Source organism: Curtobacterium sp. GD1 (genome assembly GCF_020882855.1).
Lineage (GTDB): Bacteria > Actinomycetota > Actinomycetes > Actinomycetales > Microbacteriaceae > Curtobacterium.
On the sequence record NZ_JAFEVQ010000006.1, the window covers coordinates 1 to 57,671 of the forward strand.

General features: G+C 71.0%; 52 protein-coding genes and 1 pseudogene (1 of these 53 running past the window's edge). 44 read left to right on the forward strand and 9 right to left on the reverse strand.

Going from position 1 to position 57,671, the window contains the following annotated elements; all coding sequences use genetic code 11:
* A partial coding sequence (locus JSX79_RS04540) for a DUF3043 domain-containing protein (RefSeq protein ID WP_229085287.1) occupies positions 1-285 on the reverse strand: 285 nt, incomplete at its 3' end.
* Positions 286-338: 53 nt separating this feature from the next.
* Between JSX79_RS04540 and JSX79_RS04545 the strand changes: the two genes are divergently transcribed.
* From JSX79_RS04545 to JSX79_RS04570, 6 genes are all read left to right on the forward strand, one after another.
* Positions 339-1,766 (forward strand): dipeptidase, encoded by a 1,428-nt coding sequence (locus tag JSX79_RS04545; protein ID WP_229085288.1) that lies wholly within the window; start codon positions 339-341, stop codon positions 1,764-1,766.
* Between the two features lie 58 nt (positions 1,767-1,824).
* Positions 1,825-2,199 carry an iron-sulfur cluster assembly accessory protein gene (locus tag JSX79_RS04550; protein WP_092387612.1) on the forward strand — a complete coding sequence of 125 codons (375 nt, stop codon included), beginning with the start codon at positions 1,825-1,827 and terminating at the stop codon, positions 2,197-2,199.
* Positions 2,200-2,456: 257 nt separating this feature from the next.
* On the forward strand, positions 2,457-3,359 hold the full coding sequence (gene coxB, locus JSX79_RS04555; protein WP_071294807.1) for a cytochrome c oxidase subunit II: 903 nt from the start codon (positions 2,457-2,459) through the stop codon (positions 3,357-3,359).
* Positions 3,360-3,371: 12 nt separating this feature from the next.
* On the forward strand, positions 3,372-5,111 hold the full coding sequence (gene ctaD / locus JSX79_RS04560) for a cytochrome c oxidase subunit I (protein ID WP_229085289.1): 1,740 nt from the start codon (positions 3,372-3,374) through the stop codon (positions 5,109-5,111).
* A gap of 4 nt (positions 5,112-5,115) precedes the next feature.
* The gene (locus JSX79_RS04565) at positions 5,116-5,532 is read left to right on the forward strand and encodes a cytochrome c oxidase subunit 4 (RefSeq protein WP_092387608.1); all 417 of its coding nucleotides are present in this window, start codon (positions 5,116-5,118) and stop codon (positions 5,530-5,532) included.
* 199 nt (positions 5,533-5,731) lie between these two features.
* Positions 5,732-7,111, forward strand: coding sequence for a glucose-6-phosphate dehydrogenase (locus JSX79_RS04570; RefSeq protein WP_070418667.1), 1,380 nt, complete (start codon positions 5,732-5,734; stop codon positions 7,109-7,111).
* A gap of 102 nt (positions 7,112-7,213) precedes the next feature.
* Here JSX79_RS04570 and JSX79_RS04575 read toward each other — a convergent pair whose 3' ends face one another.
* On the reverse strand, positions 7,214-9,103 hold the full coding sequence (locus JSX79_RS04575; protein WP_229085290.1) for a glycoside hydrolase family 15 protein: 1,890 nt from the start codon (positions 9,101-9,103) through the stop codon (positions 7,214-7,216).
* 55 nt (positions 9,104-9,158) lie between these two features.
* Entirely contained in the window at positions 9,159-10,223 is a 1,065-nt protein-coding gene (locus tag JSX79_RS04580; protein WP_071294809.1) for an App1 family protein, read from the reverse strand.
* A 145-nt stretch (positions 10,224-10,368) separates the two neighbouring features.
* Between JSX79_RS04580 and JSX79_RS04585 the strand changes: the two genes are divergently transcribed.
* From JSX79_RS04585 to holA, 13 genes and pseudogenes are all read left to right on the forward strand, one after another.
* Positions 10,369-11,016, forward strand: coding sequence for a TetR/AcrR family transcriptional regulator (locus JSX79_RS04585; RefSeq protein WP_175496097.1), 648 nt, complete (start codon positions 10,369-10,371; stop codon positions 11,014-11,016).
* A gap of 179 nt (positions 11,017-11,195) precedes the next feature.
* The gene (locus JSX79_RS04590) at positions 11,196-12,065 is read left to right on the forward strand and encodes an ABC transporter ATP-binding protein (protein WP_070418671.1); all 870 of its coding nucleotides are present in this window, start codon (positions 11,196-11,198) and stop codon (positions 12,063-12,065) included.
* Entirely contained in the window at positions 12,062-12,784 is a 723-nt protein-coding gene (locus tag JSX79_RS04595) for an ABC transporter permease (RefSeq protein WP_071301874.1), read from the forward strand. The genes JSX79_RS04590 and JSX79_RS04595 overlap by 4 nt, the downstream gene beginning before the upstream one ends.
* Positions 12,781-13,521: an ABC transporter permease gene (locus JSX79_RS04600; protein WP_070418673.1), complete on the forward strand. Its 741-nt coding sequence runs from the start codon at positions 12,781-12,783 to the stop codon at positions 13,519-13,521. Before JSX79_RS04595 ends, JSX79_RS04600 begins: the two co-directional genes overlap by 4 nt.
* A complete protein-coding gene (locus JSX79_RS04605) occupies positions 13,518-14,453 on the forward strand; it encodes an ABC transporter substrate-binding protein (protein ID WP_070418674.1) in 936 nt (311 codons plus the stop codon). The genes JSX79_RS04600 and JSX79_RS04605 overlap by 4 nt, the downstream gene beginning before the upstream one ends.
* Before the next feature lie 268 nt (positions 14,454-14,721).
* The gene (locus JSX79_RS04610) at positions 14,722-16,134 is read left to right on the forward strand and encodes a cytochrome ubiquinol oxidase subunit I (protein WP_070418675.1); all 1,413 of its coding nucleotides are present in this window, start codon (positions 14,722-14,724) and stop codon (positions 16,132-16,134) included.
* Positions 16,134-17,138, forward strand: coding sequence for a cytochrome d ubiquinol oxidase subunit II (gene cydB, locus JSX79_RS04615; RefSeq protein WP_070418676.1), 1,005 nt, complete (start codon positions 16,134-16,136; stop codon positions 17,136-17,138). Before JSX79_RS04610 ends, cydB begins: the two co-directional genes overlap by 1 nt.
* A gap of 9 nt (positions 17,139-17,147) precedes the next feature.
* Entirely contained in the window at positions 17,148-18,836 is a 1,689-nt protein-coding gene (gene cydD / locus JSX79_RS04620; protein ID WP_229085291.1) for a thiol reductant ABC exporter subunit CydD, read from the forward strand.
* Positions 18,833-20,581, forward strand: a complete 1,749-nt coding sequence (gene cydC, locus JSX79_RS04625; RefSeq protein ID WP_229085292.1) for a thiol reductant ABC exporter subunit CydC — start codon at positions 18,833-18,835, stop codon at positions 20,579-20,581. The genes cydD and cydC overlap by 4 nt, the downstream gene beginning before the upstream one ends.
* A gap of 67 nt (positions 20,582-20,648) precedes the next feature.
* On the forward strand, positions 20,649-23,261 hold the full coding sequence (gene leuS / locus JSX79_RS04630) for a leucine--tRNA ligase (protein WP_267484097.1): 2,613 nt from the start codon (positions 20,649-20,651) through the stop codon (positions 23,259-23,261).
* 98 nt (positions 23,262-23,359) lie between these two features.
* Positions 23,360-24,133, forward strand: coding sequence for a ComEA family DNA-binding protein (locus JSX79_RS04635; RefSeq protein ID WP_229085294.1), 774 nt, complete (start codon positions 23,360-23,362; stop codon positions 24,131-24,133).
* Between the two features lie 603 nt (positions 24,134-24,736).
* A pseudogene (locus tag JSX79_RS18835) lies at positions 24,737-26,134 on the forward strand (ComEC/Rec2 family competence protein); the annotation flags it as partial.
* Positions 26,135-26,502: 368 nt separating this feature from the next.
* Positions 26,503-27,522, forward strand: a complete 1,020-nt coding sequence (holA, locus tag JSX79_RS04640; protein ID WP_229085295.1) for a DNA polymerase III subunit delta — start codon at positions 26,503-26,505, stop codon at positions 27,520-27,522.
* A gap of 197 nt (positions 27,523-27,719) precedes the next feature.
* Here the strand turns inward: holA and rpsT are convergent, their stop codons facing one another.
* Positions 27,720-27,980, reverse strand: a complete 261-nt coding sequence (rpsT, locus tag JSX79_RS04645) for a 30S ribosomal protein S20 (RefSeq protein WP_070418682.1) — start codon at positions 27,978-27,980, stop codon at positions 27,720-27,722.
* A 191-nt stretch (positions 27,981-28,171) separates the two neighbouring features.
* Between rpsT and JSX79_RS04650 the strand changes: the two genes are divergently transcribed.
* On the forward strand, positions 28,172-29,356 hold the full coding sequence (locus JSX79_RS04650; RefSeq protein ID WP_229085296.1) for a pyridoxal phosphate-dependent aminotransferase: 1,185 nt from the start codon (positions 28,172-28,174) through the stop codon (positions 29,354-29,356).
* Positions 29,357-29,426: 70 nt separating this feature from the next.
* Positions 29,427-31,274, forward strand: coding sequence for a translation elongation factor 4 (gene lepA, locus JSX79_RS04655; protein ID WP_071294816.1), 1,848 nt, complete (start codon positions 29,427-29,429; stop codon positions 31,272-31,274).
* A 9-nt stretch (positions 31,275-31,283) separates the two neighbouring features.
* Here the strand turns inward: lepA and JSX79_RS04660 are convergent, their stop codons facing one another.
* The gene (locus tag JSX79_RS04660; RefSeq protein WP_071294817.1) at positions 31,284-31,772 is read right to left on the reverse strand and encodes a hypothetical protein; all 489 of its coding nucleotides are present in this window, start codon (positions 31,770-31,772) and stop codon (positions 31,284-31,286) included.
* 133 nt (positions 31,773-31,905) lie between these two features.
* Between JSX79_RS04660 and JSX79_RS04665 the strand changes: the two genes are divergently transcribed.
* On the forward strand, positions 31,906-32,553 hold the full coding sequence (locus JSX79_RS04665) for a DUF1990 family protein (protein WP_070418685.1): 648 nt from the start codon (positions 31,906-31,908) through the stop codon (positions 32,551-32,553).
* Between the two features lie 10 nt (positions 32,554-32,563).
* On the opposite strand, the gene JSX79_RS04670 is transcribed toward JSX79_RS04665, so the two are convergent.
* Positions 32,564-33,274, reverse strand: a complete 711-nt coding sequence (locus tag JSX79_RS04670; RefSeq protein ID WP_229085297.1) for an HAD family hydrolase — start codon at positions 33,272-33,274, stop codon at positions 32,564-32,566.
* A 28-nt stretch (positions 33,275-33,302) separates the two neighbouring features.
* Between JSX79_RS04670 and hemW the strand changes: the two genes are divergently transcribed.
* Entirely contained in the window at positions 33,303-34,520 is a 1,218-nt protein-coding gene (gene hemW / locus JSX79_RS04675) for a radical SAM family heme chaperone HemW (RefSeq protein WP_229085298.1), read from the forward strand.
* A gap of 1 nt (position 34,521) precedes the next feature.
* On the opposite strand, the gene JSX79_RS04680 is transcribed toward hemW, so the two are convergent.
* Positions 34,522-34,911, reverse strand: coding sequence for a DUF4870 domain-containing protein (locus tag JSX79_RS04680; protein WP_070418687.1), 390 nt, complete (start codon positions 34,909-34,911; stop codon positions 34,522-34,524).
* A gap of 108 nt (positions 34,912-35,019) precedes the next feature.
* Here JSX79_RS04680 and hrcA point away from each other — a divergent pair, with 108 nt between their 5' ends.
* The 15 genes from hrcA (at position 35,020) to JSX79_RS04755 (ending at position 50,652) form a co-directional block, all read left to right on the forward strand.
* The gene (hrcA, locus tag JSX79_RS04685; protein ID WP_229085299.1) at positions 35,020-36,036 is read left to right on the forward strand and encodes a heat-inducible transcriptional repressor HrcA; all 1,017 of its coding nucleotides are present in this window, start codon (positions 35,020-35,022) and stop codon (positions 36,034-36,036) included.
* Between the two features lie 133 nt (positions 36,037-36,169).
* Positions 36,170-37,282: a molecular chaperone DnaJ gene (gene dnaJ / locus JSX79_RS04690; protein ID WP_092387589.1), complete on the forward strand. Its 1,113-nt coding sequence runs from the start codon at positions 36,170-36,172 to the stop codon at positions 37,280-37,282.
* Positions 37,282-38,031: a 16S rRNA (uracil(1498)-N(3))-methyltransferase gene (locus tag JSX79_RS04695; protein ID WP_071294822.1), complete on the forward strand. Its 750-nt coding sequence runs from the start codon at positions 37,282-37,284 to the stop codon at positions 38,029-38,031. Before dnaJ ends, JSX79_RS04695 begins: the two co-directional genes overlap by 1 nt.
* 50 nt (positions 38,032-38,081) lie before the next feature.
* The gene (locus tag JSX79_RS04700) at positions 38,082-38,435 is read left to right on the forward strand and encodes a histidine triad nucleotide-binding protein (protein WP_070418691.1); all 354 of its coding nucleotides are present in this window, start codon (positions 38,082-38,084) and stop codon (positions 38,433-38,435) included.
* Positions 38,425-39,564, forward strand: a complete 1,140-nt coding sequence (locus JSX79_RS04705; RefSeq protein WP_070418692.1) for a PhoH family protein — start codon at positions 38,425-38,427, stop codon at positions 39,562-39,564. The genes JSX79_RS04700 and JSX79_RS04705 overlap by 11 nt, the downstream gene beginning before the upstream one ends.
* Positions 39,561-40,022, forward strand: coding sequence for an rRNA maturation RNase YbeY (ybeY, locus tag JSX79_RS04710; RefSeq protein ID WP_070418693.1), 462 nt, complete (start codon positions 39,561-39,563; stop codon positions 40,020-40,022). The genes JSX79_RS04705 and ybeY overlap by 4 nt, the downstream gene beginning before the upstream one ends.
* Positions 40,023-40,026: 4 nt before the next feature.
* Positions 40,027-41,349: a hemolysin family protein gene (locus JSX79_RS04715; protein ID WP_070418694.1), complete on the forward strand. Its 1,323-nt coding sequence runs from the start codon at positions 40,027-40,029 to the stop codon at positions 41,347-41,349.
* A complete protein-coding gene (gene era / locus JSX79_RS04720; RefSeq protein WP_070418695.1) occupies positions 41,346-42,284 on the forward strand; it encodes a GTPase Era in 939 nt (312 codons plus the stop codon). Before JSX79_RS04715 ends, era begins: the two co-directional genes overlap by 4 nt.
* Positions 42,285-42,352: 68 nt before the next feature.
* Positions 42,353-43,600, forward strand: coding sequence for a sensor histidine kinase (locus JSX79_RS18585; protein WP_139201858.1), 1,248 nt, complete (start codon positions 42,353-42,355; stop codon positions 43,598-43,600).
* On the forward strand, positions 43,597-44,271 hold the full coding sequence (locus JSX79_RS04730) for a response regulator transcription factor (RefSeq protein WP_229085300.1): 675 nt from the start codon (positions 43,597-43,599) through the stop codon (positions 44,269-44,271). Before JSX79_RS18585 ends, JSX79_RS04730 begins: the two co-directional genes overlap by 4 nt.
* A gap of 145 nt (positions 44,272-44,416) precedes the next feature.
* Positions 44,417-45,169 (forward strand): ABC transporter ATP-binding protein, encoded by a 753-nt coding sequence (locus tag JSX79_RS04735; RefSeq protein WP_229085301.1) that lies wholly within the window; start codon positions 44,417-44,419, stop codon positions 45,167-45,169.
* Complete coding sequence (locus JSX79_RS18590; protein ID WP_092387579.1) at positions 45,166-46,566, forward strand: ABC transporter permease; 1,401 nt, start codon at positions 45,166-45,168, stop codon at positions 46,564-46,566. Before JSX79_RS04735 ends, JSX79_RS18590 begins: the two co-directional genes overlap by 4 nt.
* Positions 46,567-46,924: 358 nt before the next feature.
* Positions 46,925-48,694 carry a 2-isopropylmalate synthase gene (leuA, locus tag JSX79_RS04745; RefSeq protein WP_229085302.1) on the forward strand — a complete coding sequence of 590 codons (1,770 nt, stop codon included), beginning with the start codon at positions 46,925-46,927 and terminating at the stop codon, positions 48,692-48,694.
* A gap of 273 nt (positions 48,695-48,967) precedes the next feature.
* Positions 48,968-49,858, forward strand: a complete 891-nt coding sequence (recO, locus tag JSX79_RS04750) for a DNA repair protein RecO (RefSeq protein WP_374474860.1) — start codon at positions 48,968-48,970, stop codon at positions 49,856-49,858.
* A complete protein-coding gene (locus JSX79_RS04755) occupies positions 49,855-50,652 on the forward strand; it encodes an isoprenyl transferase (protein WP_070418701.1) in 798 nt (265 codons plus the stop codon). The genes recO and JSX79_RS04755 overlap by 4 nt, the downstream gene beginning before the upstream one ends.
* 75 nt (positions 50,653-50,727) lie before the next feature.
* On the opposite strand, the gene JSX79_RS04760 is transcribed toward JSX79_RS04755, so the two are convergent.
* On the reverse strand, positions 50,728-51,654 hold the full coding sequence (locus JSX79_RS04760; protein WP_229085303.1) for a LysR family transcriptional regulator: 927 nt from the start codon (positions 51,652-51,654) through the stop codon (positions 50,728-50,730).
* A gap of 70 nt (positions 51,655-51,724) precedes the next feature.
* Here JSX79_RS04760 and JSX79_RS04765 point away from each other — a divergent pair, with 70 nt between their 5' ends.
* From JSX79_RS04765 to JSX79_RS04780, 4 genes are all read left to right on the forward strand, one after another.
* Positions 51,725-52,774, forward strand: a complete 1,050-nt coding sequence (locus tag JSX79_RS04765) for an aminotransferase class V-fold PLP-dependent enzyme (RefSeq protein WP_229085304.1) — start codon at positions 51,725-51,727, stop codon at positions 52,772-52,774.
* A 114-nt stretch (positions 52,775-52,888) separates the two neighbouring features.
* Complete coding sequence (locus JSX79_RS04770) at positions 52,889-54,274, forward strand: glycine--tRNA ligase (protein WP_071294830.1); 1,386 nt, start codon at positions 52,889-52,891, stop codon at positions 54,272-54,274.
* A 134-nt stretch (positions 54,275-54,408) separates the two neighbouring features.
* The gene (locus JSX79_RS04775; RefSeq protein WP_229085305.1) at positions 54,409-55,143 is read left to right on the forward strand and encodes a DsbA family protein; all 735 of its coding nucleotides are present in this window, start codon (positions 54,409-54,411) and stop codon (positions 55,141-55,143) included.
* On the forward strand, positions 55,140-55,310 hold the full coding sequence (locus tag JSX79_RS04780) for a hypothetical protein (RefSeq protein ID WP_175473623.1): 171 nt from the start codon (positions 55,140-55,142) through the stop codon (positions 55,308-55,310). The genes JSX79_RS04775 and JSX79_RS04780 overlap by 4 nt, the downstream gene beginning before the upstream one ends.
* A 7-nt stretch (positions 55,311-55,317) precedes the next feature.
* On the opposite strand, the gene JSX79_RS04785 is transcribed toward JSX79_RS04780, so the two are convergent.
* Complete coding sequence (locus JSX79_RS04785; RefSeq protein WP_229085306.1) at positions 55,318-55,800, reverse strand: aminoacyl-tRNA deacylase; 483 nt, start codon at positions 55,798-55,800, stop codon at positions 55,318-55,320.
* 47 nt (positions 55,801-55,847) lie between these two features.
* Between JSX79_RS04785 and dusB the strand changes: the two genes are divergently transcribed.
* Positions 55,848-57,020 carry a tRNA dihydrouridine synthase DusB gene (gene dusB / locus JSX79_RS04790; protein WP_070418707.1) on the forward strand — a complete coding sequence of 391 codons (1,173 nt, stop codon included), beginning with the start codon at positions 55,848-55,850 and terminating at the stop codon, positions 57,018-57,020.
* Positions 57,017-57,671, forward strand: the 5' portion of a protein-coding gene (locus JSX79_RS04795) for a deoxyguanosinetriphosphate triphosphohydrolase (protein WP_071294833.1). 635 nt of this gene lie beyond the right edge of the window; only the first 655 of its 1,290 coding nucleotides appear in the window; its start codon is at positions 57,017-57,019; its stop codon lies beyond the right edge, outside the window. The genes dusB and JSX79_RS04795 overlap by 4 nt, the downstream gene beginning before the upstream one ends.

Genomic DNA, 57,671 nt, shown 5'->3' on the forward strand with positions numbered 1-57,671 from the left:
GCGGGCGTCGATCCAGTCGCGCACGAACTTGCGCTGCTCGCCCTTGTCCTTCGCGGGGAGGTAGCGCTCCTCGCCGTTGGCCATGCCGACGCGGGCCTTCTCGCGCTCGTTCGTGAGTCGTGCACGAGCCGCCTTCTTGTCCTCGGCGGAGCCGCCGACGATGGGACGGCGGTTCGCCGCCTCGCGCTCGCGACGGGTCGGCGTCGGACGGCCCTTCCCCTGTTCGAGGAGCTCGGCCTCGGACGGGTTGACGGTCGTGTTGGTCTTGGGGGCTGCCTTCGCCACGATGCGTTCCTGACTGCGGTCTGCGTGCTGGATCGTCCTCTAGATTACGGGACATGACCGACACCGACCAGCACGCCGCCGCCACCGACCCCGCACTCCTCGACGCCCTCCGCGAACACGTGCAGGGATCGCTGCCCTCGACGATCGCCGACCTGTCCGACCTGGTGCGGATCCCGTCGGTGTCGTGGTCGGCGTTCGACGAGTCGAACGTGCTCGCGAGCGCCCGTGCCGTTGCGGAACTGGCCCGGAGCACCGGTGTCTTCGCGGACGACCAGGTCGAGATCATCCGGTCGGCGATCAGTGACGCCGACCCGCTCGAGCTCGGTCAGCCCGCGGTCCTGGCGGTCCGCCCGGCCCGCAACGGCAAGCCGACCGTGATGCTCTACGCCCACCACGACGTCCAGCCGCAGGGCGACGACGCGCTCTGGGAGACCCCGCCGTTCGAGCCGACGCTGCGTGGCGACCGCCTGTACGGCCGCGGCGCCTCGGACGACAAGGCCGGCGTGATGACCCACATCGCGTCGCTGCGTGCGCTGCACGCGCAGTTCGGCGACGACCTGGAGCTCGGCGTGGTCCTGTTCATCGAGGGCGAGGAGGAGTTCGGCTCCCGGTCGTTCCGTACGTTCCTCCGCGAGCAGCAGGAGCACCTCGCGGCCGACGTCATCGTCGTCGCGGACAGCGACAACTGGTCGACCGAGGTGCCGTCGATCACCGTCTCCCTGCGCGGCAACGTCACCTTCAAGCTGACCCTGACGACCCTCGAGCACGCGAGCCACAGCGGCATGTTCGGGGGAGCGGCGCCGGACGCCATGATCCCGATGGTCCGCCTGCTCGCCTCGCTGCACGACGACGACGGCGCCGTCGCGGTCGAGGGCCTCTCCTCGTACGACGCCGACGTGCCCGAGCGCACCGAGGAGCAGCTCGCCGCCGACGCGGCACTGCTCCCGGGGGTCCGTCCGGTCGGCCGTGGCGACGTGCTCTCGCGGATGTGGTTCCAGCCGTCGATCACCGTGACGGGCATGGACGTCCCGAGCGTCGCGAACGCGTCGAACACCCTGCTGCCGACGGTCTCCGCCCGGGTCTCGGTGCGGGTCGCGCCGGGGCAGGCCGCGACGGACGCGTACGCCGCGGTCGAACGGCACCTGCGGGCGCACGTGCCGTTCGGCGCCCGGATGGAGATCAGCGAGCCGGACGCCGGCGACGGGTTCCTCGTGGACACCGCCGGTTGGGCCGTCCAGGAAGCGCGGACCGCGATGGCCGAGGGCTGGGGCGAGTCGCCCGTCGAGCAGGGCATCGGCGGCTCGATCCCGTTCGTCTCGGACCTCGCCGCCCAGTTCCCGGAGGCGCAGATCCTCGTGACCGGCGTCGAGGACCCGGACACCCGCGCGCACAGCCCGAACGAGTCGCAGCACCTCGGCGTCCTGCATCGCGCCATCGCATCGGAGACGATCCTGCTCGCGCGTCTCGCGACTCGCGGCTGACGGTGCTTACAATCGGTCCAAGCGCGGTGAACGACACCGCACGGAGGGAGACGCGCGGATGAGCGACACCATCACCGACCACGCACCGACGACCGAGGCGCCGTCGCACGGCGTCCTGCTCAGCGACGCGGCCGCGGCGAAGGTGGCGAGCCTCCTCGAACAGGAAGGCCGCGACGACCTCCGCCTGCGCCTCGCCGTCCAGCCCGGCGGGTGCTCCGGCCTGATCTACCAGCTCTACTTCGACGAGCGCCTGCTCGACGGCGACGCCACGGCCGAGTTCGGCGACGGCGTCGAGGTCGTCGTCGACAAGATGAGCGTCCCGTACCTCGACGGCGCCTCGATCGACTTCGAGGACACCATCCAGAAGCAGGGCTTCACGATCGACAACCCCAACGCGCAGGGCAGCTGCGCGTGCGGTGACAGCTTCCACTGATCTCCGTCGACCCGACACGAGCGGGGAGTGACCGACACGGTCGCTCCCCGCTCGTTCGTTCCCGGGCGTGGCATCCCGCACGACCAGGGAAAACCCGCCCGGACGGAGTGCGGATCGCGGCCCGAGGTGTGTCGCGTGTGCGCGAGCGGTCCCGAGCTGCGAGTAAGCTAGGAGTGTTCCAACCAAGCTGGGAGCGAGCCATGCGCGACCTTCACGTCGCGGCCTGCTCCGGTTTCACGTTCTTCCGAGAGGTAACAGTGCGTTCGAATCGCCGTATACGTTGGGCGGCCGTCCCGGTGGCCGTCGGTCTGGTCATCGCACTGGCTGGTTGCACGCAGCAGCAGCTGAACGGATGGCTCCCCGGCACGGAGGAGACGAAGGACGTCACCAACCACACGAGCCGCATCGTCGGCCTGTGGACCACCAGCTGGGTCGTGCTGCTCGCGGTCGGTCTGATCGTGTGGGGCCTCATCATCTGGGCAGCGATCGTCTACCGCCGCCGCAAGGGCCAGACCGGCCTGCCGGTGCAGATGCGCTACAACATGCCGCTCGAGATCTTCTACACGATCGTGCCGCTGATCCTCGTGCTCGGCTTCTTCGCCTTCACCGCCAAGGACCAGGCCGCGATCGAGCAGCCGTTCAAGAACGCCGACGCGACGATCCACGTCTACGGCAAGCGCTGGGCGTGGGACTTCAACTACATCAACGAGGACGACAAGTCCAAGAGCGTCTACTACCAGGGCATCCAGGCCCAGGAAGAAGAGAACGCCAACGGCGCGATCGACGAGTCGCAGCTCCCGACCCTCTACCTGCCCAAGGGCAAGAAGGTCCACATCGAGCTCTCGTCCCGCGACGTCGACCACTCGTTCTGGATCATCGACTTCCTCTACAAGAAGGACATGCTCCCGGGCAAGCAGAACGACGAGTACTTCATCCCGCAGAAGCTCGGTACCTACCAGGGCAAGTGCGCGGAGCTGTGCGGTGAGTACCACTCGCTCATGCTCTTCCAGGTGAAGGTCGTCACCCCGGCCGAGTACCAGAAGTACCTCGACTCGCTCGAGGAGCAGGGCAAGGTCGGTCTGCTCGGCAACGAGTACAACACCAACACGAACGAACCCAACGACAAGACGCCCGTCACGGCGTCGAGCGACAACAAGTAGGGGCTCCGTCAGATGACCACGTCACTCGTCGGCCAGCCGGCTGCAGGGACCACGACACTGGACTTCCAGGCGTCGAAGGTCGGCCGGAAGGGCAACATCATCGTCCGGTGGATCACCTCCACGGACCACAAGACCATCGGGTACATGTACCTGATCGCCTCGTTCATCTTCTTCCTGCTCGCGGGTGTGATGGCGCTCGTCATCCGTGCCCAGCTCTTCGAGCCCGGCCTGCACGTGGTCGCGACGAAGGAGCAGTACAACCAGCTCTTCACGATGCACGGCACGATCATGCTGCTGATGTTCGCGACCCCGCTCTTCTCGGGCTTCGCGAACGCGATCATGCCGCTGCAGATCGGTGCGCCGGACGTCGCCTTCCCGCGTCTGAACGGGTTCGCCTTCTGGCTCTACCTGTTCGGCTCGCTCATCGCCGTCGGTGGCTTCCTCACCCCGCAGGGCGCCGCGTCGTTCGGGTGGTTCGCCTACGCGCCACTGAGTGACACGACGTTCACACCAGGGCTCGGTGGCACCCTCTGGGTCTTCGGCCTCGGCATGACCGGCTTCTCGACGATCCTCGGTGCGGTGAACTTCATCACCACGATCATCACGATGCGTGCCCCGGGTCTGACCATGTTCCGCATGTCGATCTTCACGTGGAACACCCTCGTGACCGCGCTGCTCGTGCTGATGGCCTTCCCGGTCCTCGCCGCCGCACTGTTCGGCCTGGGTCTCGACCGCGTGTTCAACGCGCAGATCTTCAACCCGGCGAACGGTGGAGCCCTGCTCTGGCAGCACCTCTTCTGGTTCTTCGGTCACCCCGAGGTGTACATCATCGCGCTGCCGTTCTTCGGCATCGTCTCCGAGGTCTTCCCGGTGTTCAGCCGCAAGCCGATCTTCGGGTACAAGACCCTCGTCTACGCGACCATCGCCATCGCGGCCCTCTCGGTCACCGTGTGGGCGCACCACATGTACGTCACCGGTGGCGTCCTGCTCCCGTGGTTCTCGCTCATGACGATGCTCATCGCGGTCCCGACCGGCGTGAAGATCTTCAACTGGGTCGGCACGATGTGGCGCGGTTCGGTCACGTTCGAGACGCCGCTCCTCTGGGCCGTCGGCTTCCTCATCACCTTCACGTTCGGTGGTCTCACCGGTGTGATCCTGGCGTCGCCGCCGCTCGACTTCCACGTGTCCGACTCGTACTTCGTCGTCGCGCACTTCCACTACGTGGTCTTCGGAACCGTCGTGTTCGCGATGTTCTCCGGCTTCTACTTCTGGTGGCCGAAGTGGACGGGCAAGATGCTCAACGAGCGCCTCGGCAAGATCCACTTCTGGCTCCTGTTCATCGGCTTCCACACGACGTTCCTCATCCAGCACTGGCTGGGCGTCATCGGCATGCCGCGTCGCTACGCGACCTACCTGCCGAACGACGGGTTCACCTGGATGAACCAGCTGTCGACGATCGGCTCGATGATCCTCGCGATCTCGTTCCTGCCGTTCATCTTCAACGTCTACGTGACCGCCCGGAACGCGCCGAAGGTCGCCGTGAACGACCCGTGGGGCTACGGCCGCTCGCTCGAGTGGGCGACCAGCTGCCCGCCGCCGCGGCACAACTTCACGTCGATCCCGCGCATCCGTTCGGAGTCGCCGGCGTTCGACCTCAACCACCCCGAAGCGGGTGTGCCGATCGGTGTGGGTCCGGCCAAGGACGCCCCCGACGCTCCGACCTACGACGCCGCGAAGGGCGAGGTGAAGTAAGGCGATGCGCGCCAACACCAACCTGTTCTGGATCCTCTTCGGGTTCTTCATCCTCGCGGACGCCGCGTACACCATCTGGTCGCTGCTCTACTACGGGCGGCCGGAGTGGGTCGGCACCGTGGCCATCGGCCTCACCGGGATCATGTCCGCGTTCATCGCGTTCTACCTCGGCAAGGTCATGTCCTCCCAGGGCGGCGTCCTCCCCGAGGACCGCCCCGACGCCAACATCGAGGACGGCGACGCCGAGCTCGGGCACTTCAGCCCGTGGTCGTGGTGGCCCATCCTGCTCGCGGGTGCCACGGCGCTCTGCTTCCTCGGTGTCGCAGCCGGGCTGTGGATCGTCCCGATCGGGCTCGCCTGCGTGGCGATCACCCTCGTCGGCTGGGTCTACGAGTACTACCGCGGCAACTTCGGTCACTGACCTGGACCTCCAGCGCACCTGACTTCGGGCGGCACCACACCGGTGCCGCCCGAAGTGCGTCCAGCACCACACCGGAACCGCAGCACGACCTCCGGAACGCAGGCACACCAACGAACCTGCTCGTCCGGGAATCAACCGGTCCGCCCGCGGCTTGGCCTCAAGCGGACCACCCCCACCACAGCGAAAGGAGTCACCTCCGGTGACCGACAAGCGCACTCTCATCATCTTCGGCGCGACGGGCGACCTCGCCTCCCGCCTGCTGCTGCCGGGCCTCGGCACGTTCCTGCAGAGCGGTCGAGCGGTGCCCGTCCAGCTCATCGGCACGGGCCGCAGCGCCCGCAGCGAGGAGCAGTGGAAGGACGTCGTCACGAAGTCCTTCGCGTCGCAGGACGTGAAGGGCCCGGAGGTCGACGCCACCCTCGCGTCGACGCAGTTCATCCAGGGTGACCCGACCGACCCCGAGCACCTCAAGGCGCTGTTCGCCGCGGCCGACGCCGACGCCGAGCCGATCCTCTACTTCGCGCTCCCGCCGCAGATCGCCTCCGACATCTGCGAGGCGCTCCAGCAGGTCGAGCTGCCCGAGGGCACGACCCTCGCGTTCGAGAAGCCCTTCGGCACGGACGTCGCCAGCGCGAAGGCCCTCAACGAGACGGTCCTCAAGCTCGTCCCCGAGGAGCGCGTGCACCGCACCGACCACTTCCTCGGTCGCACCACGGTCCTGAACATCATCGGTCTGCGCTTCGCGAACCGCCTGTTCGAGCCGATCTGGAACGCCGACAACATCGAGAAGGTCGACATCTTCTACGACGAGACCCTCGGTCTCGAGAACCGCGCCCAGTACTACGACGAGGCCGGCGCGATGGTCGACATGATCCAGTCGCACCTGCTGCAGATCCTCGGCATCGTGACGATGGACGCCCCCGCGGACATCGACGCGGTCGAGTTCCGCTCGTCCCTGGCCCGGGTGCTCCGTTCGACCGAGCTCAAGGGCGGCGACCCGAAGATCGCGTCGCGTCGTGCGGTCTACACGGCCGGCACCATCGACGGCAAGGAACTGCCGTCGTACCAGGACGAGGACGGCGTCGACAAGTCGCGCGGCACCGAGACGCTCGCCGAGATCTCGGTCGAGGTGGACACCGCCCGCTGGAAGGGCGTGCCGTTCACGCTCCGTTCCGGCAAGGCACTCGGCAACAGCCGCAAGGAGGTGCTGATCACCTTCAAGCCCGTGACGCGCCTGCCCTCCGGCCTGTCCGGTCGGCCGAAGACGGACACGCTCCGCATCGTGCTCAACCCCGACGAGATCGAGCTGACGGTGTCGGCCAACGGCGGCGGCAACCCGTTCGAGATGGGCCAGGTCACCCTGTCGTCCTCCTTCGCGGACGGCGAGCTCACCCCCTACGGCGAGGTCCTCAACGGGATCTTCCACGACGACCCGCTGCTCTCGATCCGCGGTGACGTGGCCGAGCGCTGCTGGGAGATCGTCGAGCCGGTCGTCGACGCCTGGAAGGCGGACGAGGTCCCGCTCGAGGAGTACCGCGCGGGGTCGCGCGGCCCGGCGGACTGGGAGTCCTCGTCCTGACGGACGCGACGGTGACGCCCTGATCGGGCGGTGACGACGGACGGGAGGCACGGTGCCAGCTGGCACCGTGCCTCCCGTCCGTCTGCGGTCACGACCACCGCGTCAGGCGGGTGTGCCGGCCCGCTCGCCCTCTCCGGTCCACGAGCGGGTGCCGCCGTCGTGCACGGCGAGTCGTGTCCGGTGGCCGGCCGCCGTGCCGCGCGCCCGCGCGATCGCGTCCGCGGCGGACACGAGCGTGAGGTGCGACAGCGCCTGCGGGGTGTTCCCGATGTGGTGGCCGGTCGCGACGTCGATCTCCTCGGAGAGCATGCCGACGTCGTTCGCGTAGCCGACGAGCACGTCCATCAGCCGCTCGGCGTCCTCGACGCGCCCGGACGCGGCGTACTGCTCGACGAGCCAGAAGGAGCACGCGAGGAACGGGTGCTCGCTGCCGGAGAGCCCGTCGAAGCCGGACGAGGTGCGGTACCGGAGCACGAGGCCGTCGTCGCCGGTCCGGAGGTCCTGCTCGATCGCGGCGACGGTCCCGGTCATCCGCGGGTCACCGGGCTTCACGTAGCCGATCTGCGGCAGGACGAGCAGGCTGGCGTCGACCTCGTCGGTGTCGTAGTGCTGGCGGTAGCTGCCGCGCTCGGCGTTCCACCCGTGCTCCTCGATCTCGGCGCGCACCTCGGCGCGGAGGGTCCGCCAGCGGTCGACGGGGCCCTCGAGGCCGAACTCCTCGACGGCTGCGACGCCGCGGTCGAAGGCGGCCCAGATCATCGCGCGCGAGTGCGTGAAGTGCCGACGGGGCCCGCGCATCTCCCAGATGCCGTTGTCGGGCTCCTGCCAGTGCTCCTCGACGTACCCGAGCAGGGCGCGCTGGAGTGCCCACGAGTCGGCGTTCTCCTCGACACCGAGCTCGCGGGCGTCGTGGAGCGCCGCGAGGACCTCGCCGAAGACGTCCCCCTGGTACTGCGTGTAGGCGCCGTTGCCGATCCGGACCGGCGTGGAGCCCGCGTACCCGGGCAGGTTCGGCAGTTCGCGTTCGGGGAGCTCGCGCTCCCCGGCGATGCCGTACATGATCTGCACGTCGGCGGGGTCGCCGGCGATCGCGCGGAGGAGCCAGCCGCGCCAGTGCATCGCCTCGTCGCGGTAGCCGTGCGCGATGAGGGACGCGAGGGCGAGCGAGGCGTCGCGGAGCCAGACGTAGCGGTAGTCCCAGTTGCGTTCGCCGCCGGGGTCCTCGGGCAGGCTGGTCGTCGCGGCCGCCACGACACCGCCGGTCTCGGCGTGGGTCATCGCACGGAGCAGGAGGAGCGACCGGCGGGCCGCCTCGGCGTACCGGCCCTCGGTCCGGGCGGTGGCCATCCAGTCCCGCCACCAGCGCACGGTGCGGTGCAGGGCCTCGTCGACGTCGAGGGGCTCCGGCGGCTCGCGGTGCGACGGGTACCAGGTGAGGACGGTGTCGAGCACGTCGCCGTCGTGCACGGTGGTGGTGGCGGTGTGCCGGTGGTCGTCGGCGCGGAAGCGGACGCCGCGGACGATCACGGACCCGGGTCCCGCCGTGGCCAGCAGTGCCGGGTCCTCGTCGCCGCCGATCTGCCGGACCCAGGGGAGTGCGAGGGCGTAGTCGAACCGGATGCGCAGCGTCTGTCGGAGCGCCACGCTCCCGCGGAGCCCCCGCACCCGCCGAACGATCGTCGCCCGGTGCGCACCGATCGGCATGAACTCGGTGACCTCGACCACGCCGGTGCTCGTCGTCCACACGGTCGCGAGCACGAGCGTGTCGTGGTCGTACCGGCGGGTCGCGGTCGCGTCCGGGTCCGTGGGTCGGAGGGTCCAGTGCCCGTGGTCCTCGGTGCCGATGATCGAGGCGAAGGTCGACGGGCTGTCGAAGCGCGGTAGGCAGGCCCAGTCGACGGTGCCGTCGCGCCCGACGAGCGCGGCGGTGTAGGTGTCGCCGATCAGCGCGTGGTCCTCGATGCGGTTGGTCGGTGTGTCAGCCGGGCTCATGGGCCGATCCAACCACCGCCGCCTCGGGAGGCCGGGGTGGTTGCTGAGGGATGGCTCAGGCCGGGTCGTCCGGGTCGGCGCGGGTGATGCCGACCCGTGCCAGCTCGGACCACATGCCGGCGCCGTCCGGGGCGTAGACCCAGGGCGCCGAGGACTCGCGCGAGCGTTCCTGGGCGCGGGACCGCCCACCGGCGAGGACGGCCTCGCTCGTGGAGAGCTGGCGGATGGCGACGCCCGCGACGTTCTCGGGGTGCGCCCGGGCGAACTCGCCGTAGAGCGACTCGTCGTGCTGCCCGTCGTCGCCGACGAGGAGCCACTGCACGTGCGGGAAGTCCTGGGCGAGTCGTTCGAGGTTCTGCTGCTTGTGGAGCTGGCCGCTGCGGAAGAACCGGTCGTGCGTGGGACCCCAGTCGGTGAGCAGCAGGGTGCCGGAGGGGTAGAGGTTCCGGCTGAGGAAGCGCTGCAGCGTCGGCGCGACGTTCCAGGCGCCGGTGGAGAGGTAGACCGTCGGGGCGCCGGGGTGCTGCGCGAGGACGCGTTCGTACAGCACTGACATGCCCGGGACGGGCCGGCGCCCGTGCTCCGTGAGCACGAAGGAGTTCCAGGCCGCGAGCATCGGGCGGGGGAGCGAGGTCACCATGACGGTGTCGTCGATGTCCGACAGCAGTCCGAACCGCGTGTCCGGGTGCACGATGAAGACGTCGGCCTCGACGTCGCGCATGCCCCCGGCGGACAGCTTGATGGTGCGCCAGCCCGGCTCGAGGTCGATCGGCACGATGGTGTCGACCACGCCGCCGCGGTCGGACTGCACCACGTGCGAGGTCCCGCCGGCGGTGATCGTGACCTCGGCGTCGTCGACCGCGACGCTCGTGAAGCTCCGCCAGCCGCGCACGCCGTAGAAGGAGGCGTCGGATGCGAGGCCCCGACGCGTGAGGAGGACCCGGCAGAGGACGCGGACCCACCCGGGTGCGCCGTAGCCGGTGTACGGGATGACGGTCGGCACCAGCCCCCGGCGGCGCGCCCGGTGCTCGCGGAACTCCTGGACGGCGTCCTCGATGCGGGCCGCCCGGTGGAGGATCGGCTCGGCCAACGACGGCTCGTGGGGCGTCGGGTCGGGCATCGCCCCATCATTCCACGTCCGACCTGGCACACGTACGACCTCACACGTGTACTGGGAGAGTCGCAGCGATATTCCAGCCGGTCTCTGCGACAGTTGTGACCGTCACACCCACATGAGTCGCGCTGTCGGCGCAAGAGGAGAACACGTGCTCGTCACCGAGGTATCGAACGCACTGCCGGGGGGATCATCACTGCTCAGGAACGAGCCGGTCCAAGCCCGCAGTTCGGCGCGCCTCGCCGGCCTCCTCGACGCCGCGGCCGCGGTGATCGACGAGATCGGGTTCGAGCGTCTGACCACCGCGATGGTGGCCGAGCGGGCGGGGGCGTCCATCGGCACCGTCTACCGCTACTTCCCGGACCGCATCGCCGTGGTCGAGGCACTCGCGATCCGGAGCACCCAGCGCCTGGCTGAGCGGTTCATCACCGCCCTCGACACCAGCGAGGCGACGACCTGGCAGGCCGCCTGCGACGCGCTCATCGACGTCACCGCCGAGATGTACCGCACCGAGCCGGGCTTCCGGGCGATCCGCTTCGGCGACGCGGCGGACACCGGCACTGGCGACGCCGAGGACCGGATGGCGGCACTGGGGAGCGCCGTCGCCCACATCATGCACGAGCGGTTCGGCGTGCCGACGGGGGAGCGCATCGAGCGGACCTGGGTGGTCCTCGCCGAGTCGTCGCACGCCGTCCTCGCGCGGGCGCACCGTGACCCGGCGAACCCCGAGACCGCACTGATCGAGGAGTACCGGGCGATGAGCCGCGGGCACCTCGAAGCGGTGATCGCCGCCTCCTGACACGCCGAGCGACAATCCGACGACGCCCGCCCTCCGAACAGGAGAGACGGGCGTCGTCGCGTCCGGACGCTGCGCACGCGCTGTCCGGGACGCGACACACGCCGTCACGGCTGAACGGGTGTCACACCCGACGGGTACTCTCACTCGGAGTCGGGCTACCTCCGAACAGAAGGGCACCCATGATCGAGTTCCGCTCGGTGCGCAAGACCTACCCGGACGGCACCAACGCGGTCGACGACTTCAGCCTCGTCATCCCCTCGAGGACCACGACGGTCTTCGTCGGGTCGAGCGGCTGCGGCAAGACCACGCTGCTCCGGATGATCAACCGCATGGTCGACCCCAGCGCAGGTGCCGTCGAGATCGACGGGGAGGACGTCGCGGGCGTCGACCCGGTCAAGCTCCGCCGCAGCATCGGCTACGTGATGCAGAACGCCGGGCTGCTGCCGCACCGCAAGGTCGTCGACAACATCGCCACGGTGCCGCTGCTGACGGGGGTCCCGAAGGCCGACGCGCGCCAGCGTGCCCTCGAGCTCATGGACACGGTCGGGCTCGACCGTGCCTTCGCGAACCGGTACCCCTCGCAGCTCTCCGGCGGACAGCAGCAGCGCGTCGGCGTCGCCCGCGGACTCGCGGTCGACCCGAACATCCTGCTCATGGACGAGCCCTTCGGTGCCGTCGACCCGCTCGTGCGGAACGACCTGCAGGACGAGCTCATCCGGCTGCAGCGCGAGCTCGGCAAGACCGTGGTCTTCGTCACGCACGACATCGACGAGGCCTTCAAGCTCGGCGACCAGGTCGTCATCCTCAAGAAGGGCGGCGAGATCGCCCAGCTCGGCACCCCCGCCGAGATTCTCGCCGAGCCCGCCGACGACTTCGTCGCGAACTTCATCGGCGCCGGTCGCGGCCGCCGTGCGCTCCGCGTCGAGCAGACGCCGACGGGGCCGATCGTCGTCGACGGTGAAGGACGTGCCGCCGGTGTGCTCACCGGTCCGGTGCAGGTCGTGGACGCGGCCGAGGCAGTGCCCCAGGAGCAGCGGGGCGACGCGTGAACTGGGTCCTCGGCAACACGGACACGATCAGCGACAACCTGATCGCGCACGTCTGGCTGGCGATCCCGCCGATCGTCATCAGCTTCCTGCTGTCCGTCCCGATCGGCCTGCTCGTCTCGCGCCTTCGGAAGCGCAACGGCGTGGCCCGGGGGACCGCCTCGACGATCGTCGTCGTCGCGAGCCTCTTCTACACGATCCCGGCGCTGCCCCTCTTCCTGGTGCTGCCCGCGATCATCGGCACGAGCACCCTCGACCCGGTGAACGTCGTGATCGCGATGACCATCTTCGGTGTGGCCCTGATGGCCCGGTCCGCCGCCGACGCCATCGACGCGGTCGACCAGGACGTCGTGGGGGCATCCGAAGCGCTCGGGTACTCGCCCGCGCAGCGGTTCTTCAAGGTGGAGCTGCCGCTCGCCGGACCGGTCCTCCTCGCGGGCATCCGGGTGGTGTCGGTGTCCACGATCAGCCTCATCACGGTCGGTGCGCTCATCGGCGTGCCGAACCTCGGGTTCCTGCTCACCGACGGCCTCAAGCGCGGCATCAGCGCCGAGATCCTCACCGGCATCGTCCTGACCATCGTGCTCGCGCTCGTGTTCGACGCGCTGCTCGTGGCCGCGGGTCGGCTCGCGATGCCGTGGACACGGGGGAGCGGCCGCAACGCCCGTGCCGTCCGACGCCGCGCCGCTGACGACGTCCGAGCGAACGAGGTCTCCGCATGAACCTCTTCGCCCAGGGCATCGCCTGGATCTTCGACCCGGCGAACAACGTCGGGTCCGACGCCGTCGGCGTCCGGCTCTGGGAGCACGTGTGGATCACGTTGCTCACGGTCGCCATCGCCGTCGCGATCGCCGTGCCGGTCGGCCTGCTGATCGGGCACACCGGCAAGGGACGCTCGATCGCGGTGGGCGTCTCGGGCGGCATCCGTGCGCTGCCGACGCTCGGCGTCCTGACGCTGCTCGCACTCTCGATCGGCCTCGGACTCGGGGCGCCGCTCATCGCACTCGTGATCCTCGCGATCCCGTCGGTGCTCGCCGGCGCGTACTCCGGCGTCGAGGCGATCGACCGCGTCGTGATCGACGCCGCCAAGGCGCAGGGCATGACCGGGTGGCAGATCCTCGGCAAGGTCGAGATCCCGCTCGCCCTGCCGCTCATCGTCGGCGGCATCCGTGCCGCCGTGCTGCAGGTCGTCGCCACCGCGACCCTCGTCGGCTACATCAACGCCGGCGGACTTGGCGGCTACGCCTTCTCCGGCATCGCCAACTCGGACTACGCGGAGGTGCTCGGCGGTTCCCTCCTGGTGATCGCCCTCGCCATCGCGTTCGAGATCGTCTTCGCCGCGCTGCAGCGGCTCGCCGTCCCCGCGGGTGTCTCCGCCGGGTCGGCGCGTCTGTCGCGTCGGAGCACCCGCAGCTCAGCACCACGAGCATCAACCCCTGTGGAAGGAACCCACCCGTGATCACAGCAACGACCCGGCGTCTCGCCGCGACGATCGCCGTCGCGTCCGCGGCCGCCATCGCCCTCGCGGGCTGCTCGTCGAGCGACCCGCTCTCCTCCGGCTCCGGCGGTGGGGACTCCAAGACCATCGTCGTCGGCTCGCAGGCGTACCCGTCGAACGAGATCATCGCCGAGCTCTACGCGCAGGAGCTCGAGCACGAGGGCTTCACCGTCACCAAGAAGCTCAACATCGGTCAGCGCAAGGCGTACTGGCCCGAGGTCGCGAAGGGGAGCATCAACGTCTTCCCTGAGTACAACGGCAACCTGCTCAACTACCTCCTGCAGGAGGACGGCAAGTCCACCACGACCGAGACGACGACGGACGGCATCAACACCGCGCTGAAGTCGGCACTGCCGTCGGACGTCAAGGCGCTGCCGTCGGCCGACGCCTCAGACGCCGACACCTACACGGTGACCCAGGCGACGGCCGACAAGTACGGCTTGAAGTCGATCGCCGACCTCTCGAAGATCGGCGGGACGATCTCGATCGCCGCCAACCCGGAGTTCGCCACCGCCGCCTACGGTCCGAAGGGCCTCAAGGAGAAGTACGGCATCACCGGCGAGGTCAACCAGCAGAACGACTCCGGTGGCCCGCTCACGATCAAGGCGATCCAGGACGGTGACTCGCAGGTCGCGGACATCTACTCCGCCAGCGCCTCGATCAAGACCGAGAAGCTCGTCACGCTCGAGGACCCGGAGCACCTCGTGCCGGCGAACAACGTGACCCCGATCGTGTCGAAGGACCTCGACTCGAAGGCCGCGGACGCCATCGAGAAGGTGAACAAGCTCCTCACGACCGACGCGCTCATCGAGCTCAACCGTCAGAACTCGGTCGATCAGAAGTCGGCGGCCTCGGTCGCCAAGGCGTTCCTGCAGGACAACGACCTGCTGTAGCACTCGATCAGCACAAAACGACAGGTGTCGGGCAACTGCCCGGCACCTGTCGTCGTTCCAGGATCAGGTATCCGCACCGTTGTTCCGCACGGTTGTGCCGTGCAATCCCGCTGCACATCCGTGCACTGAGGGTTCTACAACTTGTCGAACCATGTGTCCGCGAGGTAACGTGTTCGTGTCCCAACGGTTGTGACAGCAGAAGTTCCCCTCCACAGGAAGCAACTGACGTGCACCAACAGCGCGCGGCGAACCGGCTCGGAAACGCCGCATGAACGACATCCTCGATCCGCTCCTCCTGTCGCGGTGGCAGTTCGGTCTGACGACGATCTACCACTTCCTCTTCGTCCCGTTGACGATCGGCATGGCCGTCGTCGTGGCCGTGTTCCAGACGGCCTGGTACCGGACGGGGCGCGCGCACTACCTCCAGCTGACCCGGTTCTTCGGGCGCATCTTCCTCATCAACTTCGCGATGGGCGTCGTGACGGGGATCGTGCAGGAGTTCCAGTTCGGCATGAACTGGTCGAACTACTCCCGGTTCGTCGGTGACGTGTTCGGCGCCCCGCTCGCGCTCGAGGGCATCCTCGCGTTCTTCTTCGAGGCCGCGTTCATCGGCATCTGGATCTTCGGGTGGGACCGCCTGCCGAAGGGCCTGCACCTCGCGAGCATCTGGTGCGTCAGCGCCGGCACGATCATGTCGGCGTACTTCATCATCGCCGCGAACGCGTTCATGCAGCACCCGGTCGGCTTCTCCATGAACGAGGCCAAGGGGCGTGCGGAGCTCACGGACATCTGGGCCGTGCTCGGCAACAAGGTCGCGCTGGCCGCCTTCCCGCACACCCTGTTCGCGTGCTTCATGGTCGCCGCCGCGGTGATCATCTCGGTCGCCGCGTACCACCTGGCGCGCAACCAGAACCTCGAGACGATGATGCCGGCGCTGAAGTTCGGCATGTGGACGATGCTGGCAGCGGGGGCGCTCACGGTGCTCACCGGCGACCAGCTCGGCCTCACGATGGTCGACACCCAGCCGATGAAGATGGCCGCTGCCGAGGCGCTGTACAACACCGCCACCGGCAAGGACGCTTCGTTCTCGATCTTCACGCTCGGCACCCCGGACGGCGTGCACGAGCTGTTCTCGATCCGTGTGCCGTACCTGCTCTCGTTCCTGTCGACGCACACCTTCAACGGCACGGTCGAGGGCATCAACGACCTGCAGGCGCAGTACTCGCAGGTCTACGGCCCCGGCGACTACAAGCCGATCATCTGGGTGACCTACTGGTCGTTCCGCTGGATGATCGCGCTCGGTGTCGGCGCGGTGCTGGTCTCGCTCGTCGGGCTCTGGCTGACCCGCAAGGGCCGGTTCCCGACCCAGCGGTGGGTCTGGCGCATCGCCACCTGGACCGTCCCGCTGCCGATGGCCGCGATGATCGTCGGCTGGATCTTCACCGAGATGGGCCGCCAGCCGTGGCTCGTGTTCGGGTTGCTCAAGACGAGTGACGGCGTCTCGCCGAACGTCACCGGGGTCGAGGTCCTCATCTCGCTCATCGTCTTCACGCTCATCTACGGCTCCCTGGCGGTGGTCGAGTTCCGGCTCATCAAGAAGGTCGCGCAAGAGGGCCCCGCCGCCCCGGCGGAGGTCGACGAGGAGACCGGCGAGGTCAAGCACGAAGTGACGGTCTACTGATGGATCTCCCCGTTCTCTGGTTCGCGATCGTCGGCGTCTTCTTCGTCGGCTACTTCGTCCTCGACGGCTTCGACTTCGGTGTCGGCATGTCCCTGCCGTTCCTCGGCAAGGACGACACCGACCGTCGAGTCCTGATCAACACGATCGGGCCGGTGTGGGACCTCAACGAGACCTGGGTCATCGTCGCGGGCGCCTGCCTGTTCGCGGCGTTCCCCGAGTGGTACGCCACGATGTTCTCCGGGTTCTACCTGGCGCTCCTGCTCATCCTCGCGGCGCTCATCGCCCGCGGCGTCTCGTTCGAGTACCGGCACCAGAACAAGCACCTCGAGTGGAAGCGCCGGTTCGACCTCATGATCATCGTCGGCAGCGCGGTGCCGTCGTTCCTCTGGGGCGTCGCGTTCGGCAACGTGGTCCGGGGCATCCCGATGGACGCCGGCCACAACTACACCGGCACGGTGTTCGACCTGCTCAACCCCTTCGCGCTGCTCACCGGCGTGGCGACGCTGCTGGTGTTCTTCACGCACGGCGTCGTCTTCGTCGCGCTGAAGACCGAGGGTGAGATCCGTGCGCGTGCGAAGCGCCTCGCGACCCGGGCGGGCGTGCTGACGATCGTCGTCGGCGCAGCGTTCCTGGTCTGGATGGCCTTCGTGCGGTCCACCCCGACGTCGATCGTCCTGTCGGTCGTCGCCGCGCTCGCCCTGGTCCTCGCGGTGCTCTGCACCGCCTGGGGCAAGGAGGGCCGGGCGTTCACGCTCATGGCGGTCACCATCGCCGCGATCGTCCTGGCGATGTTCACCGCGATCTTCCCGGACGTCATGCCCGCGACGAACGACCCGGCGAACAGCCTGAACGTCTACAACGCCTCGAGCGGCTCGTACACGCTCACGGTGATGAGCTGGGTGGCACTGATCTTCGTGCCCCTCGTGTTCGCCTACCAGGCGTGGACGTACTGGATCTTCCGCAAGCGCGTGTCCCGGGCCCACGTGACCCAGGCCGCGCACTAGGCGGCGACGGTGAAGCCGCTCGACCCGCGCCTGCTGCGGCTGTCGCGGACGGCCCGTGGCTTCATCGTCGCGGCCGCCGGCACCGGTGTCCTCCGCACGCTCGCGACCATCGCGATCGCGTGGGGGATCGCCGCGGCGGTGACCCTCGGCGTGGACGCCGTCCGTGACGGCAGCGTCCCGGACGCGTTCACCCCGGCGCTCGCGCTCCTCGGCGCGGCGTTCGTCGTCCGGGCCGTGGCCGCCTGGGCCACCGACGACCTCGCCGCACGGGCGGCGGCGAAGGTGAAGAGCGAGCTGCGCGCGACCGTCCTGGCCCGGGCGGCCGAGCGCGGACCGTCGTGGCTCGCCGAGCGCTCGAGTGCGGCCTTCGCGACCACGCTCGGCCCCGGGCTGGACGCCCTCGACGCCTACTTCGGCCGGTACCTGCGGCAGCTGGCCCTCACCGCGATCGCCACGCCGATGCTCGTCGTCGCGATCGGACTCGGCGACCTGACCAGCGGCCTGATCGTGCTCTGCGCCCTGCCCGTGATCCCGGTGTTCATGATCCTCATCGGCCTCGCGACGCAGGCGCTCCAGCGGAAGCAGTCGGACGCGCTCGCGAAGCTCGGCGGTGCCTTCACCGAGGCGGTCGAGGGGCTGGCGACGCTCAAGGTCTTCGGCCGTGCGCGGCGCCAGGTCCGACGCATCGGCACCGTCACCGACGAGTACCGCCGTGGCACCGTCGGGGTCCTGCGGCTGTCGTTCGTGAGCGGGTTCGCGCTCGAGCTCGCCGCGAGCCTGTCCGTCGCGCTCGTCGCGGTGTCGATCGGCATCCGACTCCTCGACGGCTCGCTCGGGCTCGGCGCCGCGATGTTCGTGCTCGTCCTCGCTCCGGAGGCCTTCGCCCCGATCCGCCAGGTCGGCGCCGACTTCCACGCGGCACAGGACGGCGTCGAGGCCTCGACCGCCGTGCTCGACGTCCTCGACGACACCACGGCGCCCGCGGCACGTCCCGGAGCCGTCCCCGCCGCCGACCACCTGGTGCTGGACCGACTCACCGTGCGCCGTCCCGACGTCGTGATCGGTCCGCTCGACCTCCGCGCCGGACCGGGCACGATCGTCGTCCTGGCCGGACCGAGCGGCTCCGGCAAGTCCAGTCTCATCGCTGCGGTCCGCGGTGCCCTGCCCCACGACGGCACGGTGACCGTGCCGGGCCCCGACGGCAGCACGGTCGCCGAGCGTACGACCTGGGCAGACCAGCGCCCACGACTCGTCCGCGGCACGATCGCCGAGAACGTCGCGCTCAGCGCGACCCCCGACGAGCCAGCGGTCCGCACCGCCCTGGGCGAGGCGGGGCTGGGACTCGACCCGCGCCTCCAGGTCGGTTCCGGCGGCAGCGGCCTGTCCGGCGGCCAGGCGCAGCGCGTCGCGGTGGCGCGCGCCCTGTACCGCGCGCGGCGGACGGGGACGCAGCTCGTGCTGCTCGACGAGCCGACCTCCGCGCTGGACGCCGACGCCGAGGCGCACGTCGTCCGCACGCTCCGCCGCCTCGCCGACGACGGGGCCGTCGTCGTGGTCGCGAGCCACCGGCCCGCGGTCGTCGCGGCGGCGGACGTCCGCGTCGACGTCCGGCCGGACGGCGCGGTCGCGGTCACCCGTGTCGACGGGCGACCGGGTGGCGCGGTCGCGGTCACCCGGGCGGACGGGGTGCGGGCATGACCCGGGAGGCGCGAGGGGCCCACGACGCCGGTTCCGGTCCGACGCGCCAGCGGCGGGGCGGCCGTGCCGGCGGGGACGCCTCCGTCCTGCGGCTCGCGATGCCGCACGGGGCCGGTTGGGCCAAGGCGGTCACGGCCGGTGCGCTCAGTGCGGTCTGCGCCGTGGCGCTCCTCGCCGCGAGCGGGTACCTCATCACGCGTGCGGCCGAGCACCCGCCGATCCTCTACCTGACGCTCGTGATGGTGGGCGTCCGCGCGTTCGCGCTCGGCCGTGCGGCGCTCCGGTACGTGGACCGCCTCGCCGGACACGACGCCTCGTTCCGGCAGCTCGCGGTCGTGCGCACCGAGATGTACCGCCGACTGTCGTCGATCGCTCCGGCGGGACTCGGCTCCACCGGTCGCGGCGACCTCCTCACGCGGCTCGTCACCGACACCGACCGGCTGCAGGACCTGCCCATCCGCGTCGTCGGTCCGCTCGTGTCCGCCGGCGTGGCCGCGCTGCTCTCCGTCGTCGCGGTCGCGTTCGTGTCGGTGCCGGCGGCGCTCGTGCTGCTCGTCGCCCTCGCCGTGGCCGCGCTGCTCGGGTCGGTCGTCACCCTCTCGATCGCACGGCGCTCCGACGAGCAGACGGCCGCGGAACGCGGGCACGTCGCCGACCTCGTGCTCGACACCGTGCGGACGCTCGACGTCTTCGCCGCATACGGCACGCTCGACGAACGGCTCGACCACATCGCCCGGCTCGATGCCCGGGTGACCGCGGCCGTGCGGCGCCGGGGGACGATCGAGTCACTCGTCGGGGCCCTGGTCGGCCTCGTCGGTGGTGGCGCTGTCATCGGGATCCTGGCCGTCGGCGCCCCCGCGGTCGTCACCGGCGCGCTCGACGGACCGCTCTGGGCCCTCGCCGTGTTCGTGCCGCTCGCCCTGTTCGAGGTCGTCGGCGGGGTCCCGCTCGCGGTGCTGACGCTGCGCCGGGTCCGAGCCGCGGCCGACCGGGTGGAGCGGGTCGTCCCGGCGGAGGTGCCGGCCGGCATCGTCCCGGAGCCGGACGCGGACGCCGATCCCGCTTCGCTCGTGGTCGACGGGCCCGTCGCCGTCTCGCTGCGCGACGTGTCGGTGCGCTGGCCCGGTGCCGCGGCGGACGCCGTCGACCGGGTGTCGTTGGACCTCCGACCCGGCGAGGTCGTCGTGCTCGAGGGACCGAGCGGCGCGGGCAAGTCGACGCTCGTGGACGCGCTCGTCCGGTTCGTCGACCACGAGGGCTCGTACACGCTCGACGGGGTCGAGGCGAAGGACATGCACCCCGACGCCGTCCGCGCCCGCGTCGGGCTGATCGAGCAGGACCCGTTCGTGTTCGACCAGTCCGTGCGGCAGAACCTGCTGTTCGCCCGCGACACCGCGACCGACGAGGACCTGCTCGCCGTGCTCGACCGGGTCGGGCTCGGGTCGTGGGTGCAGCGGCGCGGTGGACTCGACGCGGGCGTGGGGGAGCGCGGTGCCCTGGTGTCCGGCGGGCAGGCGCACCGGCTCGCGCTCGCCCGGGCGCTCCTGCACGCGTTCCCGGTGCTCGTGCTCGACGAGCCGACGGCCGACATCGACCCCGACCTCGGCGACACCGTGCTGCGCGACCTCGTCGGGGCCGCGCGGCAGGACGGCAGGACGGTCGTCATCGTGTCGCACGTGCCGGTGGCGGCGGACCTCGTCGACCGGACGCTGCGGATGCGCGACGGGCGGCTCGCGGCGGTGTGAGCCGAGCACCTGCCGGCGGTGGGTCGACTCCGGTGCGGTGATCCGTTCCTCCAGGCTTATATCCTTGATGACCGGAGCGCGTCCGACGGACGTGATCCGTGCCTCCAGACTGAATGAGAGTTCCGTGACCACCGAGCCGTACCCCGAGGACCCGAACGCCTACGACTTCCGTCGTCTGCAGGAGAAGTGGCAGCCGCGCTGGGAGGAGCTCGGGCTCTTCACGACCGACCTCGACGACACGCGTCCGCGGAAGTACATCCTCGAGATGTTCCCGTACCCGTCCGGCGACCTGCACATGGGGCACGCCGAGAACTGGGCGCTCGGCGACTTCGTGGCGCGGTACTGGCGGCAGCAGGGCTTCAACGTGCTGCACCCGATCGGCTGGGACTCGTTCGGGCTGCCGGCCGAGAACGCGGCGATCAAGCGCGGGGTCGACCCGAAGGACTGGACCTACGCGAACATCGAGCAGCAGAAGGCGTCGTTCAAGCGCTACGCGCCGTCGTTCGACTGGACCACCGAGATCCACACCTCGGACCCCGAGTACTACAAGTGGAACCAGTGGCTGTTCCTGAAGATGTACGAGAAGGGGCTGGCCTACCGCAAGGACAGCTGGGTCAACTGGGACCCGGTGGACCAGACCGTCCTCGCGAACGAGCAGGTGCTGCCGGACGGCACCTCGGACCGCTCCGGTGCCGTCGTGGTCAAGAAGAAGCTGACGCAGTGGTACTTCAAGATCACCGAGTACGCGGACCGGCTGCTCGACGACCTCAACCAGCTCGAGGGCCGGTGGCCGGCGAAGGTCATCGCGCAGCAGCGGAACTGGATCGGCCGCTCGGTCGGCGCGGACGTCGACTTCGTGATCGAGGGCCGCGACGAGCCCGTCACGGTGTTCACCACGCGTCCGGACACGATCCACGGGGTGACGTTCCTCGTGGTGGCGCCGGATTCTGACCTGGCTGCTGCGCTGGTGGCTGACGCATCCGTGTCGGACGACGTCCGGGCTGCGTTCGACGCATACCTCGTCGCCACGCAGAAGACCTCCGAGATCGACCGGCAGAACGCGGACCGCCCGAAGACCGGTGTGCCGCTCGGCCGTTCCGCGATCCACCCGCTGACGGGGGAGCGCCTGCCGATCTGGGCCGCCGACTACGTGCTGGCCGACTACGGTCACGGCGCGGTCATGGCCGTCCCGGCGCACGACCAGCGCGACCTCGACTTCGCGCGGGCGTTCGACCTGCCGGTGAAGGTCGTCGTCGACACGAACGCCGCGGTGACCGGGGCGATCCCGGTGATCCCCGAGGGTGCCTCGCTCGAGGACCTGCCCGCGCTCGACCCGGTGTCGACGGGTGAGGCCCTGACCGGCACCGGTCGGATGATCAACTCCGGCCCGCTCGACGGCATGTCCAAGCAGCACGCGATCACCGCGGCGATCTCCCTGCTCGAGGAGCGCGGCACCGGACGTGCCGCCAAGACCTACCGTCTTCGCGACTGGCTCATCTCGCGCCAGCGCTTCTGGGGCACCCCGATCCCGATCATCCACGGTGCCGACGGCACCGAGCACCCGGTGCCGATGGACCAGCTGCCCGTCCGGCTGCCCGACACCGAGGGGCTCGACCTCAAGCCGAAGGGCACCTCGCCGCTCGGTGGCGCGACCGACTGGGTGAACGTGCCGAACCCGGTGGACGGCACCCCCGCGCTCCGCGACACCGACACGATGGACACCTTCGTCGACTCGTCGTGGTACTTCCTGCGCTTCCTGGCGGCGAACGACGACACGCAGGCGTTCGACCCCGCCGTCGCGCGCAAGTGGGCCCCGGTCGACCAGTACATCGGCGGCATCGAGCACGCGATCCTGCACCTGCTGTACGCGCGCTTCGTGACCAAGGTGCTGTTCGACCTCGGCTACCTCGACTTCACCGAGCCGTTCTCGGCGCTGCTCAACCAGGGCATGGTGCTGTCCGGCGGCTCGAAGATGTCGAAGTCGAAGGGTGGCGTCTCGCTCGGTGACGAGCTCGACGCGAACGGTGTCGACGCGATCCGCCTGGTGATGGGCTTCGCCGGGCCTCCAGAGGACGACATCAACTGGGAGGACGTCTCCCCGTCCGCCTCGGCTCGCTTCCTCGCCCGTGCCTACCGGCTGGCGCTCGACGTCACGTCGTCGCCGGACGTCGTGTGGGCGGACGGCGACCGGGCCCTGCGGCAGGTCACGCACCGGTTCCTGGCCGATGCGCCGGGGATGATGGAGTCGTTCAAGTTCAACGTCGTGATCGCGCGGCTCATGGACCTGGTGAACGTCACCCGCAAGGCGATCGACAACGGTCCGGGCGCGGCTGACCCCGCCGTCCGCGAGGCCGTCGAGACCATCGCGCTCGGCCTGAGCGTCTTCGCGCCGTACACCGGCGAGGAGATGTGGGAGAAGCTGGGCTACGAGGCCACCGTCGCCACGTACGGCTGGCGGAAGGCCGACCCGACGCTGCTCGTGCAGGAGTCGCTGACCGCGGTCGTGCAGGTCAACGGCAAGGTGCGGGACTCGTTCGAGGTGTCGAAGTCGATCGAGCCGTCGGAGCTTGAGGCGCTCGCTCGGGCGTCGGCGAACGTCCAGCGGTACATCGGGGACCGCGAGATCGTGAAGGTGATCGTGCGGGCGCCGAAGCTCGTGAACATCGCGATCAAGGGGTAGCGCGCCGTTCGTCCTCCACAGGTGGGGCGGGCGGACGGTCGTCCACCGATCGTCGTTGCGGGGTCCGGCCGGGTGGTCGGGCTCCGTAGCGTGCGGGCATGTCGTCTGGTGATGGTGGAGCCACGGAACCGTCCGGCGGGGCTGGGGCGGTGTCGGCGGGTGGGTCTGCGCGGTCGTGGGCCGCTGGGCTGGCGTTGTCGCCGCGGACGGCGGTCCTGCTGGCGGGGCTCGTCGTCCTGGTCGCCGGGGTCGTGGTGGCGGTCGGGTCGTGGTCGGGTGCGTCATCGTCGGCGGGCGGTGCGGGCGACGGTCCGCTGTCGCTGGCGGGCGCTCCGTCGGCGGTGCCGTCCCGTTCTCCGGGTGGGGGTCCTCCGTCCTCGTCGGCGGCCCCGCTCGTGGTCGTGCACGTCGTCGGGGCGGTGGCACGTCCGGGCATCGTGACGCTGCCCGGGGGCAGCCGTGTGTCCGACGCGGTCGAGCGGGCCGGGGGCGCTCGTGACGACGCGGACCTGGCTCGGCTGAACCTCGCGCGAGTGCTGGTGGACGGCGAGCGGTTGTACGTGCCGAAGGTGGGGGAGACGGACATCCCGGCAGCGCTCGACGGTTCGAGCAGCTCGGTCGGTGGTGGGGGCGGTGCCGGGTCGGATGGTGCCGGTGGTGGTGCCGGGTCTGCCGTCGATGCCGTCGTCGACCTCAACACGGCCGATCAGACCCTGCTCGAGACCCTGCCCGGGATCGGGCCGTCGCTCGCGGGCCGGATCCTCGCGTGGCGCGACGAGCACGGACGGTTCGCCGCCGTCGAGGACCTGCTCGACGTCAGCGGCATCGGTGACGTCCGGTTCGCGGAGCTCCGCGACCGCGTGCGGGTCTGATCGGGGCCGGCGGTGGCGGTCGACCTCGCTCCCGGCGTGCGGGACCTGCGAGTGGCCGGTCCGGCGTCGGCCGCGTGGGTCTGCGCTGCGGTGCTGGTCGGGGTGCCCGGCAGCGCGGGGTGGTTCGGGCTCGTCGGCGCGGCCGTCGCGTGTGGCGGCATCGCATGGCTGCTGGTGGGGTGTCCGCGGCGGGCTCTGGGCGTCGTGGGGCTCGTGGTGGCGTCGGCCGCGTTCTGCACCACGGTGGCGGTCGCCGTGGTGGTCGGCGACGACCGGCGGAACCCTGCCGTCCTCGAGGGTGTCCGGACGGCCGTCGTCGAGGTCGTGCTCGACCGGGACCTCGCGCCGGGTGACCGGTCGGTCGTCGGGACCCTGGTGGCAGCGGAGGACGTCGACGGGCTGCGCGTGCCGGTTCGGGTCGTCCCCACGGCGCGCGGCGCGGGCGGGGCTGCCGGCGCGGGGAGTCGGGTGCACGGGTTGGCGACGCTCGAGGCGGACGAGCCGGGGAGCACGACGTCGTTCGTGGCGTTCCTGCGCGGTGAGGTCCGGACCGAGCCGCCGACGGGACTCCTCGCGGCCACCGATCGGGCGCGCCGAGCGTTCGTGTCCGCGAGCGCGACCCTGCCGGAACCCGGAGCCTCGTTGTTGCGCGGTCTGGCGATCGGCGACCGGAGCGGACTCGACCCCGCGACCGAGGCAGCGATGGAGACCTCGGCGCTCACCCACCTGACCGCCGTGTCCGGCGCGAACTGTGCGGTGATCGTGGGACTCGTGGTCGTGCTGGGGCGGGTCGTCGGTCTCCCGCGAGCAGGTCGGGCGGTGGTGGCGATCGCGCTCCTGCTGGCGTTCGTGGTGCTGGTCCGTCCGGACCCCTCGATCGTGCGGGCGACGGTGATGGCGGTGGTCGTGCTCGTGGTGCACCTCGCGGGACGTCCGGTACGTGGGGTCCCGCTGATCGCCCTCGCCGTGGTCGGGATGCTCGTCGTCGACCCCTGGTACGCCCGGTCGTTCGCGTTCGCCCTGTCGGTGCTCGCGACGAGTGGGATCGTGGTCCTCGGTCCGCCGCTGACGGCGCTGTTCGCACGACGGATGTGGACGCCGGTGGCGGCAGCGCTCGCGATCCCCGTCGCGGCGCAGCTCGCCTGCTGGCCGGTCACGATCCCGTTGTCGGCCACGTTCCCGACATACGCGGTCCCGGCGAACCTGCTGACCGAGCCGCTCGCGCCCGTCGTCACGGTGGTCGGGCTCGCCGCGTGCCTGACCGCGCCGCTGTGGCCGTGGGGCGGTTCGGTGCTCGCCGCGGTGGCGTGGGCGCCCGCCAGCGCGATCGGAGGCATCGCGCACGGAGCGGCTGCGCTCCCGTACGCCGCCGCGCCCTGGCCAGCCGGCGTGCTCGGGGTGGTCGGCGCTGCCGTCGTGAGCGCCTCGGTCGCGGTGGCGGTCCTCGCGCCCCGAGCGGTCCGCTTCCGCCTGCTCCTCGCCGCGTGCACGGTCGCAGCGGTCGGGATCGTGTCCGTCGCCGTGCCCCGACTCGTCGTGCGCGCGGGGCTGCCCGGCGACTGGGCCATCGCCGCGTGCGACGTGGGACAGGGCGACGCGGTGCTCGTCCGCGGCGGGAGCGGCACCGCACTGGTGGACGTCGGCGACGATCCGGAGCGACTCAGCGCCTGCCTGGACCTCCTCGGCGTCGACCGGGTCGACCTGCTCGTGCTGACGCACTTCGACCGGGACCACGTCGGTGCGGTCGCGTCGGTCGCGGACCGTGTGACGACCGCGCTCGTCGGGCCGACGGGTCGGGCCGAGGACGAGCGCGTCCTCCGGTCGCTCGTCGACGCGGGCATCGACGTCCGGACGGCCGACGACACGACGTCGGGCACGCTCGGGCCGCTCCGGTGGCGGGTGGTGTGGCCGCGGTCGGGTGCGCGGGACGCCGGCAACGACGCGAGTCTGGTCCTCCGGACGGAACCCGGGCCGGGCTGCACGTCGTGTGTCGGCGGGCTGTTCCTCGGAGACCTGGGGGAGACCGCGCAGCGCCGGCTCCGCGGTGTCCTGGCGTCCCGGGCCGACACCGGGGCGCAGGCCCGGCCCGGGACCACGATCGAGGTCGTGAAGGTCGCGCACCACGGTTCGGCCGACCAGGACCCGGTGCTCTACCGTGAGACCGCGGCCGCGGTGGGGCTCATCGGCGTCGGCGCGGACAACACGTACGGCCACCCGACCCGCTCGGCGCTGGACGTGCTCTCGGCCCCGGGCACCCGCGCGTACCGGACCGACCGGCAGGGGACCGTGGTCGTCGGACGGGACGGGCCCGACGCCCTCCGGGTGTGGACGGAGCGTTCGGCGTCAGCGGTCGCCCGTAGGATCGAGGCATGGCCGCCAAGAAGCCCGTCCGTGCCGCAGCGAAGATCGACCAGGTGCCCTGGTCGGGCATCCGCCCTGCGCCGGTGGTGCTCGTCACGGGGCCCGAGACCTTCCTCGCCGAGCGAGCGAGCAGCGTCCTGCGCGACCTGCTCGTGGGCGAGGACCCCGCGCTCGAGGTGCACGACCTCGAAGCCGACCAGTACGCTCCCGGCCTCCTCGCCACGCTCGCGAGTCCGTCCCTGTTCGGCGAGCCCCGGCTGGTCCGGGTCACCAACGTCGAGAAGTGCACCGACGCGTTCATCACCGAGACGATCTCGTACCTCGGTGCCCCGGCGGACGACGTCACGCTCGTGCTGCGCCACGGCGGGGGAGTGCGCGGCAAGAAGCTGCTCGACACGATCCGCAGCGGTGTCGGCGGGGGCGTCGAGGTGCAGTGCGACGAGCTCAAGCGCGAGACCGACCGGATCGACTTCGTCACGGCGGAGTTCCGCGCTGCCCGACGGAAGATCGCGCCCTCGGCGGTGCGCACCCTCGTCGCGGCGTTCGCGGACGACCTGGCCGAGCTCGCGGCCGCGTGCCGGCAGCTCCTCGCGGACGAAGCCGCCGAGATCACGGACAAGGTCGTCGACAAGTACTACGGCGGTCGTGTCGAGACGAACGCGTTCAAGGTCGCCGACATCGCACTCGCCGGCCGTTCGGCTCCGGCCATCGTCGAGTTGCGGCACGCGCTCTCGACGGGCGAGGCTCCGGTGCCGATCGTGGCGGCGTTCGCGTCGAAGATCCGCACGATGGCGAAGGTCAGTGCCTTCCGCGGGCCGAGCGGTCAGGCCGCCTCGGCGCTCGGCATGGCGCCGTGGCAGGTGCAGCGGGCACAGCGTGACGTCGCGGGGTGGAGCGAGTCCGGGCTCGCGAACGCGATCATCAGCATCGCCGAGGCCGACACCGCGGTGAAGGGTGGCTCGCGCGACGCGCACTACGCGCTCGAGGTCATGGTCCGCACCATCGCCCGGCGCGGCGAGGCGCGCTGAGGCGAGCCGCGCCTCCTGAACTGCGCACGCGACGCGAGTCGGACGGCACCGCACACGCGGTGCGACGTTCTGCGTGTCGATCGACGCGCAGCATGTCGAAACGCGCGTGTCACGCCGGCCCGCGCCCCGCGCGCCACGCACGCAAACAGGCCCCGCACCGAACGGTGCGGGGCCTGCAGACCAGAAGGGTCAGTGCGTCAGAGCGACGCGACCTTCTTCGCGATGGCCGACTTGCGGTTCGCGGCCTGGTTCTTGTGGATGACGCCCTTGCTCACGGCCTTGTCGAGCTTCTTCGACGCGAGGGTCAGGGCCGCGACGGCCTTGTCCTTGTCGCCGGCGACGACGGCCTCGTTCGTGTGACGGATGACCGTCTTGAGCTCCGAACGGTAGGCCTTGTTGCGCTCCTGGGCCTTGAGGTTGGTCTTGATGCGCTTCATCTGCGACTTGATGTTCGCCATGCGTGTTGCTCCTTGATCGTCTCTACGGGTGGTCGCGACCGCTGGGTAGAGGGGCCCTTGGTCGCATCGCGTTCCACCCGTGGGCGGGGAACGCGGAAGCCAGCCACCAACATTACCAGGCCGGAGCGTCTGGACCAAAGCACCGAAACGCCGAAACCATGCCGCAACAACCGTTCGCTACCGTGACGAGCATGCCATCGCTCGCGCCCCGCATCGAGACCGTCCCCGCCTCCGGCATCCGCCGCGTGTTCGAGCAAGCCGCACGCATGCAGGCCGAGCAGACGGGCCAGACGACCGGCACGGACATCGCGATGCTCGTCATCGGCGAACCCGACGTGCCCGTCGCGGCGCACATCGGCGAGGCCGCCCGGCGCGCCTGGACCGAGGACCGCACCGACTACACCCCGAACGGCGGCATCGCCCCGCTGCGGGAGGCCATCCGCGACAAGCTCCGCCGCGAGAACCGGATCGAGGTCGACGTCGAGCAGATCTGGATGACGATCGGCGCGACGCAGGCGCTCTTCCAAGCGATGACCCTCGTGCTGAGCCCCGGCGACGAGGTCCTCGTGCCGGACCCCGGCTACACGACCTTCACGATGAACGCCCACATCATCGGAGCCACCCCGGTGCCGTACCGGCTCGAGCCGCAGCACGGGTTCGAGCCCGACCTGCAGGCCCTCGAGGCGAGCATCACCGAGCGGACCCGCGCCCTCGTCGTGAACTCGCCGTCGAACCCACTCGGCTCGGTGTTCGGCGAGCAGACCCTCCGCGACCTGCTCGCCCTGGCGAAGCGGCACGACCTCTGGGTGATCAGCGACGAGGTCTACGAGTACTTCACCTACGGCACCCGCCACGTCAGCCTGGCGAGCCTCGACGAGGACGACCGCGTCTTCACCGCCTTCTCGCTGAGCAAGACCTACGCGATGACGGGCGTCCGTGTCGGGTACCTCGTCACGCCGAAGGGACTCGGCCCGACGATGCGGACGACCCAGGAGGCGATGATCAGCTGCGTCGCCGAGCCCGACCAGTGGGCGGCCCTCGCGGCGATCGTGGGGGACCACTCCGCCGTGCAGGACGCCCGCGAGCACTACCGCGCCAACCTCGGCGTCGCGAAGGAGGTGCTCGACGCCGCCGGCATCCACTACCTCGACCCGCGGGGCGCCTTCTACCTGTGGATCGACATGTCCCACGCCTCGCAGGGCGACGTCGCGGAGTGGGCGCTCGGGTTCCTCCAGCGGGAGCGGGTCGCCGTGGCGCCCGGGAGCGCGTTCGGCCGGACCGGCGAGGGCTGGATCCGTGTGTGCCTCGCGGCGACGCCGGCGGACCTGCGCCGCGGACTGGGTGCGCTGCCGGCGCCGGAGCACGCCGTGGTCTGACGGGACGTGCGCGCCGCCGCCGCGCGGACGTGGGACAATCGTTCGACCGTCCGACCCACCCCGAGGAACCGTGAGCCCACAAGCATCCGCGCCGCTCGAGCCCGCCTCGACCCCGGCCGACGCGATCCGCAACTTCTGCATCATCGCGCACATCGACCACGGCAAGTCCACGCTGGCCGACCGCATGCTGCAGATCACCGGCATCGTCGAGGACCGCGCCATGCGTGCGCAGTACCTCGACCGCATGGACATCGAGCGCGAGCGCGGCATCACGATCAAGTCCCAGGCGGTGCGCATGCCGTGGGAGCTCGACGGGCAGACGTACGCCCTCAACATGATCGACACGCCCGGTCACGTGGACTTCTCGTACGAGGTGTCCCGATCGCTCGCGGCGTGCGAGGGAGCGATCCTCCTGGTCGACGCGGCGCAGGGCATCGAGGCGCAGACGCTCGCCAACCTCTACCTGGCGCTCGAGAACGACCTCGAGATCATCCCGGTCCTCAACAAGATCGACCTGCCGGCGGCCGAGCCGGAGAAGTACGCGGCCGAGCTCGCGCAGCTCATCGGCGGCTCGCCCGACGACGTCCTGCGCGTGTCCGGCAAGACCGGCGTGGGCGTGGCCGAACTGCTCGACCGGGTCGTCGGCTCCGTGCCGGCCCCCGTGGGCGACGTGGACGCTCCGCCCCGCGCGATGATCTTCGACTCGGTCTACGACAGCTACCGCGGCGTCGTGACCTACGTGCGGATGGTGGACGGCACGATCCACCCGCGCGAGAAGGTCCAGATGATGTCGACCAAGTCGACGCACGAGATCCTCGAGATCGGCGTGTCCGCGCCCGAGCCGAAGCCGACGAAGGGCCTCTCCGTCGGCGAGGTCGGTTACCTCATCACCGGGGTGAAGGACGTCCGCCAGTCGAAGGTCGGCGACACGGTCACGACGGCGCAGAAGCCCGCGACCGAGGCGCTGGCCGGGTACACCGACCCGAAGCCGATGGTGTTCTCGGGCCTGTACCCGATCGACGGCTCGGACTACCCGGACCTCCGCGAGGCGCTCGACAAGCTCAAGCTGTCCGACGCCGCTCTCGTGTACGAGCCGGAGACGTCGGTGGCGCTCGGCTTCGGCTTCCGCTGCGGCTTCCTCGGCCTGCTCCACCTCGAGATCATCACCGAGCGCCTCAGCCGCGAGTTCGGGCTCGACCTCATCACCACGGCCCCGAGCGTGATCTACGAGGTCACGAACGAGGACAACACCGTGACCGAGGTCACGAACCCGTCCGAGTTCCCGGGCGGCCGCATCGTCGAGGTCCGCGAGCCGATGGTCCGTGCGGCCATCCTCGCGCCGAAGGACTACGTGGGCGCGATCATGGAGCTGTGCCAGTCGCGCCGCGGATCGCTGCTCGGCATGGAGTACCTCGGCGAGGACCGCGTCGAGATCCGGTACGAGATGCCCCTCGGCGAGATCGTCTTCGACTTCTTCGACCAGCTGAAGAGCAAGACGCAGGGCTACGCGTCGCTCGATTACGAGCCCACGGGTGACCAGGCGGCCGACCTCGTGAAGGTCGACATCCTGCTCCAGGGCGAGCAGGTCGACGCGTTCAGCGCGATCGTGCACCGCGACAAGGCGTACGCCTACGGCACGTTGATGACCGAGCGCCTGCGCAAGCTCATCCCGCGCCAGCAGTTCGAGGTCCCGATCCAGGCCGCCATCGGCGCCCGGATCATCGCCCGCGAGAGCATCCGGGCGATGCGCAAGGACGTCCTCGCGAAGTGCTACGGCGGTGACATCACCCGCAAGCGCAAGCTCCTCGAGAAGCAGAAGGAGGGCAAGAAGCGCATGAAGATGGTGGGTCGCGTCGAGGTCCCGCAGGAAGCCTTCATCGCGGCGCTCTCCGGCGACGTCGAAGAGAAGAAGAAGTAGCGGAGCGCGTCAGACGCGGCGGGCGCGAGCCCGCAACGCTGCCAGGCCCAGTGCCGGGAGGCTCGCCGCGGCCAGTCCTGCGAGTGCGGTCCGCAGGATGACGAGTCCGGCAGCCGTGTCGTAGTCGGCCTGCGCCGCCGCGGCGAACCCGGCCACCACCGACCCGACCACCATCGCCAGCGTGCAGAACCCGAGCACGTAGGGCAGCCGGCGTGCCGAGTGTCGGCGCACCGCGAGCACGAGCGTCACCCCGAACAGGAGCACACCCGCTCCGGCGCTGCACGCCCCGAACGCGGCGATGGCGTTCGCGGTGTCGAACACGTCGACGTCCCCCGGCGGCGTCGTGACGTACCGGGAGGGAGCGCCGAGGCCGGCCGTCGCCCACTCGACCGCGGCCCGTGCCGTCGCCGCCAGCCCGAACGCCGCGAGCGTCAGGACGGCGAACGCGGCCGTCGTGCGGTCGACGGACCGCGCGCGAGCGAGGGGGGAGCGGGGCACGCACCCACGATAGGGGCGTGTCGGACGCGTGTCGGGCCTCCAGTTCGGGGCGCGCGGAAAGCGGACCGCCGGTTGCGCACCCGAGGGCGACTCGGTTCGATCCGGGGGACGAGTCCCCAGTACAGTGGGCCGCATGAGTACCCGCGGGAGCTACCGGACCGCCCTGACGTACGGAGCCGTGGGTGCGACCCAGGCGCCGGACCTCATGACGTACCCGCCGGAGGGGTTCGCCCCGTCCGAGTCGCGCTCCCGGATCGGCCACGGCGACCAGCGCTTCGAGACCGCGGTGACCCAGGCCCTGACCTGGCAGATCCAGGAGCGCAGCGGGATCCGCGTGCACGTCGAGGAACAGCCCGACGACGACGAGGTCCGCTACAACCCGGTGACCTTCGACGAGGACGGCGTGCCGATCGCCCCGGCCTCGATCGGGACGCCCCGGGTGGAGAAGTTCGCCCCGGACGGCACGCCGCTCGTGACGGCGGGGACGAGCGCGACGCTGACGATGCACGCGTTCGGCCAGACGGTGCAGGCACCGGTCCGGGTCGTCTCGATCATCGACGAGACCGACCGCAAGGGCTTCGCGTACGGCACGCTCGAAGGGCACCCGCTCTCGGGCGAGGAGTCCTTCGTCGTCGAGCGGACCCCGGACGGCTCGGTGTGGTTGCAGATCCGGCAGTTCTCGCAGCCGTCGAGCCGGAAGTGGCAGTTCGTGGCCCCGTTGCTCCGTCGGCAGCAGCGCGTGATGGCGCAGAAGTACCTCGAAGCGCTCCGCGGCGACTAGGTCTGCTCGGCTAGGAGCCCTCGCCGACCGGGCGGAGCGGCGGCAGCGCCGCGATGGCGTCCTCGATGAGCGACGCGTCGTCGACGCAGTTCCGGGCGATCGTCACGGCACCCGTGGCGCGGAGCGCGTCGACGTCGAACACCCCGGTCGCCACCGCCAGGAACGGGATCCCGGCGGCCTCGGCCGCCTCGCCGTCCCGCGGGGTGTCCCCGACGATGACGGCCCGGGTGCCCGCGAGGGCATCGGCAGCACGCGCGGTCACCCCGCTGCGCTCGACCTCGGCGTCACCGAAGTACGAGTGCTCCCAGTCGAACGCGTCGACGTCGAACCCGGCGCCCTGCAGCTTCACGCGGGCGCGGTAGGGGGAGTTGCCGGTCAGCAGGCCGTTGCGCCAGCCGAGCTCGGCGAACCGTCGGACGAGGGCGATCGCGCCCGGAGCCGGGCTCCGGTGGTCGCCGGACACGTGTCGTTCCTCGGTCAGGTCGTGCAGGTGGCGGCTCACGGTGGGGATGAGCGAGTCGTCCAGGTCGTGGGCCCGGACGTGCTCGGCGATGAGCCCGGCGTCGGTGCGGCCGTGCTGGTGCCCGACGCGGAGGACGAGGTCGCGACCCACCGCCCGCTCGAGCGCGAGGTGGTAGAGGTTGCCCGGCGAGGAGGCGTTCATCACGAGGGTGCCGTCGATGTCCCACAGCACCGTGGTGGGGACGGGGTGGTGCTCCATGTCTCCATCATGACGGACAATGGAGTCCATGCCGAGTGCTCTCCCGATCGCCGATCCCGCACCAGCGGACGGGCTGCTCTCGCCCGCGGCCGGAGCCGGTGACGTCCCGTTCGGCGTGTACGTGCACGTGCCGTTCTGCCGCGTGCGGTGCGGCTACTGCGACTTCAACACCTACACGGCGTCCGAGCTGCGCGGGGTCCGTCGGGACGACTACGCCGGGCACGCCGTGCAGGAGATCCGCTTCGCGGCGGACGTCCTCGACCGCTCCGGCGTCCCGCGGCGACCGGTGTCGACGGTCTTCTTCGGCGGGGGGACGCCGACGATGCTGCCGGCGTCCGACCTCGTGATGATCCTGCGGGCGATCGACGAGACCTGGGGCATCCTGCCCGGGGCCGAGGTCACGACCGAGGCGAACCCGGACTCCGTCGACGAGTCGTCCCTGGCGACGCTGCGCGCCGGTGGGTTCACCCGGGTGAGCTACGGCATGCAGTCCGCGGTGCCGCACGTGCTCGCGACGCTCGACCGGACGCACGACCCCGAGCGCGTGCCGCTCGTCGTGGACGCCGCGAAGCAGCAGGGGCTCGACGTCTCGCTCGACCTCATCTACTCGACGCCGGGCGAGTCCCTCGACGACTGGCGCACCTCGCTGGACGCGGCCCTGGCGTGTGCGCCCGACCACGTCTCGGCGTACTCGCTCATCGTCGAGGACGGCACCGCGATGGGCCGGATGGTCGCACGCGGCGAGCTGCCGGCGCCGGACGACGACCTCGCGGCGGACATGTACGAGCTGGCCGACCAGGTCCTCGGCGACGCCGGGTACTCCTGGTACGAGGTCTCGAACTGGTCCCGCGGCGACCAGCACGCGAGCCGGCACAACCTGTCCTACTGGAAGGGCCACGACTGGTGGGGCGTCGGCCCGGGCGCGCACTCCGCGGTCGCCGGCACCCGCTGGTGGAACGTGAAGCACCCGGCCGCGTACGCGAACCGGGTGCTGCAGGGCGAGTCGCCCGCGGCCGGCCGCGAGACCCTCGACGACGAGACCCGGTACGTCGAGCGCGTGCTCCTCGCCGCGCGGGTCCGCGGTGAGCTGGCGACGAGCGAGCTGGGCCAGGAGGCACGGGGCCGCGTCGCCGGCCTCATCGCACGTGGTCTCGTGGACGGGTCGGCCGCGGTGCGGGGACGGATCGAGTTGACCCTGCGGGGTCGCCTGCTCGCGGACGCGGTGGTCCGCGAGCTGCTCGACTGAGCTACTGCTTGATGAACTCGATCGAGAGCGGGTAGCGGTAGAACTGCCCGCGGTTGGCGGCGACGGCGGCCATGATCCCGAAGATGATCGTCAGGATCCCGATCACCGGCAGGAGCACCGCGCCGATCAGCACGATGGTCAAGAGGCCCGCGGCGACGTAGGCGATCGCCATCGTGATGTGGAAGTTCAGCGCCACGCGCGTGTGCTCGCGGATGAAGCCGCCGCGATCGCGCAGGACGAGGTAGGCCACGAGCGGCGCGACGAAGTTGAAGAAGATCCCGCCGATGTGCGTGAGCGTGGCCCAGAGGCGCTGGTCCTCGGGCGACATCGGCTGGGGCGGCTGGTACCCGCCCGGGAACTGGGGGCCACCGGGCTGCTGTCCGTAGGTCATGGCGGAAGCGTACTGGCAGGCGTGTGGAGAAGTCCCGGTCCGTCGGTGGTCGGGCGTAGGATCAGCAGTCGACACGTCCGAGTGCCAGATCGAGTGGAAGGGGTCCGGGTGGTCAGCGAACGCAGCCTCGAGGTCCTCAAGGCCATCGTGCGGGACTACGTCGCGTCACGCGAGCCGGTCGGTTCGAAGACGATCGTCGAGCGGCACGCCTTCGGGGTCAGCGCCGCCACGATCCGGAACGACATGGCCCAGCTCGAGGACGAGCAGCTCATCGCGGCACCGCACACCTCGTCCGGTCGCGTCCCCACCGACAAGGGGTACCGCGTCTTCGTCGACCACCTCGCCGGCGCGCGGCCGCTGTCCAGCGCCCAGCGGCACGCGATCGAGACGTTCCTCGGTGCGCCGAACGACCTCGACGAGGTCCTCGGCCGGACGGTCCGGCTGCTCAGCCAGCTCACGAACCAGGTCGCCCTCGTGCAGTACCCCTCGATGGTGCGCGCGCGTGTCCAGCACATCGAGCTCGTCCGCCTCGGCGACAACCGCCTGATGGTCGTGCTCATCACCGACACCGCCCGGGTCGAGCAGCGTGTCGTCGAGACCGACGTGGCGCTCGACGAGGGCTCGCTCACCGAACTCCGCACGGCGGTGAACGGCGCCAGCGTCGGGCTCCTGCTGCAGGACGTCTCGACGGCGCTCCGCGCGGTGCCGCAGCAGATCCGCCCCGACGCCCAGCCGCTCGCCGGGGTCGTCGTCGCGACCCTCATCGAGCAGGTCGCCGCCAACCGGCAGGACCGCCTGGTGATGGCCGGTGCGGCGAACCTCGCCAAGAGCGAGCAGGACTTCTCGGGCGGGCTCTTCCCCGTGCTCGAGGCGATCGAGGAACAGGTGACCCTGCTCCGCCTGTTCGGTGAGATGCAGATCGACGACGGCGTCGCGGCGCGCATCGGCGTGGAGAACGCCGAGTACGGGCTCGACGCGACGAGCATCGTCGCCGGCGGGTACCTGGCCGGCGGCGAACTCGCCCGGCTCGGCGTGCTCGGGCCGACCCGGATGGACTACGGCACGAACATGGCCGCCGTGCGCGCCGTCGCACGGTACCTGTCCAAACTCCTGGGTGAACATTGACCAGGTGCCCACGCGCCTGAGCGAGCCGGTCCCGACGGGGCGACCCGCGCCTCCAGGCCCACCGACGACCACCAGAACCGCGGCGACCGCCGCACCCGACCGACCGAACCGAACCGAACCGACTGAGGGATACGTGGCAGACCACTACGACGTCCTCGGCGTCCAGAAGGACGCCTCCGATGCCGACATCAAGAAGGCGTACCGCCGTCTGGCGCGCGAACTGCACCCGGACGTGAACCCGAGCCCCGATGCGGCCGAGCGCTTCAAGGACGTGACGCACGCGTACGACGTGCTGAGCGACCCCGAGCAGCGCCGCCGGTACGACGCCGGGCCCCAGGCCGACAGCCCCTTCGGTGGCGGAGCCGGCGGGTTCAGCGACATCTTCGACGCGTTCTTCGGTGGCGGTGGCGGCGGCGGTCGTGGCAACGGCCCGCGCAGCCGTGCCGAGCGCGGGCAGGACGCCCTGCTCCGCATCGACGTCGACCTCGACGAGGTCGTCTTCGGTACCCACAAGGACGTCGAGGTCGACACCGCGGTGCTGTGCGAGACGTGCGGCGGTTCCTGCTGCGCGCCGGGCACGAGCCCGCAGACGTGCGACATCTGCGGCGGCACCGGCCACATCCAGCGCCAGGTCCGCTCGCTCCTCGGCAACGTCGTGACGAGCGCGCCCTGCGGCACCTGCCGCGGGTACGGCACCGTCATCCCGAACCCGTGCCCGACGTGCCAGGGCCAGGGACGCGTCCGCGCTCGTCGCACGGTGCCGGTCGACGTCCCCGCCGGAGTCGACTCCGGGCTCCGCCTGCAGATGCCCGGCCAGGGCGAGGTCGGCCCGGCCGGTGGCCCCTCCGGTGACCTCTACCTCGAGATCCGGGTGCGCCACCACGACGTCTTCAGCCGCGACGGGGACGACCTGCTCGCCACGCTCGAGGTCGCGATGACCGACGCCGTGCTCGGGACGACCACGACGATCGACGGGCTCGACGGTCCGGTCGAGCTCGAGGTCCGGCCGGGTGTGCAGAGCGCCGACGTCCTCGTGATCAAGGACCGCGGCATCACGAAGCTCCGGGGCAACGGTCGCGGCGACCTCCGGGTCGGTGTGCAGGTCGTGACGCCGACGAAGCTCTCGCACAAGGAACGGCAGCTCGTCGAGCAGCTCGCGAAGTCGCACAAGGCCGCGAAGCCGCAGCTCGCCCGCTTCCAGCAGGGCATGTTCGGCAAGCTCCGCGACCGGTTCTTCAACTTCTGATGGCGTCGCTCTACCTCGTCGGGTCGCTCGACGGCGTCACGGTCGGCGACACCGTCCCGCTCGACGGGGCGGAGGGACGCCACGCCGTCACGGTCGCCCGGGTCCGGGTGGGGGAGACGCTGCGCCTGTCCGACGGTCGTGGCACCGTCGTGACCGGGGCGGTGGCCGCGCTCGGGCGGGACACGCTCTCGTTGGCGGTGTCCACGGTCGCCGTCGACGACGCCCCCACACCGACGCTCACGCTCGTGCAGGCGCTCGCGAAGGGCGGCCGCGACGAGATGGCGGTGCAGGCGGCGACCGAGATCGGTGTCGACCGGATCGTGCCGTGGTCGGCGGCCCGCAGCGTCTCCCGCTGGGACGGCGCGAAGGTCGAGAAGGGCCGCGCACGCTGGACGGCGATCGCGCACGAGGCGTCGAAGCAGGCGATCCGTTCCCGGGTGCCCGTCGTCGACGCGCCGGTGACGACCGGGCAGCTCGCGGCTCCGGCTCCCGGCGCGGCCGACGGTGCTCGCGCCGTCCTCGTGCTGGACCCGGTCGGCGACGTCCGGCTCTCCGAGTGGGAACCGCCGAGCGACGTCGCCGAGATCGTCCTCGTCGTCGGACCCGAGGGCGGCATCGACGGCTCCGAGTTCGACCGGCTGGTGGCCGCCGGCGCCGTCCGGGTCCGCCTCGGCGACACGGTGCTCCGGACGTCCACCGCCGGCCCGGCCGCGCTCGCGGTCCTCCAGACACGGCTCGGTCGCTGGTAGCGCCCGGATCGGGAAGGCGTGGCGTCGGTACCGCGTTCTACGATGGAGCCATGAGCACCAGCACGCCCAGCATCTTCTCCCGGATCATCGCGCGCGAGATCCCGGCGACCGTCGTCGCCGAGGACGACCGCGTGATCGCCATCGAGGACATCGCGCCGAAGGCACCCGTCCACGTGCTCGTCATCCCCAAGACCGAGCAGTACCGGAACGTCACCGAGCTCGCAGCCGGTGACCCGGACCTCCTCGCCCACCTGGTCGCCACCGCGCAGCGCATCGCCGACGAGCGCGCCGGCGGCCAGTACCGACTCGTCTTCAACACCGGCGAAGCCGCCGGTCAGACCGTGTTCCACGTGCACGCGCACGTACTCGCAGGTGAACTGCAGGAAGGCACCCTTGCCGGCTAACGAACCAGCACCCACCCCGGCCGACCCGACGGACGTGTCGGCCTCGATCCAGGTCGACGGCATCGCCATGGTGCAGCTGCTCGGCCCCCAGGACCGACTGCTCAAGACCGTCGAACGCCAGTACCCGGGCGTCCGCGTGCTCGTGCGTGGCAACGAGGTCACGCTGACCGGGCCCGAACGCGACGTCGCGCGCGCGCACGCCCTGGTCGACGAGCTCGTCGGCATGGTGAAGCGCGGGCAGGACATCGGGCCGTCCGACATCCCCGTCTCCGCGAAGCTCCTGGACGAGGACCGCAAGCCGTCCGACACCTTCGGCACGCCGATCGTGTCGAGCCGCGGCAAGTCCGTGCGGCCGAAGACCGACGGGCAGCGGGCCTACGTCGACGCCATCGACGAGCACACGATCACGTTCGGCATCGGCCCCGCCGGTACCGGCAAGACGTACCTGGCGATGGCGAAGGCCGTCCAGGCGCTGCAGCGACGCGAGGTCACCCGGATCATCCTGACGCGCCCCGCGGTCGAGGCCGGCGAGCGGCTCGGCTTCCTGCCGGGCACCCTCACCGACAAGATCGACCCGTACCTGCGCCCGCTCTACGACGCGCTCAACGAGATGATGGACCCCGAGCTGGTCCCGAAGCTCCTGGCCGCCGGCACGGTCGAGGTGGCCCCGCTGGCGTACATGCGCGGACGCACGCTGAACGACTCGTTCGTGGTCCTCGACGAGGCGCAGAACACGACGCCCGAGCAGATGAAGATGTTCCTGACGCGGCTCGGGTTCGGCTCGAAGATGGTCGTCACGGGTGACATCACCCAGGTCGACCTGCCGGGCAACCTGTCCGGGCTCCGGCTCGTCACGCGCATCCTCGGCGAGGTCGACGACATCCACTTCGCCCGCCTCGGCAGCGAGGACGTCGTCCGCCACACGCTCGTCGGACGGATCGTGGACGCCTACACCGTCTACGACGAGGAACGCCTCGCCGAGCAGTCCGGGTACCGCCCGGGCGGCCGGGGCAGCGCCGCCACGCCGAACCCCGCCGGTGCGAACCGCGCCGAGCGACGGGGGCGTCCGCCGCAGGACCGCCAGCGCTCCCCGTACCCCCAGAACGACTCCCGAGGAGGGAACCGGTGAGCATCGAGCTCAACAACGAGTCCGGCGTCGAGGTCGACGAGGCAGCCATCCAGCGCCTCGCCGCCTTCGCGCTCGATGCGCTCCACGTCCACGCCGATGCGGAGCTCGCGATCGTGCTCGTCGACGAGGGCGCGATGGAGCAGCTGCACGTCCGGTGGATGGACGAACCCGGGCCGACCGACGTCCTGAGCTTCCCGATGGACGAACTCCGTCCGGGCACCGAGGACGACCCGACGCCCGCCGGGCTGCTCGGCGACATCGTGCTGTGCCCGCAGGTGGCCGAGGAACAGGCGAAGACCGCCGGGCACTCGAGCACTGACGAGATGCTCCTGCTGACCTGCCACGGCATCCTGCACCTGCTCGGGTTCGACCACGCCGAGCCGGACGAGAAGGCGGAGATGTTCGGGCTGCAGGGCGAGATCCTCACGGCCTTCGCCGCCCAGCGCCGCGGGCGGTGAGCTGATGCTGCTCGTCGTCGGCCTGCTGGCGGTGGCGTTCGTGCTGGTCGTCGTCGGTGGCCTGCTCGCCGCGTCCGACGCCGCGCTCTCCGTCCTGTCCCGCGCCGACCTCGACGAGATCGCGCGGGAGAGCAAGCACCGCCGCGCCATCGAGGCGGTCGGCGACGACGTCGGGGCGCACGTCAACGCGCTCAACTTCTTCCGGGTGCTCGCCGAGACCGCCGCCGCCGTGCTCGTCACGATCGCACTCGTGATGGTCTTCGACACGTGGTGGGTCGCGCTCATCGTGGCCGCCGCGATCATGACCGCGGTGTCGTTCGTCCTCGTCGGGTCCAGCCCGCGCAGCGTCGGTCGCGCGCACGCCGAACGGCTCATCGCGACCACGGGCGGGCTCGTCCGGGCCGTGCGCATCGTGCTCGGTCCGCTCGCCGGCCTGCTCGTGGCGATCGGCGACCGCGTCACGCCCGGGCGCGGGGGCAGTGCCTCGACGGTGTCGAGCGAGGAGCAGCTGCTGTCGCTCGTCGACGAGGCCACCGAGAGCAACGTCCTCGAGCAGGACGACCGCGAGCTCATCCACTCGGTCTTCGAGTTCAGCGACACCCTCGTGCGCGAGGTGATGGTGCCGCGCACCGACATGCTCACCGTCGACGGTTCGGACACCCTCGCGAGCGGCATGGAGCAGTTCCTCGCCGCGGGCGTCTCCCGCATGCCCGTCACCGGCAAGGGCAGCGACGACGTGCTCGGGGTCCTCTACCTGCGCGACGTCGCCCGGGCCCTGTACGAGCGCCCGGGGTCCGGTACCAAGCGGGTCACGACGCTCCTGCGCCCGGCGGAGTTCGTGCCGGAGTCGAAGGCCGCCGACGACACCCTGCGCCACATGCAGGTCGCGAAGAACCACCTCGTGCTCGTCGTCGACGAGTACGGCGGCGTCGCCGGGCTCGTCACGATGGAAGACCTCATCGAGGAGCTCGTCGGCGACATCTCGGACGAGTACGACCGCGCCGTGGTCGACCGGGTCGAGGTCGAGCCGGGCGTCTGGCGGATCTCCGCCCGACTGCCGATCGACGACCTCGGCGACCTGTTCGGCATCGAGCTCGAGGACGACGACGTCGACACCGCCGGCGGGCTGCTCACCAAGGAGCTCGGCCACCTGGCGATCAGCGGCGACAGCGTCACCGTGTCCGGCGTCGTGCTCACGGCCGACCGGGTCGAGGGCAAGCGCCGCCACCTCATCACCGTGCTCGCCGAGCGCACACCCGGACTCGCGGACGTCGAGGACGCCTTCGACGACGCAGCATCCACCACGACGGGAACCACGCACGCATGACCGACACCACGCCAGCCACCGCCGGACCGACCGAGCCGTACCGTGCCGGGTTCGTCTCGTTCGTGGGGCGCCCGAACGTCGGGAAGTCCACGCTGACGAACGCGCTCGTCGGCCAGAAGGTCGCGATCACCTCGTCGAAGCCGCAGACCACCCGCCGCGCCATCCGCGGGATCGTGCACCGGCCGAACGGCCAGGTCATCATCGTCGACACCCCCGGCGTGCACCGACCGCGCACCCTGCTCGGCGAGCGGCTGAACGACCTCGTGCAGTCCACCCTCGGGGACGTCGACGTCATCGGGCTCTGCGTCCCGGCGAACGAGCCGATCGGCCCCGGCGACCGGTTCATCAACGACACGCTGGACCAGTACCCGCGTGCGAAGAAGGTCGCCATCGTCACGAAGATCGACCGGGCCGCCAAGGACAAGGTCGGGGAGCAACTGCTCGCGGTGTCGAAGCTGCGCGAGTGGGACGCCATCGTGCCGACCTCGGGCACGAGGGGACTGCAGCTCGAGGACCTGCTCGGCGTGATCACGTCGCTGCTGCCCGAGTCGCCCCAGCTCTACGACGACGCCGCGGTGACCGAGGAGACCGACGAGGAGCGGATCGGCGAACTCATCCGCGAAGCCGCGCTCGAGGGCGTGCGCGACGAGCTGCCGCACTCGCTCGCCGTCGTGATCGAGGACGTCGTCGAGCCCGACGAGGACGACGAACCGGACGGCCCGCTGCGCATCTTCGCGAACCTCTTCGTCGAGCGGGACAGCCAGAAGGCGATCGTCATCGGTCGCAAGGGTGAGCGCCTCAAGGACGTCGGGTCGCGGGCCCGCACCGAGATCGAGGCGCTGCTCGGCGGCCGCCACGTGTACCTCAACATCCGGGTGAAGGTCGCGAAGGAGTGGCAGCGCGACCCGAAGCAGCTCGGGCGACTGGGCTTCTGAACCGACCGTCTGCTGACGTCAACCTGGAGGCGGACGCGCACCGCGCCTCCTGGACGTACCGTGGTGTGGTGTTCCGTCCCATGCTGCGCGCGCAGGTGATCACCGACGTCGTGATCGCGGTCCTGCTCGGCGCGCTCGTGCTCGTCGTGACCGCGCGGGGACTGGACTCGCCGTTCGCGCTCCTGACGGTCCTCGGCATGACGGCCGCGCTGGCGCTCCGGCGCCTGTCGCCGGGGCTCGCGCTCGGTGTGGCGTGGGTGTTCGCCGTCCTCGAGATGGTCACCCTGCAGATGCCCGACCTGTCGAACGCGTTCATCGCCGGGGTGGTGTACTCGACGAGCCGCTACGGCAGCCGGCGCGTCCGGCTGGCGGGCCTGGTGTCGTCGATCGTCGGCCCCGTGACGGCGGCCGTCTACCTCGGTCTCGACGACTACCGGCAGCGGCAGGGCATCGTGACGGCGACGACGCCCGAGCAGGAGTCGCTCAAGGTCGCGATCGCCTACTTCGCGATCGTGCTGTTGCTGCTCCTCCTGCCGTGGCTCGCCGGTCTCGTGCTCCGCACCCGGCGGTCGGCGAGCATGAGCCGAGAGGCCCAGCTCCTCGCCGAGCGCGACGCCGCACGGGCCGATCGCGCCGTCGCCGTGGAGCAGGAACGCGTCCGGATCGCCCGGGACATGCACGACATCGTCGCGCACTCGCTGGCGGTCGTGATCGCCCAGGCGGACGGCGCCCGGTACGCGTTGAAGGCAGATCCCGCCATCGCCGACGAGGCGCTCGGGACGATCTCGAGCACCGCCCGCCGTGCGCTCGGCGACGTGCGCGAACTGCTCGGTGCGCTGCGGCACGAGCAGGGCACCGCACCGACCCCGGAGATCGACGACATCGACCGTCTGATCGGCGAGATGCGTGGCGTCGGCCTCGACGTGCGGGTCGAGCGCGAGGGCGATTCGTCGGGGCTGCCGACCACGACCCAGCTCGCCGTCTACCGGATCGTCCAGGAGAGCCTGACGAACGCGTGGAAGCACGGCGAGCCGAACACCCCGGTGCGCGCGAGCCTCACGTACCGGCCGGACACCGTCGAGATCACGGTCGTCAACCGGCGCGCCGACGACGGCACGCGCGGGCCCGGTACCGGACACGGGCTGGTCGGCATGCGCGAACGTGCCACCATGACCGGGGGCACGATGACCGCGGGACCGCGGGGCGACGACTTCGCGGTCGCGGTCCGGATGCCGTCCGTCCCCGCGAGCGGCCAGATGCCGCGCGGGCTCGTCCCGACCACACCCTCGACCCTCCAGGAGCGCACCGGCCGATGAACGACACCCCGATCCGCGTCGCGCTCGTCGACGACCAGGCCCTGTTCCGCACCGGCATCCGGATGCTCATCGACTCGCAAGCCGACCTGCAGTTCGTCGGCGAGGCCGGCGACGGTGCCGAGGGCGTGGAGCTCGTGCGGCGCGGGCGTCCCGACGTCGTGCTCATGGACGTCCGCATGCCGGTGATGGACGGCATCACCGCCACCGCCCGCATCGTCGAGGACAGCGGGACCGACGGCGCCAAGGTGCTCGTGCTCACCACGTTCGACTTCGACGAGGCCGCGGCGAAGGCCATCCGAGCCGGTGCCAGCGGCTTCGTGCTGAAGGACGCCGACCCGGAGTTCCTGCTCGCGGCGATCCGCACGGTGCACGCCGGGACCGCGGTGTTCGCGGCGTCGGCGACCCGTGAGCTCCTCCGGCGCTACGAGGACACGAGCGAGCAGGCGGCCTCGGTGCCGGCCGCGTTCGACGACCTGACGCCGCGGGAACGGGAGATCTTCGACCTGGCGGCGCGGGGCTTCAGCAACAGCGAGATCGCGCAGCACGAGTACGTGAGCGAGGCGACGGTGAAGACGCACATCTCGCGCGTCCTCACGAAGCTCGAGCTGCGGGACCGGGTGCGGCTCGTGGTGTTCGCGCACGAGCACGGTCTGGTCGCGAAGGCCGACTGACCGCGGGGCGTCCGGCTGCGCGCTGCGCGCTGACGGTCCGTCATCCGTCAGGATGACTTCTCCCCAGGCAGTGGAGCCGAGCGGACGATCCACAGGAGCCGCTGGGCCGACGCGGGGCGTGCCTCCTGGCCGTCATCGTGGAGTCATGACCACGAGCAGCAGACCGATCATCCGTCTCGACCGCGTTTCGAAGCACTACGGCGATGCCGTGCGGCGGGTGACGGCGTTGGACGATGTGAGCGTCGACATCGGTGCGGGGGAGTTCACGGCGGTGATGGGGCCGTCGGGTTCGGGGAAGTCGACGTTGATGCACGTCGCGGCGGGGCTCGACCAGGTGTCGTCGGGTCGGATCTGGATCGACGGGGTGGACGTCACGGGGCTGGGTGACAAGGAGTTGACGGAGTTGCGTCGTCGTCGGTTGGGGTTCGTGTTCCAGTCGTTCAACCTGGTGCCGACGTTGGACGTGGCGGAGAACATCCGGTTGCCGTTCCTGTTGGGTGGGCACAAGGTGACTCGTGAGGAGTCGGCGTGGATCGACCGTCTCGTCGAGATGCTGGGGTTGGGGGATCGGTTGTCGCATCGTCCGCACCAGTTGTCGGGTGGGCAGCAGCAGCGGGTGGCGATCGCGCGGGCGTTGGCGTCGCGGCCGGCGGTGGTGGTCGCGGACGAGCCGACGGGGGCGTTGGATTCGCGGACGGGTCGTGATGTGTTGCAGATCTTGCGGGGCGCGGTGTCGGAGTGGGGGCAGAGCGTGGTGATGGTGACGCACGATCCGGTGGCTGCGGCGAATGCTGATCGGATCCTGTTCCTGGCGGATGGTCGTGTGGTGGGGGATCGTCCGGCGATGGATGCTGCGGCGATCTCGACCACGATGCTCGGCATGGAGACCGCAGCGTGAACGGCGTCCGCGCGTTCGCCCCGACCGTCCTCGTCGCGGCGCTCGGCACCACCTTCGGGTCGGCACTGGTCATCGCGCCCGGGATCGTCACCGAGGCCCTGGCGGCCTCCGGTCTCTCCGAGCTCGGCCCGGTGAAGGCGATCCTCTCGGTCGTCGGGTGGCTCTTCCTCGGCATCGCCCTCTACGTCGGTGCGATCGTCACGGCGAACACCTGCGCCACGCTCATCGCCGGGCAGACCCGCATCATCGCGCTGCAGCGGCTCGTCGGGGCGACCGGCGCCTCGTTGCGTGCACGGATCACCCGGACCGGCCTCGTCGTCGGGGTACTCGGCGGTCTGATCGGGGCGGTCGTCGGCACGGGGCTCAGTGCGCTCTTCGTCGTCGTGCTGCGGGGCAACGGGTTCCTGCCGGACACCGCGTACACGATCGTGCCGTGGGAGCTCGTGCTCCCGGTCGTGGCGGTCGTCCTCGCGACCTGGGGTGCGTTCGCGGCCGGTTCGCGGCGGGTGCTCACCGTGACCCCGCTCGAGGCGCTCTCGTCGAGCGTCGAACCGAGTCACGACGACGTCCGCTCCGGGACCGCTCGGAAGGTCTGGGCGATCGTGCTCATGGCTGCGGGCGGCCTGCTCCTGCTCGTCGGGCTGCTCGCCAGCGCGCTCTCGCCCATCGCGGTCCTGCCGGCAGCGCTCGGGGGCTTCGTCTCCTTCGCCGGGGTTGCCGTCGGTGCGACGATCGTGATGCCGCCCGTGCTGCAGCTCATCGGACGCATCGGGGCCCGTGACCCCGTCGTCCTGCTCGCCGGCCGCAACGCCATGCGCGCACCCGGCCGGTCCGCACGGGCGACCATCGGGCTCGTCATCGGCGTCACCCTGCTCGTCACGTTCGCCGTGGCGCTTGGCATCATGCAGCACGTGCTCGGAGCCCAGCTGCAGGCCATGGACCAGGGGCAGATGACGAAGGAGATGCTCGAGGGGCAGCGTGACTTCTTCGTCCAGCTGAACGCCGTGGTGAGCGTCATCGTCGGGTTCTCCGCCGTGATCGCCGCGGTGGGGGTCGTGAACGCGCTCGCCCTCGGGGTGCTGCAGCGCCGGCGGGAGCTCGGGCTGCTGCGGGTGCTCGGGCTGACCGGGGCGCAGGTCCGGCGGATGATCGTCACCGAGGCCGTCCAGATGGTCGTCGCAGCCGTCGTCACCGGGCTCGTGCTCGGCACCTTCTACGGGTGGGTCGGTGGGCAGACGTTGCTCGGTTCGCTCGGCTTCGCGACGACGCCGGTGCTGCCGCCGTTGACGGTGGGGATCGTGGTCGTGGGAGCGTTGGTCCTCGCGGTGGTCGCGACGATCGCGCCGGTGCGGCGTGCGATGCGGGTGCCGCCGACGGAGGCGCTGGCGGTCGATTGACCCGTCGCTCGAGGTCGCTCGCGGTCGCCGAGGTCGCGCCATCCGTCGCTCGGGTCGGCCGAGGTTGCACGAAGTGTCGCTCGCGGCGCTTGCGGGCGACGGTTCGTGCTACCTCGGCGCGCGGGCCGCGGCATGTCGTGCGACCTCGGCACTCCCGGCCGCCGGGTGCGGGTCGTGCGACCTCGGCGCCCCGCGACGGCTCGGTCTGTCACACGGGCCGCCGCCGGTGCTACCGTGGACCCGATGTACTCGGCGCTCCTCCTCCTTCGCTGCCGCGACGAGGCCTGACACAACGGCCCACCTCGTCGCGGAGTCCGTCGTGGCCTGACCCACACCTGACGACGAAAGCGACGAAACGATGCAGAACACCCAGCGCCCCTCCGGGATGCCGATCCACAAGTACGTCCCGTTCCACGAGCAGATCCGTGTCGACCTCCCGGACCGCACCTGGCCGACGAAGCGCATCGACAAGGCACCGCGGTGGTGCGCGGTCGACCTGCGCGACGGCAACCAGGCCCTGATCGACCCGATGGACTCCGAGCGCAAGCGCGCCATGTTCGACCTGCTCGTCCGCATGGGCTACAAGGAGATCGAGGTCGGGTTCCCGAGCGCCTCGCAGACCGACTTCGACTTCGTCCGCTCGCTCATCGACGAGGGCGCCATCCCCGACGACGTCACGATCCAGGTGCTGACCCAGGCGCGCGAGCACCTCATCAACCGCACCTACGAGGCGATCGACGGCGCGAAGCAGGCCATCGTGCACCTGTACAACTCGACGTCGATCGTCCAGCGCGAGGTCGTGTTCCGCACCGACGTGCAGGGCGTCGTCGACATCGCGGTGTCCGGCGCGAAGCTGTGCCGCGCGGCCGAGGCGACCCTGCAGCACGACACGAAGGTCTTCTACGAGTACTCGCCCGAGTCGTACACGGGTACCGAGCTCGAGGTCGCGGTCGAGATCTGCAACGCCGTGCTCGAGGTGTTCGAGCCGACGCCCGACCGCAAGGTGATCATCAACCTGCCGGCGACCGTCGAGATGGCGACGCCGAACGTCTACGCCGACTCGATCGAGTGGATGTCCCGCAACCTGGCCCACCGCGAGGACGTCATCCTCTCCCTGCACCCCCACAACGACCGCGGCACCGCCGTCGCGGCCGCGGAGCTCGGGTACATGGCCGGCGCCGACCGCATCGAGGGCTGCCTGTTCGGCAACGGTGAGCGCACCGGCAACGTCGACCTGGTCGCACTCGGCATGAACCTGTTCACGCAGGGGATCGACCCCGAGATCGACTTCTCGGACATCGACCAGATCAAGCGCACGGTCGAGTACTGCAACCAGCTGCCGGTGCCGGAGCGCCAGCCGTGGGCGGGCGACCTTGTCTACACGGCGTTCAGCGGCTCGCACCAGGACGCCATCAACAAGGGCTTCGAGGCCATGAAGGCCAAGGCCGCGGCCGCCGGCAAGGACATCGACGAGATCGAGTGGGCGGTACCGTACCTGCCCGTCGACCCGAAGGACATCGGCCGTTCGTACGAGGCCGTGATCCGCGTCAACTCCCAGTCCGGCAAGGGCGGCGTCGCCTACCTGCTCAAGACGGACCACTCGATCGACCTGCCCCGCAAGCTGCAGATCGAGTTCTCCGGGGTCGTGCAGCAGCGCACCGACGCCGAGGGCGGCGAGTTCTCGTCCGAGCGCATCTGGGACCTCTTCCGCGACGAGTACCTGCCCGCGACCGACGAGTCCGACAAGTGGGGCCGCTACGAGATCACGAAGACGGCGACGTCGAGCGACTTCGACGGCACGACGAAGCTCTCGGTCGCCCTGCGCGTCGACGACGGCTCGATCACGTCCGACGCCGTCGGGACGGGCCCGATCGACGCATTCCTCACGGTGATGCGGGACCAGGGCGTCGACGTGACGCTCTACGACTACTCGGAGCACACGATGAGCGCCTCGGGTGACGCGCAGGCCGCGTCCTACGTCGAGCTCGACGTCGACGGTGTCCGGCTGTGGGGCGTCGGGATCGACGCCGACATCGCCACAGCGTCGCTCAAGGCGATCGTCTCGGCGGTCAACCGCGCGGTGCGCGCGGGGGCTGCGTCCGGCGCGTCGGAGCTGGTCTCGGCGTAACGCGTTCCGTCCAGGAGGCGCGGTGTGGGTCCGTCCCGCACCGCGCCTCCTGTGCGTGGTCGCGCTGGTGCGTGCGTGCGTGCGCGCCGCGAGCGGGACGTTTCTGTCCCGCTCGGCGGTGGCGAGCGGCGCCTTCCGCCCGCTCGGCGGACGTGAGCGGCGTGTCCCGCCCGCTCGACGCCCGCACGCTCGACGCCCGCCCGATCGCACGCCGCGAACGCTCGCGCGCCGCGAGCGGCGCGGAGCGTCGGTGGCGCGGGGGATACTGGACCAATGCCGCTGTACCGGGACGAGTGCGTCGTGTTGCGTACCCACAAGCTCGGTGAAGCCGACCGCATCGTCACGATGCTGAGCCGGCAGCACGGCAAGATCCGGGCGGTGGCGAAGGGCGTCCGGCGGACCGCGTCGAAGTTCGGGTCCCGGCTCGAGCCGTTCATGGTCGTCGACGCCCAGTTCTACGAGGGCCGCTCGCTCGACATCGTCACGCAGGCCGAGTCGCTCGGTTCGTACGGCGCGCAGATCGTCGCCGACTACGGGGCCTACACCGCCGCCAGCGCGATGGTCGAGACCGCCGACCGCCTGAGCGAGGCCGACGCCGGACTGCAGCAGTACCTGCTCCTCGTCGGGGCGCTCCGGTCGCTGGCGCGCGGCGAGCACGTGACGAGTGCGACGCTCGACTCGTACCTGTTGCGCGCGATGAGCATCGCGGGGTGGGCGCCGTCGTTCCGCGACTGCGCGGTCACCGGCGAGCCCGGGCCGCACTCGGCGTTCGTCGTGCAGCTCGGCGGCGTGGTGGCGGACCACGCGGCGCCTCCGGGGACACCGCGGCTCGACCCGGACACCCTGCAGCTCCTGGGCTCCCTGCTCGCCGGCGACTGGAGCACGGTGGACGCGTCGGACGAGCGCACGCGCTCCCGGGCGTCCGGCGTGGTGGCGGCGTACGCCCAGTGGCACCTGGAACGATCGCTCCGGTCGCTGCCGCACGTCGACCGCACCGAGCACCCGTCCCCGGTGCATCCGACACCGGGTGGTGTGCCCGCCGCGGTCGCCGCGACCCCGGCACCCACGCTGCTGGAGCCGTCGGACCCGTCCGGCAACGCGACCGGCAACACGCCCGGCCACGCGCCCGACCAGCCGTCCGACCACGGAGGAACCCCTGCATGAGCCCTCGCCGGTACGCCGAGTCCGAGCCGCTGAAGCCCGTCGACTGGACGGGTGAGCACCCTCCGGCGATCCCGCTACAGTTCGTCCCCGAGCACGTCGCGATCGTGATGGACGGCAACGGCCGCTGGGCGAACCAGCGCGGCCTCACCCGGGTCGAGGGGCACCGCGCGGGTGAGGCATCGCTCCTCGACGTGGTCGCCGGCGCCGTGCAGATCGGCGTCAAGCACGTCTCGGCGTACGCGTTCTCGACCGAGAACTGGAAGCGCTCGCCCGACGAGGTCCGCTTCCTCATGGGCTTCAACCGCGAGGTCCTGCACCGCCGCCGCGACCAACTGAACGCGTGGGGGGTCCGGATCCGGTGGGCGGGCCGACGCCCGCGGCTCTGGCGCAGCGTGATCGACGAGCTGCAGACCGCCGAGCGCATGACGGCAGACAACGACGTCTGCACGCTGACGATGTGCGTCAACTACGGCGGTCGGAACGAGATCGTCGACGCGGTGCGGGGCATGGCCGAGGACGTCGCCGCCGGGCGCCTCAAGCCGAGCCAGGTCACCGAGAAGGCCCTCGCGAAGCGGCTGTACGTGCCGGAGCTGCCGGACGTCGACCTCTTCCTGCGGAGCTCGGGGGAGCAGCGGACGTCCAACTTCATGCTGTGGCAGTCGGCGTACGCCGAGATGGTGTTCCTCGACCGGCTGTGGCCGGACTTCCGTCGCACCGACCTGTGGGGAGCGATCGAGCAGTACGCGCGCCGCGATCGACGGTTCGGCGGGGCGGTGGACGCACCGACGGCCTGACAGGAGGCGCGGGGCGGCGCCGACCCGCGCCTCCCGTCCGACGGTTCCCGGCTCGACCGAGCGCCCGCCTCCGGCTCAGCCGAGCAGGTGCGCCGCGCCGCGGACCGCGTCGAGCGCGGCGCGGACGCTCGGCACCCGGTCCGCGCCCCGTGCCACCACCACCTCGACGCGCCGCGCGAGCTCGTCACTCGCCGCCGTGACCGAGACGCCGGGCGGCACCACGGTGGTCGTGAGCGCGAGGCGGGGGAGCAGGGCCACGCCGAGGCCCGCCGCGACCAACCCGACGACCGCCGCGGCGTTGTCCGTCTCGAGGACGATGTCCGGGGTGAAGCCGGAGGCGGCGCACGACGCGAGCAGGTGCCCTCGGCACCGCGGGCACCCGCCGATCCAGCGCGCCTCGCGGAAGGCGGCGAGGTCCGCGACCTCGTCGGCACCGTGCGCGGACCCGCTCAGCGTGGGGGCAGGCGTCACGAGGGCGAGCGGGTCGCGACCGAGCACCCGGGTCGTGAGCGTCGGGTCGGCGCCGACGTCGTCGCCCTGCAACGCGTGCGAGAACGTCAGCGCCACGTCCACCTCGCCGCGGCGGAGGAGCTCGACGGCCTCCGGCGGTTCGGCCTCGACGTACGAGGTCACCACGCCCGGGCTCGTGGCCGACATCACGGCGAGCACCGGCGGCACGAGGGTCGACGACGCGCTCGGGAACCCGGCGATCCGCACCCGTCCGCGGGCGAGGCCGCCGACGGCGTCGAGGTCCTCCTGCGCTGCCGCGAGGGCTGCCTGCACGGCGAGGGCGTGGTCGGCGAGGACCCGTCCCGACTCGGTGAGCGTGACGCCGCGCGCTCCGCGGAGCACGAGCTCGTGGCCCGTCCGGCGTTCGGCGCGGGCGAGCAGCTGGCTCACCGCGGGCTGGCTGTACCCGAGGGCGGCGGCCGCGCGGCTGATCGAGCCGGCGTCACGGACGGCGCGCAGCACGCGGAGGAGTTGGGGATCGAGGTCGTCCACAACGTCATGTTATGGGGGATCGAAGAAGCCTGCCCTGGTGTGATGGGCGACCCCACGCCACCGTGGAGGCATGGACTCCTTCGTCGACGGCTCCGGCTACCTGGCGGCCTGCACCGCCGGACTCCCCACGCGCGGCACGCTCACCGCCATGCGCGCCGACCTCGACGAGTGGGAGCACGCCGCGTCCACGCCGGTCGCGTACGGTGCGCTCGTCGAGGAGGGCCGCTCGCTCTTCGCGCGGATCGTCGGCGTCGACCGGGCCCGGGTCGCCACGGGGTCGCAGACCTCCGCCATGGTCGCGGTCGTCGCCGCTGCGCTGCCGGACGGCGCCGAGGTGGTCGTCCCCGACGGCGACTTCAGTTCGCTCGTGTTCCCGTTCCTCGCCCGGGCGCACCGCGGAGTCCGGGTCCGGAGCGTCCCGCTCGCCTCCCTCGCCGACGCGTTGCGGCCCGGGACGTCGCTCGTCGCCTGGTCCGCGGTGCAGTCGTCGAGCGGCGTCGTCACCGATCCGGAGCCGGTGCTCGAGGCGGCTCGGACCGTCGGCGCACTCACGCTGTGCGACCTCACGCAGGCCGCCGGCGTGCTCCCGGTGGACGCGGCCCCGTTCGACGTGACCGTCACGCACGCGTACAAGTGGCTGTGCGCGCCGCGCGGGGTCGCCTTCTCGACGTTCTCGGACGCCGCGCTCGAACGGCTCCGCCCCGTGCAGGCCGGGTGGTACGCGGGCGCCGACGTGTGGGGGTCCTGCTACGGCCCCGCGATGCGGCTCGCCGACGACGCGCGTCGGTTCGACGTCTCGCCGGCGTGGCAGGCCTGGCCGGGCGCGGTGGCTGCGCTCCGGCACGTCGCCGCGCTCGACGCGAGGTCGTCCTGGAGGCACGCCACGGGTCTCACGGACCGGCTCGCCGACACGCTCGGGTCACCTCGGAGCGGTCAGGCGATCACGACGTTCGCGGACGCGGACGGCGCGGCCCTCCGGGCCATCGCGGCAGCCGGGATCACCGCGAGCGGGCGGGCCGGTCGGCTCCGGCTGGCGTTCCACCTCTGGAACGACGAGGACGACGTGACGCGCGTGGCGGACGCGCTGGGCGCGGTGGACGGCTTCAGACCGGAGGGGTGAGGCGCGTTCTCCACAGGCACCGCGCCTCCCGTCCGCCGAGGCCCACGGGGCCGGTACGCTTGCCCGGTACGTTTCCGAACCGGGCACCCAGCTCGGCGACCTCTGGAGCATCCCGTGGCACAGTCCTCCCGTCTCGACAGCGTCATCGCCCTGGCCAAGGGCCGTGGCTTCGTCTTCCAGTCGGGAGAGATCTACGGCGGATCGCGCTCCGCGTGGGACTACGGGCCCCTCGGCGTCGAGCTGAAGGAGAACATCAAGCGGCAGTGGTGGCAGCGGTTCGTCCGCGGCCGCGGCGACATGGTCGGCCTCGACTCGGCCGTGATCCTGCCGCGCAAGGTGTGGGAAGCGTCCGGGCACGTCGCGACGTTCACCGACCCGCTCGTCGAGTGCCTGCACTGCCACCACCGGTTCCGCGAAGACCACCTCATCGAGGCGTTCGTGGCGAAGAAGGACCGGCAGCCCGAGGGCGGCATGGCCGAGATCGCGTGCCCGAACTGCGGCACCCGCGGGCAGTGGACCGAGCCGCGCGAGTTCTCCGGCATGCTCAAGACCTACCTCGGCCCGGTCGAGTCGGAAGAAGGCCTGAACTTCCTCCGCCCCGAGACCGCGCAGGGCATCTTCGTGGACTTCGCGCAGGTCGTGACGACCAGCCGCATGAAGCCCCCGTTCGGCATCGGCCAGGTCGGCAAGGCCTTCCGCAACGAGATCACGCCCGGCAACTTCATCTTCCGGACGCGCGAGTTCGAGCAGATGGAGATCGAGTACTTCGTGCCGCCGGCCTCCGCGCAGGAGCACTACGAGCAGTGGATCGCCGACTCGGTCGCGTTCTTCACCGACCTCGGCATCGACCCGGAGAACCTGCGGCGCTTCGACGTCCCGGACGGGGAACGCGCGCACTACTCCGACGCCACCGCCGACATCGAGTACCGCTTCGGGTTCGCGGGCACGGAGTGGGGCGAGCTCATGGGTGTCGCGAACCGCACGGATTTCGACCTCAACAACCACATCGAGTCCTCCGGCAAGGACCTCCGGTACTTCGACCAGGCCGCGAACGAGAAGTACGTGCCGTACGTCATCGAGCCGTCGTTCGGTCTGACCCGCGCGCTCATGGCGTTCCTGCTCGACGCCTACCACGAGGACGAGGCGCCGAACGCGAAGGGCGGCGTCGACAAGCGCACGGTCCTGCGGCTCGACCCGCGGCTCGCTCCGGTCAAGGCCGCCGTCCTGCCGCTGTCCCGCAACGAGCAGCTGTCGCCGGTGGCGCGCGGCCTCGCGGACGACCTGCGCAAGTACTGGAACGTGGACTTCGACGACGCGGGGGCGATCGGCCGTCGCTACCGTCGCCACGACGAGATCGGCACGCCGTTCTGCATCACGGTGGACTTCGACACGCTCGAGGACAAGGCCGTGACGGTGCGCGAGCGCGACACGATGTCGCAGGAGCGGGTGGCGCTCGACCAGCTGCAGGGGTACCTCGCGGCGCGGTTGCTCGGCGCGTAGGCGCGGCCGTTCGCACAACCAAAAGCACCCCGAACCACGCTGATGCGCGGCGCGGGGTGCTTTTGGTTGTGCGCCGCGCCCGCCGCGCCCGGCAGCGCGGGAATGCGGCTGCGGCGGCCCCGGTTGCGACCAGCATGAACGACTCTGTGAAGGTCGATGTCTGGTCGGACATCGCCTGCCCCTGGTGCTACATCGGCAAGCGGAAGTTCGAGGCCGGCGTCGCCGCCTTCGCCTCGACCCCGAACGGCGCCCCGGTCGAGGTCGAGTACCACTCCTTCGAGCTCAGCCCCGACACCCCCGTGGACTTCGAGGGCACCGAGGCCGAGTTCCTCTCCGGCCACAAGGGCATGCCCGTCGAGCAGGCGCAGCAGATGCTCGACCAGGTCTCCGGCATCGCCGCGAGCGTGGGCCTCGACTACGACTTCGAGTCGATGCACCACACCAACACGGTGAAGGCGCACCAGGTCATCCACCTGGCGAAGGAGCAGGGCAAGCAGCTCGAGATGGTCGAGCGCCTCTTCGCCGCCTACTTCGAGCGTGGTGAGCACGTCGGTCAGGACGAGTCGCTGGCGTCCCTCGCGGCCGAGGTCGGCCTCGACCCGGACGAGGTCCGCGCCACGCTCCGCGACGACTCGCAGCTCGCGGCCGTCCGCGCCGACCAGGCGCAGGCGCAGTCGTACGGCATCAACGGCGTCCCATTCTTCGTCATCGACGGCAAGTACGGCGTCTCCGGCGCGCAGGACCCGGCTGCGTTCGAGCAGGTGCTGACGCAGGTCGTCGCCCTCCGCGGGACGACCCCGTCGGACGTCGCCGAGGCCGAGCAGCGGTCCGCCGAGGACGCGGCAGCAGAAGCGGAGGCGACCCGATGACGGACGTCCGCGTCGACGGCTCGGCCGAGCCGCGCCTCCAGTCCGACGGCCAGGAGGCGCGACCCGCCCTGCTCACGCTCGTCACGCCCGGCGGTGCGCCGGTCTGCGAGGGCGACTCGTGCTTCGTGCCCGGCGCCGAGGGCGTCTGGACCGAGGTCCCCGACTGAGCGGGTGCTAGCGGACGGGCTCCTCGTCGGTGATGTCGGCGACCGTCGCGCCGTACGCCGCGATCAGGTCGTCGGCGTCGACGAAGGCGCTCGCGCCGTGCCGACCGGCGCCGAGGGCGACCCGGCGTCCGAGGATCCGTTCGTCGGCGTAGACCGGCAGGCCGCCCGTCGCGCCGATGGGCGTGATGGTGCCGCGTTCGTAGCCCGAGGCCTCGAGCGCGGTGGCGGCGTCGGGCATCGAGAGCTTGTTGACGCCGACGACGGTGCGGAGCTTCTTCCAGGCGATGGCACGGCCGCCGGGCACGAGGGCGAGCAGGAAGCCGCCGTCGTGCCGCTTCACGACGAGGGTCTTCACGATGTCGCCGGGCTCGATGTCGAGCAGTGCGGCTGCCCCGTGCAGGGAGTCCGCGGCGGGGCGCTCGACCACGTCGACCCGGAGCCCTCGGGCCCGTGCGTCGGCGTCGAACCTGGTGATGGCGTCGGTCGTCATGTGGAGAACGCTACCGGCGTGCACCGACGTGGGAAGATGGGAGACGTATGACGATCACTGACGCACCCGGGACGGCGACCCGTCCGGCGAAGCCCCTGCGCATCGGCCCCATCGAGGTCGACGTGCCGGTCGTGCTCGCGCCGATGGCGGGCATCACGAACATGGCCTACCGCCGGCTCTGCCGCGAGTACGGCGCCGGCTTGTACGTGTGCGAGATGATCACCTCGCGCGCGCTCGTCGAACGCACTCCAGTGTCGATGCAGCTCATCCAGCACCACGAGTCCGAGACCCCGCGGTCGATCCAGCTGTACGGCGTCGAGCCGAACACGGTGGCCGAGGCGGCGACGATCCTCGTGGGCGAGGACCGCGCCGACCACATCGACCTCAACTTCGGGTGCCCTGTGCCGAAGGTCACGCGCAAGGGCGGCGGAGCGGCCCTGCCCTGGAAGCTCGACCTCTTCAAGGAACTCGTCACGAAGACCGTCCGGGCCGCCGGGGACGTCCCCGTCACCGTGAAGATGCGCAAGGGCATCGACGGCGACCACCTCACGTACCTCGACGCCGCCCGCATCGCGCGGGACGCCGGCGTCGCGGCGGTCTCCCTGCACGCCCGGACCGCCAACGAGCACTACTCGGGCCACGCGGACTGGTCGGCGATCGCGACGCTGAAGGAGACCATCACCGACATCCCGGTGCTCGGCAACGGCGACATCTGGTCCGCTGCCGACGCGCTGCGCATGGTCGACGAGACCGGGGCGGACGGCGTCGTCGTCGGGCGCGGGTGCCTCGGCCGGCCGTGGCTGTTCGGCGACCTCGCGGCGGCGTTCCGCGGCGAGGGGTTGCGGTACATGCCGTCCCTCGGCGAGGTGGCGGTGGCGTTCAAGCGGCACGCCGAACTGCTCGTCGAGTTCTTCGGCAGCGAGGAGCACGGCTGCCGCGACGTCCGGAAGCACGTCGCCTGGTACTTCAAGGGGTACCCGATCGGCGGCGACGTCCGGTCCGGGCTCGCGATGGCGTCCAGCCTGCAGGAGATCGACGACCTGCTCGGGCAGCTCGACCACGACGCTCCGTACCCCGGTGCCGACGCCGAGGGGCCCCGAGGTCGTGCGGGCCACCCGAAGCGCACCGCCCTGCCCGACCGCTGGCTCGAGTCGCGCGACGTCGACAGCGAGTTCCGCAAGGTCCTCGCCGCCGCCGAGCTGCACCACAGCGGCGGATGAGCGCCACGAGTTCGTACGGGCCGGCCGACGCCGAACGCTGGCTGCCCGAGACCCACGGCAACCGTCGGTCCGACTTCGCCCGTGACCGCGCCCGGCTCCTGCACTCGAGCGCGCTCCGACGGCTCGCCGCGAAGACCCAGGTGCTCAGTCCGACGACCGGGCTCGACTTCGCCCGGAACCGCCTGACGCACTCGCTCGAGGTCGCCCAGGTCGGCCGCGAGCTCGCCGACTCGCTCGGCCTCGACCCCGACGTCGTGGACACCGCCTGCCTCGCGCACGACATCGGGCACCCGCCGTTCGGCCACAACGGCGAGACGGCCGTGAACGCGTGGGCGGCGGGCATCGGCGGGTTCGAGGGGAACGCGCAGACGCTGCGCCTGCTCACCCGGCTCGAGCCGAAGGTGTACGGCGCCGAGCCCGAGGACCACCGTCCGTACGGGCTCAACCTCACGCGGGCATCGCTCGACGCCAGCTGCAAGTACCCGTGGCCGGCGGCCCAGGGCGTGTCCGAGGCGTCGTCCGGCCGCACCAAGTTCGGCTTCTACGACGACGACCACGACGCGTTCGAGTGGCTCCGTGCCGGGGCTCCCCGTCGGCAGCGCTGCATCGAGGCGCAGGTCATGGACCTCTCGGACGACATCGCGTACTCGG

What these genes read in the sequence shown, in the direction of transcription:
- JSX79_RS04545 (WP_229085288.1), top strand. Translation starts at nt 339, where the DNA reads ATGACCGACACCGACCAGCACGCCGCCGCCACCGACCCCGCACTCCTC.
- JSX79_RS04550 (WP_092387612.1), top strand. Translation starts at nt 1,825, where the DNA reads ATGAGCGACACCATCACCGACCACGCACCGACGACCGAGGCGCCGTCG.
- ctaD (WP_229085289.1), top strand. Translation starts at nt 3,372, where the DNA reads ATGACCACGTCACTCGTCGGCCAGCCGGCTGCAGGGACCACGACACTG.
- JSX79_RS04565 (WP_092387608.1), top strand. Translation starts at nt 5,116, where the DNA reads ATGCGCGCCAACACCAACCTGTTCTGGATCCTCTTCGGGTTCTTCATC.
- JSX79_RS04575 (WP_229085290.1), bottom strand. Translation starts at nt 9,103, where the DNA reads ATGAGCCCGGCTGACACACCGACCAACCGCATCGAGGACCACGCGCTG.
- JSX79_RS04580 (WP_071294809.1), bottom strand. Translation starts at nt 10,223, where the DNA reads ATGCCCGACCCGACGCCCCACGAGCCGTCGTTGGCCGAGCCGATCCTC.
- JSX79_RS04590 (WP_070418671.1), top strand. Translation starts at nt 11,196, where the DNA reads ATGATCGAGTTCCGCTCGGTGCGCAAGACCTACCCGGACGGCACCAAC.
- JSX79_RS04600 (WP_070418673.1), top strand. Translation starts at nt 12,781, where the DNA reads ATGAACCTCTTCGCCCAGGGCATCGCCTGGATCTTCGACCCGGCGAAC.
- JSX79_RS04610 (WP_070418675.1), top strand. Translation starts at nt 14,722, where the DNA reads ATGAACGACATCCTCGATCCGCTCCTCCTGTCGCGGTGGCAGTTCGGT.
- cydB (WP_070418676.1), top strand. Translation starts at nt 16,134, where the DNA reads ATGGATCTCCCCGTTCTCTGGTTCGCGATCGTCGGCGTCTTCTTCGTC.
- cydC (WP_229085292.1), top strand. Translation starts at nt 18,833, where the DNA reads ATGACCCGGGAGGCGCGAGGGGCCCACGACGCCGGTTCCGGTCCGACG.
- leuS (WP_267484097.1), top strand. Translation starts at nt 20,649, where the DNA reads ATGACCGGAGCGCGTCCGACGGACGTGATCCGTGCCTCCAGACTGAAT.
- JSX79_RS04635 (WP_229085294.1), top strand. Translation starts at nt 23,360, where the DNA reads ATGTCGTCTGGTGATGGTGGAGCCACGGAACCGTCCGGCGGGGCTGGG.
- holA (WP_229085295.1), top strand. Translation starts at nt 26,503, where the DNA reads ATGGCCGCCAAGAAGCCCGTCCGTGCCGCAGCGAAGATCGACCAGGTG.
- rpsT (WP_070418682.1), bottom strand. Translation starts at nt 27,980, where the DNA reads ATGGCGAACATCAAGTCGCAGATGAAGCGCATCAAGACCAACCTCAAG.
- JSX79_RS04650 (WP_229085296.1), top strand. Translation starts at nt 28,172, where the DNA reads ATGCCATCGCTCGCGCCCCGCATCGAGACCGTCCCCGCCTCCGGCATC.
- JSX79_RS04665 (WP_070418685.1), top strand. Translation starts at nt 31,906, where the DNA reads ATGAGTACCCGCGGGAGCTACCGGACCGCCCTGACGTACGGAGCCGTG.
- JSX79_RS04670 (WP_229085297.1), bottom strand. Translation starts at nt 33,274, where the DNA reads ATGGAGCACCACCCCGTCCCCACCACGGTGCTGTGGGACATCGACGGC.
- hemW (WP_229085298.1), top strand. Translation starts at nt 33,303, where the DNA reads ATGCCGAGTGCTCTCCCGATCGCCGATCCCGCACCAGCGGACGGGCTG.
- JSX79_RS04680 (WP_070418687.1), bottom strand. Translation starts at nt 34,911, where the DNA reads ATGACCTACGGACAGCAGCCCGGTGGCCCCCAGTTCCCGGGCGGGTAC.
- JSX79_RS04695 (WP_071294822.1), top strand. Translation starts at nt 37,282, where the DNA reads ATGGCGTCGCTCTACCTCGTCGGGTCGCTCGACGGCGTCACGGTCGGC.
- JSX79_RS04700 (WP_070418691.1), top strand. Translation starts at nt 38,082, where the DNA reads ATGAGCACCAGCACGCCCAGCATCTTCTCCCGGATCATCGCGCGCGAG.
- JSX79_RS04715 (WP_070418694.1), top strand. Translation starts at nt 40,027, where the DNA reads ATGCTGCTCGTCGTCGGCCTGCTGGCGGTGGCGTTCGTGCTGGTCGTC.
- era (WP_070418695.1), top strand. Translation starts at nt 41,346, where the DNA reads ATGACCGACACCACGCCAGCCACCGCCGGACCGACCGAGCCGTACCGT.
- JSX79_RS04730 (WP_229085300.1), top strand. Translation starts at nt 43,597, where the DNA reads ATGAACGACACCCCGATCCGCGTCGCGCTCGTCGACGACCAGGCCCTG.
- JSX79_RS04735 (WP_229085301.1), top strand. Translation starts at nt 44,417, where the DNA reads ATGACCACGAGCAGCAGACCGATCATCCGTCTCGACCGCGTTTCGAAG.
- leuA (WP_229085302.1), top strand. Translation starts at nt 46,925, where the DNA reads ATGCAGAACACCCAGCGCCCCTCCGGGATGCCGATCCACAAGTACGTC.
- recO (WP_374474860.1), top strand. Translation starts at nt 48,968, where the DNA reads ATGCCGCTGTACCGGGACGAGTGCGTCGTGTTGCGTACCCACAAGCTC.
- JSX79_RS04755 (WP_070418701.1), top strand. Translation starts at nt 49,855, where the DNA reads ATGAGCCCTCGCCGGTACGCCGAGTCCGAGCCGCTGAAGCCCGTCGAC.
- JSX79_RS04765 (WP_229085304.1), top strand. Translation starts at nt 51,725, where the DNA reads ATGGACTCCTTCGTCGACGGCTCCGGCTACCTGGCGGCCTGCACCGCC.
- JSX79_RS04775 (WP_229085305.1), top strand. Translation starts at nt 54,409, where the DNA reads ATGAACGACTCTGTGAAGGTCGATGTCTGGTCGGACATCGCCTGCCCC.
- JSX79_RS04780 (WP_175473623.1), top strand. Translation starts at nt 55,140, where the DNA reads ATGACGGACGTCCGCGTCGACGGCTCGGCCGAGCCGCGCCTCCAGTCC.
- JSX79_RS04785 (WP_229085306.1), bottom strand. Translation starts at nt 55,800, where the DNA reads ATGACGACCGACGCCATCACCAGGTTCGACGCCGACGCACGGGCCCGA.
- dusB (WP_070418707.1), top strand. Translation starts at nt 55,848, where the DNA reads ATGACGATCACTGACGCACCCGGGACGGCGACCCGTCCGGCGAAGCCC.